This is a genomic window from Rhodobacter aestuarii (assembly GCF_900156655.1).
In the GTDB taxonomy this organism is placed as follows: Bacteria; Pseudomonadota; Alphaproteobacteria; order Rhodobacterales; family Rhodobacteraceae; genus Rhodobacter; species Rhodobacter aestuarii.
The window spans coordinates 1-57,106 of record NZ_FTOG01000006.1; the positions used below are offsets into that span (position 1 = coordinate 1).

A 57,106-nucleotide genomic window follows, 5' to 3' on the forward strand; every position below is an offset into this window, starting at 1 on the left:
GCCGATTTCGACGTCCAAGTCCGCGCCGTCCTCGGCCCCGGTCACGACCCGTTCGCAGAGGCCGAAACCTTCCTCACAACCATGTTCGAAAGACTGCTGAAGCCTTAAGGCTTAGTCTTCTTCTGCCGGGCCAAAGCCGCCCGTCGACAGGCTGCGCGGCGCGCGGTGTTGGCGAAGGCTCGCGATCAACTCCTCAATCTCAGCGGCACAACTGGGGCAGATGACATAGGAGACCGCCTCGGGATGCTGGGCCCCCAAATCCTCGGGAAGCGTCCATATGCCCTCAAATTCCTTGCGCAATGGATGGTGCACTGAACCACAAAAAGAACATTTCTGAGCATCTGCGGCGCGGTCCGCATGCCAATGCGGCAAGGGCTCTTCGAAGCTGCGCGCATCCCGCAGATCATGCACCAAAAGCACCCGCTCGCCCCGCATCGGCTGAATCGTCAATTGGAAGCGGCGCAGCATCTGCGGGCTATCGCAACGGTAATCAAGGCGAAGCGGCCGCGCCTCTTCCCGCACTGCAGAAATCAGATCTGCCAAAGCACTGCGTGTGGTTGCACCTGCGACGTGATCCAGAAGCCGCGTCGACAAAACACCATTCGCGCGCGCACCCGATCCCGCATTGGCCAAGGCGAAATCGTCCCATTCCCCGCCGATCCAGAGGATGCGGAGCAGGTCGTCGACAACATAATAAACCTGCTGGAACTTCAAGACAAAATCCGGGTGCGAGAACCCGTGCGGGCGGCACGGTATGCCACCCGACTGTCACACGCCGGTTCGCCCGAAGGCAAGTCCTGTCTTCCGGGTCAGCGTGTTTTCGCTAGGCCCGGTGAAGCTGATGCACATCCGCGCTGGGGCGCAAAGCGCCAAGAGCGGTCTTGCGAATATCCTCTGCCGTGAGCCCCGCCCAGGCATACATTTCAGCGGGAGACCCATGATCGACAAAATGATCGGGCAGCGTCATGGTGCGGATCGCGCGGCCTTTTTCGAGTTGCCCAGTGCGGGCAAGGTAATGCAGGACCATCGCGCCAAAGCCGCCCATCGCGCCTTGTTCAAGCGTGATAAAGACCGGGTGGCTGTCGATCAGGCGATCGATCAAATCGGTGTCGAGCGGGCGCGCGAAGCGGGCATCGGCCACAGTGACGGAAACGCCATCCGCAGCAAGCATCTCTGCGGCTTTGAGCGCCTCAGAAAGATGCGCGCCATAGGAAAGAAGCGCCACGTCGCTGCCTTCTTGCAGAACCCGGCCTTTGCCGATTTCAAGCACTTCGCCGCGTTCGGGCATGTCCACCCCACGGCCCTCGCCGCGCGGATAGCGTAGTGCCAAAGGCCCGGCATCATGTTCAACGGCGGTGACGATCATATGGCAGAGTTCCGCCTCATCTGCGGCGGCCATCACCGTGAAATTGGGCAGGTTCGCGAGCATAGACACGTCATAGGCGCCCGCATGGGTCGCCCCGTCTTGGCCCACAAGCCCGGCGCGGTCGATCATGAAGCGCACCGGCAGATTTTGCAGCGCCACATCATGCACGATCTGGTCATAACCGCGCTGCAAGAAACTTGAATAGAGCGCGCAGAAGGGTTTGAGGCCCGAGGCCGCCATGGCCGCCGAGAAGGTCACTGCATGTTGTTCGGCAATCCCTACGTCAAAGACGCGATTCGGGAAGCGCTTGCCCATCACATCAAGCCCGGTGCCAGTGGGCATCGCCGCCGTCACCCCCACAATGCGTGGGTCTTGCGCAGCCTCTGCCGTCAGACGCTCGCCGAAAACAGCGGTGTAGTTCGGGGCATTCGCGACCGATTTCTTTTGCTTGCCGGTCTCGATATCGAATTTCGAAACACCATGCAGCTTGTCTTCTGCACCTTCCGCGGGCGCATAGCCTTTGCCCTTGGTGGTGCACACATGGATCAAAACCGGGCCAGAGGCACGGGCGCGGGCCACGCGCAGCGTCTCGACCAGCTCATCCATGTTATGGCCATCAACCGGGCCAATGTAATCAAAGCCCAACTCTTCAAAGAAGGTGGCCCCGCCGGGCATCGCAGTGACAATCTGGCGGGCACGGCGGGCGCCGTCGCGCACCGGGCCGGGCAGATGCATCTCGATCCCTTCGGCGGCGGCTTTGAGCGCCGCAAAAGGAGCCTGACGACCGATCGTGTTCAAATAGCGGCTCAGCGCGCCCACCGGTGGCGCAATCGACATGTCGTTGTCGTTCAGGATGACGAACATCCGGGTTTTGAGGTGGCCCGCGTGGTTGAGCGCCTCATAGGCCATGCCAGCGGTGATCGAGCCATCGCCGATAATCGCAACCGCATCGCCCACCGGCTGGCCGACTTCACGACCCACGGCAAAACCAAGTGCGGCGGAAATCGACGTCGAAGAATGGCCCGCGCCAAAGGGGTCATGCGGGCTTTCCGAGCGTTTGGTGAAGCCCGAAAGGCCCCCGGCTTGGCGCAGGGTCAACATTTTCGAGCGGCGCCCGGTCAGGATCTTATGCGGGTAGCATTGGTGCCCCACATCCCAGATCAACTTGTCACCGGGGGAATTGAAAACGGCATGCAGCGCAACGGTGAGTTCGATCACGCCCAGCGATGACCCAAGGTGCCCCCCCGTCTGGCTCACGATCTCGACGGTTTCGCGGCGGACCTCTCCGGCGAGGGCGGTCAGCTCGGCAATGCTCATCGGTTTGAGATCGGCCGGACCGGTCACGCGGTCAAGATACGGGGTGCGGGAAGGGGTGTCGCTCATGGCTGCGTCCTCCGATGAGCTGGTATTGATCAAAAATGGTGCCGTGTGGTGTGCCGCACGGCACCAAGGTGCCTGTGTTCACAGGGAAGGGATCGGGGCCATGTGGGGACCCCAACATTCCCGAGCCAAGGCCCGGAAACGAGAACCGGCCGCCAATGCACAAAGGCAAAGGCGACCGGAATTCATGATCAGGCGATCTCGGTGACCGACACAACCTCAAGGGCGGTGTAGGGCGACGGAGCCTGTTTCGAACGTTCGGGCAAGAACATGCCAACGAAGTACGAGAAGAGGAACAGACCAAGCAGGAAGCCCACGAAGATCGAGGCAAGCGCGGCGCCCCAAGTCATCTGACGGCCAATCCAAAGACCCATCTTGAACTTGTTGCCTGCAGAGAAGTCATACGGTTTATCAAACATGATCACTTCCCCTTAGTTGACCGGCGCATAGCCGTGGGTTTGAGCCCAGACATACCAGTTGTCGACGACGGTGCCCGAAAGCAGGATCCCGATGCCGCCCGTCAGGGTGACCATAACGGCCATCCAAAGCGCCCAGCGGTGGATACCTTCCATGGTGGCGTTGAAGCCCATGGTCCAGCGCCAGAACAGAGCCGCACGTTCCGAAGCGGTGCCGCGGTCACAGATCTGTTCGAGTTCGCGTTCCCCACCGAAGCGGCTGACGGCAAGGATCGTTGCGCCGTGCATTGCGAACAGCAGGGCCGAGCCATAGAGCGCCGCGATCGAAAGACCGTGGAACGGGTTGTAGAACAGGTTGCCGTGGTCGAGCGAGAACTGGTTGGTCCAGTCGAGGTGCGAGAACACGCCGTAGGGCACTGCGTGGCTCCAGGAGCCCATCATGATCGGGCGCCAGAAGGACAGAACCGACCACAGCCACATCGCCGAGAGCATCGCCCAAGCCATGTGTTTGCCCATGCCGAGTTGTTCGGCGCGGGTGTAAACGCGCACCCACCAAGTGATGACCGAGATCGCCATGAAGATCGAAGCGATCTGCCACACACCACCTTCACCGAGCGGCGCAAGGGCAAGGCCCCATTCTTCCGCCGGCGGCTCAAGGCTGAAGAAGAACAGGTCGCGCATGAACACGGCCGGGTTGAAGCCCGCCTGGTAGAAGAACCAGAAGCCGATGGTCATGAACCACGCGATCCCGAAGGCAAGCGAGACGGTGCCCGCGATGCCAAGGTAGATCGGACCGATCTGAGCGTTGCCCATCCAGCCCAGAATGGACATGAAGCCAGCGCCAGTACGTTCGGAAGTGTCGACCTGTTCGGTGAGCCCGAGTTCGGGCTCCCCCTTCACTTGCACCTGAGCAAAGTAGTTTTGATACTCAACCATTGATGCCTCCCGCGACGTCGACCCAGAAGGGCATGTTGACCCACCAGTACCACCAGTCACTCCACAGATCGAAGTAGATGGTGCCAGTCACGAGCATGCACATGGCCGACCAGAACACCGCATTGAGAGCGAGCAGCAGACCGACGCGGTGAATGCCGAGCGTGCCGAGCGAGTAGCCAATGAGGTCACGGAAATAGGTATCTTCGTGATCAGGCGAGCGCATGGTTTTGCCCTTCACCGGGTTGGCAGCCGAGAGCACGAGCGCGCCGTGCATGGCCAAGGCCCAAGCGGTGGTGAAGAACAACGAGATCCCCAGCATGTGGAACGGGTTGTAGTGGAAGTTCCCGTAGGTGTAGCCGGTGTTGGACACCCAATCGAGGTGGGTCCAGATCCCGTAGGGGAAAGCATAGCCCCAAGCACCCATCATCACCGGGCGGATAACCACCAGCGTGACATAGGCAAAGATCGCCATCGAGAAAGCGATCGGAATATGGTAGCCGATGCCGAGTTTTTTGGAGATTTCCACCTCACGCAGCGCCCAGCTGCAGAATGCGCCGATGGCGCAAACCGTGATGACCTGCCACAGCCCACCTTCGGCGAGCGGTGCCATGCCAAGGCCCACGTCAACCGACGGAGGCACGATGGAAATCAACTGCGGGTTCCACGTGCCTTGCAGCGCAGCCCCCCACAGAATGAGAATTGTACCGAGAGCGGCGAAGAAGATGGCAGTAACCCCGAAGAACCCCACGTAGAAGGGTCCGACCCAGAAGTCGAAGAGATTCCCGCCAACTAAGGTGCCGCCCGGCACGCGATATTTTCGTTCGAAGCTGAGCAAAGCCATGCCCGTGTCTCCGCTGTTGCGGGACGGTCCTTAGCCCGGCGAAAGGCTCCGGATCGTGCCGATGGGTTGCGTCTTGCGGTATGATCGCGGGCGGGACGGCATGCGCCCCGCCCGCGATGCTTTCTAGCGCTTACTGGGACGCAGCCACGTAGCCATGTTTGGCCGTGGCAACCGTGAGCCAGTTGAAAGCGGGGGTCGAGAGCAGGATCAAGTGGATCAGCACCGCGAGAAGGAACAGGAACACGCCCTGCGCCACGAACACGCGACGGGGATCGAAAACGAGCCAGATTTTATAGAACTTGGACATTTTCAGATTCTCCTCAGAACCACGGACGCCAGATGAAGACCGCCAAGTGAGCGAGAACCGCAACGGCGACGAACGCCGAGAGACCGCTCATGTAGACGGCATGCAGTTCCTGCGCCTGCTCGTCGCTAAGACCTGTGAAGCTCAGGTCGTTCTTATCAGCCATAACAACCTCCGGATTGGCAGACTGACGCCGCAACCCCTGCGGCCGGGTAGACGAAATGGCACCATGCCATCTCGCATTTCCGCCATGACCGAGGCTCATCCCCGCTCATGGAGAACTTTCATCCGACCGGTGGGCGCAACCCGTCGGGAATTCCTTGCCGCCTTAGGGGCGGAAAATCTCAGGTGTGATCTCGGTCGCCTCGCGCCAGGCGCGGGCAAACGGCCCCATCTCGGGCAGACGACGATCACGGACCAGACGGTTCACCCAGCCGACCAGCGCGAACGGAACCGCGACGATCAAGATGAGCGAAAAATAAAGCGTGTACTCAGGACGGGGGGCACGGTGCGCATGCGAAACCCCGTTTGCGCGGATCTCTTGGGTATTCATTCAGTTCCCCCCTTCTTCCGATCAAGACCACCGAGGGCCTCAACCATTTCCAGCACTACGCGTTCTGCCCCCTGATCAAGGGCAGCTTTCTCGGCCGCGTCCCGCAGAGACTTGGCCGCTGAAATCCTCGTAAGAACCGGATGCTCGCTGACGATCCGGTCGAGTGCCACCTGTGCATCTGCATCCCAGGGCATGTCACGACGCAAGGTGGTAGGCGTTGCCGCGGAGCTGTCCATTTCGGAAGCGAGCGGCAGGATATTGAACAAAGCGTCGAACAGTCCGTTGCAGATTTCTTGCAACAAGTAGACGCTCCCTGTGTAGCCCATGAAGGGGGTGCCCGTCGCGCGGCGGATTGCCGCCCCGGGGAAGGAAGCGGGCACAAAAGAGGCCGAGGGGCCATGCCCACCCTTGGTTTCGGCGAGGTAAATCTTCTCGTTGATCGAGCCAAACACCACCAAAGGCCGGGTTTGGCGGATCAAACCGCGAACTTCCTCGTTATTTGTCTTCTTTCCGGCCACTCTTGGCACGGAAAATGCGCAAGGCAGGCCCAAATCGCGTTCAAGATAGGCTCGGATACCGCGCGCATATGTCTCATTCGCGACGACACCGAACGAAGCAGTGCCAAAGAAGTCCTGCGTGACAGAACGCCACAGATCCCACAACGGCTTCAGAGTCGTGTGTTTTTCACGCTCGATGAAGGGCTCAGGATCGATTCCCAAGAGCTCGCCAAGGCTGCGCAGGAACTTGTTCGTCGCCTCAAGCCCCATCGGTGCTTGCAGATACGGCTTGCCCAGCTTCTCGGCCAAGTTGCGGCCAAATTCGCGATACATGACGATGTTGACATCGGCATTCACGAGATTGCGCATCTCAGACAAATGCGCGCCGAGCGGGAAGACCATATTCACCTCGGCCCCGATGCCTTCGACAAGGCGACGGATCTCCGCAAGGTCGGAGGCCATATTGAAGGTGCCATACATCGGCCCAAGGATGTTGACGCGGGGCTTCGCGCCTTCCGGTCTCACCCGCTCGCCGGGCATACGCCCTTTGGTCATGCCAAATTCGGTGAAGAGCCAAGTCATTGCGCGGTCGGCGCATTGCCATTGGTCTTCGTCAATCGTGCGCGGCAAGAAGCGCTGGATATTGGTGCCCTGCGGCGTCACGCCGCCACCGATCATTTCGGCGATTGAGCCCGTCACCACCACAGCTGGCAGATGCGGGTCGAGCGTTTTCCAAGCCCGACTCATCGCCGCTTCGGTGCCTTCGCGGCCCAGTTCTTCTTCGCCAAGGCCGGTGACGACAATCGGCAACTCATGCGGGGGCAGCGCGTCGGTATAGTGCAACACCGAGGTCACTGGCAGGTTTTCGCAGCCCACAGGACCGTCGATCACCACTTGCAGACCTTTGACGGCACAGAACGCATAAACCGCGCCCCAATAGCCCCCTGCCCTATCGTGGTCGAGGATCAGCATCAGATCATCTCCTCGGCTTTGGCCACGCGGGCGGCTTTTTCTTGTTTCTTGCGCTGGCTTTCGCGGAAATCGGGGTGCAGCTCGGGCTGGTCTTCCCAGATCCCGGCGGTGTCACCCGTACCCACGCCCTCAAAGAAGGCTTTCATCGAGGCCATGCGCTCACGGTTGCCCATCGCGGTGTTGATCACCTGCGCGAGGCTGCCTGCCCCTGCCGGCCCCATGAGCGGGCGGGCGGAGATCAGGTTGGTGAAGTAAAGCGCGGGCGTGCCCGATTCTTTTGCCTTTTGCACCACAGGCGTGGTGCCGATCGCGAGATCAGGCTCAAAGGCTTCCATCGCGGCATAATCGTCTTCAAGGCTAGCGCGGTATTTAACGACCGTGCCACGCGCTTCGAGCCATTCTTTGTCCGCAGCGCTCCACGGCGTGCGGCCAAGCGCGGTGCCGACGTAAGGCACATCGGCCCCGGATTCGATCAAGAGACGCGCGACCAGCAGTTCCGAGCCTTCATAGCCCGAAAGCGTGATGCAACCTTTGATCGGCGCATTGGCAATCGCCCCTTTGATCGCGGGGCCAAAGGCGTTTTGCGCGGCGGCAATTTGCTCGGCAGGCACGTTGTAGGCGGCACCGATATTGGCGAGCCAATCCATCGTGCCGTCATGGCCCACGGGGGCAGAGCCCACAATCGTCCGGCCAGCCGCCTGAAACTCACGGATCGAAGCGCTGTAGAACGGGTGGATCGCGGCGATCACCTTGCTATCAAGCGCGGCATAAAGTTCGCGCCAATCGCGCACTGGAACGGTCGGCCCCACAGCAAGGCCCATCGGCGCGAGCATGCCGCCAATCACCATCGGATCAGCCGGGAACATCTCGCCCAAAAGCGTCACCGTCGGACGGTCCGCCCGGCCAGAGGCAGGCGCTTGCACGGGGCCAGCCATCGCCTCTTGGCGTGCATAGTTCAGCATCGCGCCGGACAGAACGTCTTTCGCTTCAGCATGGGTCGGCACGCCAAAACCGGGCACGTCGATCCCAACCACGCGGACGCCATTGATCTCGCTTGGCAAAAGCCGCAGCGGCACGCCAGAGGCCGTGGGCACGCAAAGGTTTGCCACAACAACCGCATCATAGCGTTCCGGGTCGGCCAGTTCATGCACCGCCGCCCGAATGTCTTCGAACAACTTGCCCGTCACCAAAGTTTCAGAATCGAAGGGCACATATCCCACCGAGCGTCGTGCGCCATAAAAGTGGGAAATGAAGCTTAGCCCATAGACGCAACAAGCCGAGCCGCAAAGCACGGTCGCCACGCGCCGCATCCGCAGCCCGACACGAAGCGAGCCGAAGGCCGGACACATGGTTTGCGGGCGATCATGCGGCCCTTGCGGATAGTCAGCGGCAAAACGGTCGAGCAGTTCAGCATTGCCCGCAGCGCGCGCGTCAGCCTCAAGCCGTTCAGCGCCTGACGTGCAGCCGCCTTCGCCCTGGCCATATGCGCCTTGGCTCTCAGACATCGTCGTAGATCACTTCCAGAGATTGCTTCGGCGCGGCGTTGGCGCCACGCAGGTCTTCTTCGGTGGCGGGCACAAGATCGACATCCCCGCCCTCGTCACTCGATTCAAAAAGGTTCAGCAGTTCATCTTGGCTCAGCGGATGCGGGCGCAGCGGCGGCGCATCGGCCACGTTCTGTGCAAGCTCCGCAAAGAGCGGCCCCCAAGAGGTCGCATTGGTGCCGACGATTTGATAGGCCGCCGATTTGCGGCGCAGTTCTTCATCTGCCGGGATCGCCGCCAAGATCGGGATATTGGCTGCTTTCGCAAAGGCTTGCGCCTCACCAGTGCCGTCATCTTTGTTGATCACAATGCCCGCCACGCCGACATTGCCGCCAAGTTTGCGGAAATACTCGACCGCGTTGCAGACGTTGTTGGCCACATAAAGCGATTGCAGGTCGTTCGAGCCAACCACAATCACCTTTTGCGCCATGTCGCGCGCAATCGGCAGACCAAAGCCGCCACAGACCACGTCGCCCAAGAAGTCGAGCAGGACGAAGTCGAAATCCCATTCGTGGAAGCCAAGCTTTTCGAGCGTTTCAAAGCCGTGGATGATGCCTCGGCCACCGCAGCCGCGGCCCACTTCCGGCCCGCCAAGCTCCATCGCAAACACGCCGCCCGATTTGAAGCAGACATCGCTCACCGTCACCTCTTCGCCCGCAGCCTTTTTGGCAGCGGCGGTTTCGATGATGGTGGGGCAGTTTTTACCGCCAAACAAAAGCGAGGTGGTGTCCGATTTCGGGTCACAGCCAATCAGAAGCACGCGTTTGCCCATTTCGGCCATCATGTGGCTGAGGTTGGCGAGCGTGAAGGACTTGCCGGAGCCGCCCTTGCCGTAGATTGCGATGATCTGCGTTTTCTTGGTGGGCGGGAAGTCGGGTAATTCCATCGTCGGCTCCTCGGCGGCCTCGTTACGCAGCCGGTCGTCGTATCCCTTCAGGTTGGGCGCATCGTTCATGCCACATCCCTCCAATCCAGGATCATCTTCAGGCAGTCAGGGTCTTCAAAGGCGGTTTGATAGGCCTCAGCGGCTTCCGTCGCGGGGCGACGGTGGGTGATAAGACCATCGAGCGAAAGCGCACCACTTTCGATCAGCGCACGGGTCGCAGAAAGGTCAGCAGGCTGCCATTCAGCGGCGATGCGCAGGCGCATCTCTTTCATGAAGGCCGGCACAAAGGCGAAGCTGACGGGCACGGTGTAGAAACCGCACAGCACCAATTCACCCCCCTTGGCGATCCGCCCCACAAGCTGGTCAATCAGACCGGGGGCGCCAGAGGCATCATAGATCGCCATATAATCGCGGCGGGGATCGTCTTCGGGGTCAAGCACCTCATAGCCCACCGCACCAGAGCGGCGCGCGGGATTGGTTTCCCACACCATCGGCGGCTTGCCACCGGCGGCAATGGTGAGGCGCGCAAGCAAGCGGCCCAAGGTGCCGTGACCCACGATCAGATCAGGAAGCGCATTGTCGAACCCTGCAAGGGCGTGGCGGGCGGTGGCGGCAAGCGCCAGCAAAGCCCCTTCAGCGCCCATCCCGGCATCAAGGCGGCAGACCCGTGACGAGGCGGTGACCAAACGCTTGGACGCCCCACCAAAAAGTCCGCGCACCCCGCCCGAGAAGCAGTTTGCCCCAGGAACGAAGACGTGATCGCCCGGTCGGAAGCCGGTGTCGGGGGCGGCTTCAACGACCTCTCCGAAACTTTCGTAGCCAGGAACGAGAGGGTACCCCATGCCCGGGAAGGGTGGCATGGTTCCGAGCCAGAACAGCTTTTCAGTACCAGTCGAGATGCCCGAGTAGGCGATGTCGACGACAAGGTCCGTAGGACCGGGGTCGGTCAGTCCAGCGGTGCCCGTCGAGATCGCTTTCGGACCGGACATTATAACGACTTTAGTTTCCATCTCTCACTCCCGGCGAGATCGGGCCGGAGAGTCGGGCAGATCACGCCTAGGTGTATGATTAAACTTACACGCCGAACTGTCAATTTGATTAGACACTTTTGCGCAGGTGAAATGTGCGACTTTCTGCCCCCATCCGGGGCAGATCAGCCGCGCTCCGCCTCGATCACCGAGGTGATGAAGGGGCGAAGGCTGCGGGGCTTGGTGACTTTGACAAAGCCCGCCGCTTCCAACATTTTCTTTATTTCTTCGGGGTTTCTGGTGCGGCCAGAGCTCATCGCCATGGTGTAGAAGGCGAAATATATGTCACAAGCCGGGTCCGGTTTGGCACCGCCGCCGATCGCTTCCGACACGACAATCCGGCCGCCGGGCGGTAATGCATCATGCACTTTTTTCAGCAGCGGCTCGACGACATTGTCAGGATGATCATACAGAACCCGCACCAAAGAGATAACATCCGCCCCTGTCGGGATCGGGTCATCGCGGAAACTGCCGGGCGCAAGGGTGAGTCGCGGACTGAAGGGCTCCGCCACCGCCAGCACATGGGGCAGATCGAACAAGGTCAGGTCGAGATTCGGGTGCAGTTTCGCGGCTTGGCGCAGGAAGGTGCCGGTGCCGCCACCCACATCCATCAGCCGCTTGGCGTTTTTCAGATCGACCAGGCGCAATGTGTCATCAGCCACAATGCGCTGACTGTCCGCCATGAGTTGGGAATAGCGCTCCGCCAGCCCCGCATCTTCTTGCGCGAGCGGGCCAAAGACATAGGGCCAAAAGCCCGCGAGCTCGGGCTCGATGTCGCCTTTAAGAAAGGCAACCGGGTCGGCAAGGTCGCGGTACAGCACCGGATGGTGGCGCACCATGGCCTCAAGCCCCGGCACGGTAATGAAGGCCGCGCCGCGCGGCGCAAGCTCCCACATCCCGCGGCGGAATTTCACGAGCTTGAGCGCAGCGCCCGCCTGCATCAGCACGGCTAAGCGATTCTCGGCCAAACCTGTCCGGTCAGCGAGTGCAGGCAGCGGCCAAGAGGCCTCGGCCAGAATGTGCAGGATGCGAAATTCGACGATCGCGAGCAACGCTTGGCTATGCACAAAGCCCGCCACCACATCGAAAAGCGCCCGCCCTTCGCGCCGCGTGACACGGTTAAAGAGTGGCGTGCGTTCGAAAATTTCATGCAAACGCGGGGAAAGCGCGATCCGGGTGAAAAAGCTCACCCGTCCCGGCTCGGTCACCTTATGGCCGGGTTGGCCGGGAACCGAAGGCGCCTGCGCCCCCGGCGCGGACGCCTGCTTTTCGGTCGCGGCGCTGACCTCGTCCTTCGCCACGGCTCAGCTCCGATCGGCGGCGGCCGGGATGTCCATGATCTTCTGGGCGTAAAGCTGCACCAACTGAGCAAGTTTGGCTTCGCCCGGGCAAGACGGGATCGAGGCAATGGCGCCCGCCAGAATGTCTTGCAAATGCTTGGTCGCGCCCGCGATCCCCATGGTTTGCACGGCAGTCGGGCGTTGGTGGGTGCTGTCTTGGCCCGCAGGCTTGCCCATCACCTCAGCCGAGACGAGCGCATCTTTCAGGTCATCGGCGATTTGGAAGGCAGAGCCAATCCGCATCCCCAGATCAAACCACGGCTCGGGCTCCGCTCCTGCCGCAATCGCGCCCATTTGCGTGGCAGCAATGAAAAGCGCCCCGGTTTTGGATTGGTGATAAGCGGCCAGATCGACCTTTTCTTCGCTTTCCCAAGCTTGGCCCGCGCAGATGCCCCCACAAGCGCCCGAAAGCTGGCCCAGTTTGGCGATCAGCTTCAGCGCACGGTCGGGCGAGTGCGGGCCAACGGCGGCCAGCACTTCAAAGCCGCGGATCAGCAGGCTATCGCCTGCAAGCACCGCCAGCGGCTCGTTATAGGCTTTGTGAAGCGAGGGCTTGCCCCGGCGAATATCGGCATCATCAAAGGCGGGCAGATCGTCATGCACGAGGCTTGCGCAGTGCATCAATTCAAGCGCCACAGCGGCGGCATCGGTCACGGCGGGCATATCGTCGCCACAGGCCATCGCGACCGAAAGCAAGATCGTCGGGCGGATACGCGCGCCGCCCGGGAATACGGCATAGGGCAAAGACGTTGCCAAGCGCGGCGGGCAATCAGCCAGAGCTTCGGTCGAAAGCGCATTTTTCAGCGCCGTCTCGATACGGGTATCCATGGACATTACGGGGCCCTCCGCTGCGTCATTGAGCACATTGGCATTCGCCCCTCTATGTGTAAACTGAAACTTACACCGGTGGGGATGGGACAAAATTGCACTCCCCCGGGACATGTTTTTGGAGCGCGGAATGCAAGGCGATACGGGCGTCGTGGTAATTGGCGCCGGCATGGGGGGGCTCGCAGCGGCCCTCGGTTTGGCGGCTAAAGGCGTCCGGGTGACGGTTGTGGAGGCGGGCGACCTGCCCGGCGGCAAGGCGCGTGGCGTGCCGACACCTGGTGGTTTGGCCGATACCGGCCCGACAGTATTGACGATGCGCCATGTTCTGGATGCGATCTTCGCCGAATGCGGCACCCGCACCGAAGACGAGCTGACGCTGATTCCCCTGCCCCGTTTGGCCCGCCATTTTTGGCCTGACGGCGCTATGCTCGACCTCTTCACCGACTTTGATGCCAATGTCGAAGCGATTGAGGCTGCCTTTGGCGCCAAGGAAGCTGCGGCATTCCGCCGCTTCGATAAAGTCACCCGCGGCATGTGGGAGGCGTTCAATGAGCCGGTGATTGCCGCGCCAAAACCGAGTCTTGGGCGAATCATTGCCGCGACTTTGGCACGCCCGAAACTGTGGCCCGCACTGCGGCCCGGTCTGTCGATGCTTGATCTGCTCAATGCGCATTTCAACGATCCGCGTCTGGTGCAGCTTTTTGGCCGCTATGCCACCTATGTCGGTGGGCGCCCGGCGCAGACCCCCGCCGTTTTGTCGCTCATTTGGCAAGCCGAGGTGCAGGGCGTTTGGGCAATTGCCGAGGGGATGCATGGCGTCGCTGCCGCTCTTGCGCGCGTGGCCGAGCGGATGGGCGTGCAATTCCATTACAACAGCCGCGCCAAACGCATTGTCCGCAAAGAAGGGCGCGTGACGGCGGTTGAAATCGAAAACGGCACCTCGATCCCCTGCTCTGGTTGCGTTTTCAACGGCGATCCGGGCGCGTTGCGCGATGGGCTATTGGGCGATGCCGCCCGCGCCTCGATGGAAGATACCAAGCGCCCGGAACCAAGCCTTTCGGCGTGGGTCTGGGCCTTTGGGGCCAAACCCAGAGGCGTGGAGCTCGCGCATCACAACGTCTTCTTTACGGCCGATCCGGAGCTAGAATTTGGCCCCATCGGCGTGGGCCGGATGCCGGAAGAGCCAACGCTTTATATCTGCGCGCAAGACCGCGAGATGGGCACGGAGCTTCCCGAATGGGAGCGCTTTGAGATCATCATGAACGGGCCTGCGGGCCACCAACCTTTCCCGCAGGAGGAATCGCAATGCAGGGCACGCACTTTCCCGATTCTGGAGAGCATGGGGCTGACGTTCGAGCCGGAGCCGGAGGGCCCGGCGCTGACAACACCGGCGCTGCTGTCTCGTCGGTTCCCGGGGTCGCAGGGGGCGATTTACGGGGGCTCGCCGGAGGGAACGCTGGCCACATTCCAGCGGCCACTGGCGCGGACGGATCTGAAGGGGCTCTATCTGGCGGGTGGGGGCACCCATCCTGGAGCGGGGGTTCCCATGGCGCTGACTTCCGGGAGGCACGCGGCACAGGCCTTAACCTCGGACCGGATTTCCGCCGCGAAGTAGGCCCGAACGGCTACGCTTGGTGGTATTGCGACGGCATCTCCGATGATGGCACCAAAGCGTTTTCGATGATCGCCTTCATCGGCTCGGTATTTTCGCCGTGGTATCGCTGGTCGGGCCGCAAAGAGCCGCAAAACCACTGCTGCATCAACCTTGTGACCACCGGTCGCGAGGGCCGTTTCACGATGACCGACCGCGGCCGCTCTGCCCTGCGCCAAACCCGTGACACGTTTGAAGTGGGGCCAAGCAAGGTGCATTGGACCGGCACTGAGCTGGTGATTGACGTCGATGAATGGGGGGCGCTGCCGAAACTGGGCAAGCTCAAGGGGCGGATTGTGCTTACCCCCGAATCGGTCACCAATGCGGAAGTGAAACTCACCCCCGATGCTGGCCACACGTGGCGCCCCTTTGCGCCAATGGCGAAGGTCGAGGTCAATCTGGCCCCCGGTCATAGCTGGACGGGGCATGGCTATTTTGATGCCAACTTCGGCACTCGCGCACTTGAGGAAGATTTCGCCTTCTGGACTTGGGGCCGCTTCCCGCTGCGCGACCGCACCGTATGCTTTTACGATGCGGTACGGCTTGATGGCACCAAAGTGGCGCTCGCCGTGCAATCGGATCATGCGGGCGTGGTGCGCGAAATCGAAACCCCGCCGCCGCTGGTGAAGATGAAGCGGACGCCGTGGTTCGTGCGCCGCGAAACCCGTTGCGACCCGGGCGCCACACCGAAGGGGGTGTTCTCGCTTTTGGAAGCGCCCTTCTATTCGCGCGCGCTGATGGAAACGACGATTGATGGCGAGGTCAGCGTTGGCATGCATGAAGCGCTGGATCTTGTGCGGTTCCGCCAGCCGGTGATTAAACCCATGCTTGCAGTGCGGGTGCCGCGCCGCGCGGGTTGGAAATTCAAGGACTAAGTCAAAACAAAGGGCGCACCTTAGGTGCGCCCCGGTCTTGTAAGGGGCGCGCTCAACCGCGCCCTTTTTGTATTTTAGTCGAGCTGCACCACAGGCTCATGCGGGTTGCGCCGCCACACGCTCCAGTTCAGCGCACCAGCGATTGTGGTCCAAGCCACATAGGGCAGAAGCAGCACGCCCGCGACCCAGTCGATTTGCCAAAAGAGCACGGTCATCGCAAAGACCGAAAGCCACAGGCCCACAAGCACGACCATGCCAGCGGCCAAGCGATGCAGGCCAAAGAAGATCGGCGTCCACAGCGTGTTGAAGCCGATTTGCAGCCCCCAGACCGCCAGCGCCAAGCCGACATCAGGATTTTCGCCGGCTTTCGCAGCAACAAGTGCCGCCGAGATCGACATCAGGATGTACAGCGTCGTCCAAGCCGTGGGGAACACCCAATTGGGCGGGGTCCATTCTGGCTTATTGAGACTGTCGTACCAATTGCCGGGCTTGAAAACGGCCCCCGTCATGCCTGCGGTCAGGCACGACGCAAGGAAAATGAAAAAGAAAAGCAGGTTCACGGGAAGCCTCCGTTTGGGAAGGGTGAGGTCTTTAGGTAGAAAACGCGAAAGTGGCGACCCGGTTCCACCCAGATCGCCACTTTGGACGTTTTGCCGCAGGTTTTTGACGCGTGGGGCTTAGGCCAGCCCGCGATCACGCGCTTTCAGCGCCATCATCGCGCCGATCAGCTTATCGGCACGGTCCGGCCCCTCGGGCTTGCGGGCCGCTGCATCGACCAAGAATGCCACCTCGGGCTCGGGTTTCGCATGCAACCGCGCCGAACGCGGCAAAAGCGAAAAGCCGAAGGACGAGAAGACAGAGCCCACCATCAAGAAGATCTTACGACGCCCCGAGGTATAGGCACGGCTGGTCACGCTGTCATGGCCTTGGCGGACCACCTGATCGCCGATGGCGGCATAAACGCGGCCTGCCGCCAAAATGCCGGGGCGGCAATCGGCGGGCAAACACCGCACGCCCGTGGCGGCGCGCCAGTAAAGCCAATCGGCACGGGTGATCAGCTTTTCGGTGCAGCGACAGATGCCGGGCAAGGGTTGCGGATCGGCCAGAAATTCTTCCGGGTCGATCCCCTCTTCGGCAAGCCAATCAAGCGGCAGGAACAGCCGCCCGGCGCGAGCGTCTTCCCCCACATCGCGCGCGATATTGGTGAGCTGCATCGCCAAGCCAAGGTCGCAAGCGCGCGCGATCACATCGGGGTCACGTACCCGCATCAACACGCACATCATCGCCCCCACCGCCGAGGCGACGCGGGCCGAATAATCCTGCAATTCGGACAGGTTTTGGTAGCGACGCCCAGAGGCATCCCATTCCAGCCCCTCAATCAGCGCTTCGGGCAGCTCCCGCGGCATGTCGAATTCTTCGACCACCGAAGCAAAAGCCCGGTCAGACGCGGCATCACGCGGATTGCCCGCATAAATTCGGTCTAGCCGCTCTTTGAGCGACAAGACCGCCGCGCCTTTATCGGCAGCGGCGACCTCGTCCACGGCATCATCAGCCACCCGACAAAAGGCGTAAAGCGCCAACGCCGGGTCACGCACCCGCGCGGGCAAAACCCGCGAGGCTGCGTGGAAAGAATAGCTGCCCGTACGGATCAGCTCACGGCAAACTGCCATGTCTTCCGGTGCGATCATTTCCGCCCCTTGCCGCGCGGCCGCTTGGGCGCCCGGGCCGGTTTGGCCGCCGCAGGCGCAGCAGGTTTCGCAGCCGCAGGCGCGGCCATCGGTTTTTCAGCCGTTTCCGCCATTTCAGGTTCCGGCTTGGGGGCCGGTTTCGGAGCCGCCGCTTTGACCGGAGCCGCAGGCTTTGCCGGGGCAACCGGAGCCGCAGGTTTGGCCGCCGCAGGCGCAGGTTTCGCAACCGGGGCCGGAGCAGCTTTCGGCGCTTCGACCTTCACCGCTGCCGGGGTCGGCGTCGGTGCGGGTTTAGGCGCTTCCGCTTTCACCGGAGCCACGGCAGGTGCGGGGGCCGGTTTCGGCGCCTCTGCTTTCGGAGCGGCAGCCTTCGGTGCCTCAGCTTTCGGCGCGGCTTTCACCTCACCCTTAAAGCCCGGAGCGGCACCGATCATATCGGCCACCAATTCGCCCGAGCCAATCACCGAGGGCACACCCGCGCCGGGGTGGGTGCCAGCGCCGGTGAGGTAGAGCCCATCCACCTCTTCCGAGATGTTATGCGGACGGAACCAAGCCGATTGGAAGATGCGCGGCTCAAGCGAGAAGCCCGCCCCGAACGGCGACAAATACCGATCGCGGAAGGTCTCGGGCGTAAACACCACCTCTTCGGTGATCTTGTCAGCGACGCCCGGCAGCAGCCGTTCTTCGATGACCTTGAGCACTTTGGCCTTGTAGGCCTCCATATCGCGCGACCAATCCACGCCATTGTCATGGCCCAGATGCGGCACCGGCGAGAGCACGTAGAATGTGTCATCGCCCGCAGGTGCGGCGCTCGGATCGGTCACGGTCGGGCGGTGCACATAGAGCGACATGTCATCAGCCAGCTTGCCGGTGATGAACAGGTCGTTCACATGCCCCTTGTAGCGCGGACCAACGACGACCGAGTGATGGCCCACGTCTTTCCACATGTTCTTGGTGCCTTTGGTACCGAAGTACCAAACGAAAAGCCCCATCGACCAACGTTTCTTATCGAGCTTCTCATCGGTCCAGCGCCAACGCGTGGTGTTGCGCAGAAGGCGTTTGTAGGTGTGGCCAGCATCGGCGTTCGACACCACCACCTCGGCGGGCAATTCGGTGCCATCGGCAAGCCGCACGCCATAAGCTTTGCCCTGCCGCGTCACCATGATCTCATCGACCTCGGTGTTGAGCATGACCGTGCCGCCGTGGCTTTCGATCACCTTCACGCCCGCATCGGCAATCGCTTGAATGCCGCCCATCGCGTAATGAACGCCGAATTTCTTCTCAAGCTGGCTGACCAGGATATACATCGAGGTGACATTGAAGGGGTCGCCGCCGATGAAAAGCGGGTGGAACGACAGCGCAAAACGCAAGTGATCGTCTTTCACCATCATCTTGGCGTGGCCATAGACCGAACGATCCGCGCGCAGCATCCCGAAGGTCGGCAGAACCTTGATCAGGTCCCACAGCTTGTGCATCGGCTTACGACCCAGATTTTCGTAGCCGAATTCGTAGCGCGCCTTGGCATCCCACATGAAATGGCGGAAGCCCTCCACGTCACGCGGGCTGATCCGCTCGACCTCGGCCTTGACCTTCTCGTCATCGCCGTAAGCCGTGTAGCTTTCCCCATCGGGGAACAGGATTTTGTAGAACGGGTCCATCTCGACCAGTTTTACGTCCTTGTCGAAATCACGCCCGCAATCCGCCCAAAGCTCGCGCAGGCGGTCTGGCACGGTGACGATGGTCGGACCGAGGTCGAATCGATAGCCCCCTTTGGTGATCGACGAGCCGCGCCCGCCGGGCCGGTCGAGCTTATCGACGACCGTCACGTTCCAACCCTTGGCGCTTAGCCGCATGGCGGCCGCCAACCCTCCGAGACCGGCGCCGATGACGACGGCGCGGCCCTTGCCTTCATTGTTCATGGACATGGTCTTTTCAGTGGAATTCCGTTGCATGCGCCAAATGATAAGGCGTCAATCTCGATTTACAACTGACATGGTCGCACAGCGACAAAACGTCTGTCCCCCTTCCCATCATGGGGGGTGTATGTAAATATGCATTTACACTTGGGGAAATATGGGGAGAGGGGTGCCTCATGGCCGTCGCAACGCTCAGCCTGTTTCGCTTTGAAGGAACCAGCCATCTGCCGTGGCTCATGTCACAGATGGTTTTCGCCCGCAGGCCACTCCATGCAGAACCCCGTTTGCGCTTCTTTAAGCTGTGCGGCTCGGGCACCGGAGAAGGCTTTACCCCCAAGCCCAATTGGCACGTTTGGGCCATCATGTCGGCCTTTGCCAATGAAGAAGATGCCCAAGGCGTCATCCATGACAATCCGGTCTGGCAAAATTGGCGCAAACACTCTGACGAGCAGTTGTTCATTCACCTGTCGCCGACTTCGTCGCGTGGCAGTTGGGGCGGGCGCAACCCGTTCATCCCCGAACCTGACGCCGATCCCGGCGAAGGCCCGGTGGTGGCGCTGACCCGCGCGGCGATCAAGCCGCATATGGCGACCCGTTTCTGGTCGCGCGTGCCCGACATTTCTCAGAAAGTCGGCACCGACCCGAATCTGATCTTCAAGATCGGGATCGGGGAAATCCCGCTGTTCCATCAGGTCACGTTCTCGATCTGGCCCGATGTAAAGGCAATGTCGCAATTCGCGCGGGGCGATACCCCGCACGGACGGGCCATCCGCGCAGCGCGCGAACAAGGATGGTTCACGGAAGAACTTTACGCCCGGTTCCGCCTGCTTGGAATCGAGGGCACATGGTTGGGCAAGAACCCGCTGGACGCCCAAAAAGACTTGGAAAGGGAAGCTGCATGACATCCGCTGTCGCTCAAATTCATCCCGTAGCAGAAGGCGCGCGGCAACGACCTGTCTTTCCCTTTTCGGCGATCGTCGGTCAGGAGGATATGAAACTGGCCCTCCTCCTGACCGCGGTCGATCCCGGCATCGGCGGCGTTCTGGTTTTTGGCGACCGCGGCACCGGTAAATCCACCGCTGTGCGCGCGCTGGCTGCGCTGCTGCCCGAGATTGACGCTGTGCAAGGCTGCCCGGTCAACTCGCCCAAAGTGGACATGGTGCCCGAATGGGCGACGGTCCATTCGACCGAGATCGTGCGCAAGCCGACCCCGGTGGTGGACCTGCCGCTTGGCGTTTCCGAAGACCGCGTTGTCGGGGCGCTCGATATTGAACGCGCTATCTCGCATGGCGAAAAAGCCTTTGAGCCGGGCCTTCTGGCGCGGGCAAACCGTGGCTACCTCTACATCGACGAATGTAACCTTCTGGAAGATCACATCGTCGATCTGCTGCTCGACGTGGCGCAATCGGGTGAAAACGTCGTCGAACGCGATGGCCTCTCGATCCGCCACCCGGCGCGCTTTGTGCTCGTGGGCTCGGGCAACCCCGAAGAGGGCGATCTTCGTCCGCAGCTTCTCGACCGGTTTGGTCTTTCGGTCGAAGTGCTCAGCCCGCGTGACGTGGAAACCCGCGTTCAGGTGATCCGCCTGCGCGATACCTATGACGCCGATCCGATCAAATTCCTTGAGGAATGGCGCCCGAAGGATATGGAAATCCGCGAGCAGATCCTGAAAGCGCGCGAATTGCTGCCCAATGTCGAAGCGCCCAATACCGCGCTTTATGACTGCGCGGCTTTGTGCATCGCACTTGGCTCGGATGGTCTGCGCGGTGAGCTGACGCTCTTGCGTTCCGCCCGTGCTTTGGCCGCGCTGGAAGGCGCCGGCACCGTCACCCGCGATCACCTACGCAAAGTGGCAGGGATGGCGCTGTCGCACCGTCTGCGCCGTGATCCGCTGGATGAAGCTGGCTCCACCGCCCGTGTGGCGCGCACTGTTGAAGAGACGTTGCCCTAAAATGGACCAAGAACACCTCCGCTCGGCGCTTGCAGTGCTGACGGTTGATCCGGCAGCGATGGGCGGTTTGTGGCTGCGGTCACGGGCTGGCCCGGTGCGCACGACCTTTACCGACACATTGGCGCAGCTGCCCTTCCCGATGCCGCTGCGCCGCTTGCCGCCCAATGTGGACGACCAAGCGCTTTATGGCGGGCTTGATGTGGCCGAAACGCTGCATACCGGCAAACCGGTGCTGCGTGGCGGCCTGCTCGATAGCCCGCGCGTCTTCGTTTTGCCGATGGCCGAGCGCTGCACGCCCAAGCTGGGCGCGCGGCTCGCGCAGGCGCTTGATCAGCGCCAACATGCGCTGGTCGCTTTGGACGAGGCCGCCGAGGCCGAAGAAGGTCTGCCGTTTTCGATTGCGGATCGGCTCGGCCTGTTCATCGACCTGACCGAGACCCGCTCGATTGACCCGGCAGCGATCATGCCCGATGCCGAGCAAGTGGCGCGGGCGCGCGATCTGCTGCCGCAAGTGCAGATGCCGCATGACCGTGTGCGCGAAGTGGTGGAGGGCTGTCAGAAGCTTTACATCATGAGCCTGCGCGCGCCGATGCTGGCGCTTGTGGCTGCGCGGATCATTGCCGCGCTCGATGGTCGGATCGTGGTGGAAAAGCAAGACGTGCTTGCCGCCGCGCAGCTGACCCTCGCACATCGCGCGATCCCGCTGCAGGATATGGAAGACCAACCCCCGCCACCGCCGCCCCCCGCACCCGAGGATGATCCTCGGCCCGAGCAGGACCGCGAGGAAGAGAGCGATCCGGGCGAGGGGTTACCCAGTGAAATTGTGGTCGAGGCGGTGCGGGCGATGTTGCCCGACGATCTGCTCAAGACCATTGATCTGCGCTCGCGGCTGAAAGCGGCGAATGGCGGCGCAGGCTCGGGTGAAGAGCGCATTGGCAACCGGCGCGGACGCCCCCTGCCCTCGCGCAAGGGTCGGCTCGAAGACAATGCCCGGATCGACCTTGTCGCCACGTTGCGCTGTGCGGCGCCTTGGCAAGGGCTGCGGCGCAAATCCGCCCCGCCAGCGCGTAAGCAACAGGTGCTTTTGGTCGATAGCTCTGACATCCATTTGCGGCGGCGCAAGGAAATGTCCGACCGCGTGCTGATCTTCACCGTGGATGCCTCTGGTTCAGCGGCGATGGCACGGCTTTCCGAGGCCAAGGGCGCAGTCGAATTGCTGCTGGCGCGAGCCTATAGCCAACGCGATCACGTTTCGCTGGTAAGCTTCCGGGGGGAAGGCGCGCAGTTGCTGCTGGCCCCCAGTCGCTCGCTCACGCAAACGAAGCGGCATCTATCGGGTCTCCCCGGTGGCGGCGGCACGCCGCTTGCAAGCGGGCTGGAAATGGCGATGTCCACCGCCAAGCAAGCGCGCAGCCGTGGCATGACGCCGACGATTGCGCTCTTGACCGATGGCCGGGGCAATATCGCGCTGGATGGCAGCGCCAACCGCGCGCTCGCCGAAGAGCAAGCCACGCAGATGGCCAAAGCCATTCGCGCGGCGGGCACGCCTGCGGTGATCATTGATACCGCGATGCGACCCAACCGGCGGCTGCAAGAACTGGCGCAAAACATGGGCGGTCACTACATCGCCCTGCCCCGTGCCAATGCACATCGGATGGCCGATGTGCTGGGGGCGGCTTTGGAGGCGTAAGCGATGGACCCGCGCAACCTGCCGGCAAACTGGCCCTATCGGTCTGCCGCGCAGATGGTGCGGGTCGAGCGCATTGATTGGTGGGTGGTCGACACCGGCCCCCGCGACGCCCCCGCTTTGCTGCTCTTGCATGGGCTTGGCGCCTCTGGTCACAGCTTCCGGCGCACTATTCCGGGCCTTGCCAAACATTACCGGCTGATCGTGCCCGACCTGCCGGGACACGGCTGCACCCGCACTAAAGACCGCGACCGGTTGGGCCTGAGCCCGATCGCCGAGGATTTATGCTGGCTATGTGACGCGATGGGCGTGCAACCCGGCGCAGTGATTGGCCATTCGGCAGGCGGGGCGATTGCGCTGCAAATGGCGCTCAACACCAGCATTCCGCGCGTGGTGGGCATCAATGCCGCGCTGGATCACTTTGAGGGCGTGACGGGGGTGCTGTTTCCGCTGATTGCACGGGGCCTCGCAGCCTTTCCGCTCACCGCGCCCGTGGCCGCACGGCTATGGGCATCGCCTGCGCGGGTGAGCCAATTGCTTGATAGCACGGGCTCGGTGATCGATGCCGCTGGCAAGGCGCAATACACCACGCTTGTGCAAGACACCGAACATGTCGCTGGCGCGCTCGATATGATGGCGCAATGGCGGCTTGATCCATTAATCTTGAACCTGCCCCGGCTACGCAAGCCTGCGCTTTTGCTGGCAGGCAAGGGCGACAAAGCGGTGCCCCCCGCAGTTTCAGAAAGTGCGGCCCATGCGATGCCACAGGTCGAATTGCGGATGATGGAGGGCGGCCACCTGCTGCATGAGGTGGCCCCTGATGGGCTCTCAGCCCTTTTGGCAGACTGGCTTGCGGGGCACGGGCTGGGCACGCCCCCCGCTACCCGCGCTTAAACAGCGCGGATCTTGGCCACTTTGGGTTCGGGGTCATCCGAATTGGCGTCGATGAAATCGAGCACCAAGGGACGGATGTTGTTACGCCAGCTGCGGCCCGCGAAGATGCCATAATGGCCCGCGCCGGGTTCCAAATGCTGGGCCTTCTTTTCCTCAGGCAGACCGGTGCAAAGCCGCAAAGCCGCCACGCATTGGCCGGGGGCAGAGATATCGTCATTCGCGCCTTCGACGGTTTTCACCGCGACCTTGGTGATCTTGCCAATATCGACGCGCTTGCCCGCCACGGTGAATTTGTTCTGCGCGATCTCCAGTCCTTTGAAGATCCGCTCCACCGTCGAGAGGTAGAACTCGGCGGTCATATCCATCACCGCGAGATATTCATCATAGAAGATGTTGTGGTGATCGTGCTCAGAGCCTTCGCCCTGCGCTTCGGCCATAATCTTGTCGGTGAAGGCTTTGGAGTGTTTGTCCATGTTCATCGAGATGAACGAAGCCAATTGCATCAGCCCCGGATAGACCAGACGCCCCGCGCCTTTGTATTTGAAGCCAACGCGCTGGATCACCAATTGCTCAAGCTGCCCCATCGTCACCCGGCGGCCAAAATCGGTCACTTCAGTGGCGGCGGCATCGGGATCAATCGGCCCGCCGATCAGCGTCAGCGTGCGCGGCTGCGCCTCTGGGTCTTCTTCGGCGAGATAGGCGGTCGCCGCCAAGGTCAGTGGCGCGGGCTGGCACACGGCAATCACATGGATATCCGGGCCAAGAAGCCGCATGAACTCGACAAGGTAAAGCGTGTAATCCTCAATGTCGAACTTGCCCTCGGAGGCCGGAATATCACGCGCATTATGCCAATCTGTCACGTAAACGTCGGCATCGGGCAGCAGACTATGCACCGTGGAACGGAGCAGCGTCGCATAATGGCCCGACATGGGCGCCACCAAAAGCACCCGGCGCTTCATCGGCGCGCGGCCTTGCACCTTGAAATGGATCAGCGCGCCGAAGGGCTTATCGAGCAGCGTTTCCACATCAATCAGATGGTCCTTGCCATCGGCAGCAGGAATCGAGCGAATGCCCCAGTCGGGCTTGATCACCATGCGCGCGAAGCTGCGCTCGGCGACGCGGCCCCAAGCGGACATCAGCTTGAACATCGGGTGGGGCGTCAAACCCCAAACCGGATAAGAGGCGATGGCGCGTGCCGAGGCGCCCATCCACTCGTTCGTGTTCCTGATGGTCTCCATCAGGTCGTAGCTGTAAATGCCTTTCATGGCGCTCCCTCGAAATCACGCACAACCCCGCTTGCCCCTGATGCGTGCGACGTTATGTTTCATATTTAAGGATAGGGAGGAAATAACGTTATGACAACGCCCGAGAAGGTCGAATCTGCTGCATCGCAGCAAATGCGAGACAATCTGGCGAGAATAGAAACCCTGACAACCCGACTGGTCGAGGCGCTCGCACACAAGCGCGCCCCCAATCTGGCGCTGGAAGGGCCGGGAATGGACCTTTATCTCAGTTCATCCGCCGCAATGATGAAGGCGATGACGGATAACCCCGCTAAGATCTTTGAAACGCAGGTAAAATACTGGGGCGAGGCAATGACCCATTACCTTGAGGCAAGCCATGCGCTGTCCCAAGGCAAATTGCAGCCTCCCGCAGACCCAGGGCCGAAAGATCGCCGCTTTTCCAACCCGTTATGGGACACGCATCCCTATTTCAATTTCGTCAAACAACAATACATGCTTGCCGCCAAAGCGATTGAAGAAGGCGCGGCGCAGGTTGAGGGGTTGGATCCGGTCAATCGTCGCCGTTTGGATTATTTCACCAAGCAGATTGTGGATTTGATGGCGCCGACAAATTTCTTGGCGACGAACCCCGATGCGCTTGAACGCGCTGTCGCGACCGAGGGGGAAAGCTTGGTGCGCGGCCTTGAAAACCTTGTGCGCGATATTGAGGAGAATAAAGGCGATCTGATCGTAACGCTCTCAGACCGCAATGCCTTTAAGGTTGGCGAGAATATCGGCACGGCAGAAGGCTCGGTTGTCTATCGCAACCATATGATGGAATTGATCCAATATAGCCCCACCACGGAAAAGGTTCACAAAACCCCGCTGATCATTTTTCCGCCTTGGATCAATAAGTTCTACATTCTCGACCTGAAGCCGCAAAACAGCCTGATCCGCTGGATCGTCGATCAGGGCTTCACGCTTTTTGTGGTGAGCTGGAAAAACCCCGATGCCTCTTATGCCGATGTTGGCATGGAGGATTACGTGCAAGACGGGTATCTGACCGCGATTGACGAGGTGAAGAAAATCACCGGCGAGCCCAAAGTGAATGCGGTGGGCTATTGCATCGCAGGCACCACGCTGTCGCTGACGCTCGCCCTTTTGAACAAGCGCAAAGACCGCTCGATCAACTCGGCCACTTTCTTTACCACGCTCACCGATTTTTCCGATCAGGGCGAGTTTACCGCCTTCTTGCAAGACGATTTCGTCGATGGGATCGAGGCACAATGCAAGGCCGATGGGGTGCTGAGTAGCTATTTCATGACCCGCACCTTCTCTTACCTGCGGGCCAATGACCTGATCTACCAACCTGCGATTCGTTCTTACATGCTCGGCGAATCGCCACCAGCTTTTGATCTGCTTTATTGGAACGGCGATTCGACCAACCTGCCCGGCAAGATGGCGATGCAATACCTGCGCGGCCTCTGTCAGGAAGACAGCTTTACCTCAAAAGGCTTCCCGCTCTTTGATGAAGTGCTGAAGGTGTCTGAGGTGAAGGTGCCGCTCTGCGCGATTGCTTGCGAAACAGACCATATCGCGCCGTGGATCGCCTCGTTCAACGGGGTGGCGCAGATGGGGTCGAAGGACAAGACCTTCATCTTGTCGGAATCGGGTCATATCGCCGGGATCGTGAACCCGCCCAGCAAAAAGAAATACGGCCATTACACCTCTGAAGCACCGGTCGAGAACCCGAATGAATGGAAAGCCGTGGCACAATACAACCAAGGCAGCTGGTGGCCGCGCTGGGGTGAATGGTTGGCAAGCCGCTCTGGCAAGCTGGTGCCCGCCCGCGCCGTGGGCGATGCCGATCACCCTGCCCTTGCGCCCGCCCCCGGCACCTATGTGGGCGAGGTGGTGAAGGTCTAGCCCCCACCTTCCCGAAACGAAAAAGGGCACCGAACCGGTGCCCTTTCTTTTAACCTGTTAGAAGGCCGCGCCTCAGGCCTCAGCCGGGGCGAAGATCATCTCGCGATGCTTCTCGATATAGATTTGCAGCCAAGGCGTGTAGCGCTCTGGGTTTGCGGCAATCCGCGTCGCGATCTCATCAATCGGCACCCATTCGGTGGTTTCCACCTCCTCGGGGTTTGGCACGGGCTCAACACCTTCGGGCGCTTCGGCGGTGAAAATCTCCACCACCTCATGCTCAATCATATCATCGGCCACATCGGCACGGTATTCCACCTGCCCAACATGGCGCAGATCAAGCCCATGCAAGCCAAGCTCCTGATCAAGCCGCCGCGCGGTGCAAGTGGCAGCATCTTCGCCCCAATAGGGATGGGTGCAGCAGGTGTTCGCCCAAAGCCCCGGCGTGTGGTATTTGCTCAGCGCACGTTGCTGCAACAGCACCTTGTCGCCACGCGTGACAAAGGCAGAGATCGCGAGGTGCCGCAGCCCCTTACGATGTGCCTCCATCTTTTCCACCGGGGTCAGAACACCATCGATCCAAGTGGGGATCATGGTCTCGTCCATGCTTACACCCATTTCGGCGACACCAAGCCCGACAGATGGGCAAGGTTTTTGAAGCCGATCTTGATATGCGCCATCGGGCGGAAAGAGGTGAGCTTTTTGTTCATGTAGCTCTCAAAGGTCATGCGCTGCACATCGACATCATGGCACAGGCTGACAAACCGCTCGCGCCGCTCATCGGTGTGGTAATAGGCATCTTGCATCGAGCGCAACACTTTGAAGACGGTGCCATGCTCTTTCATGAACTTGGCCCGCGCTTGTTTGAGCTCTTTCGCCTTGCCGGTCTTAAGGAAGGCCATCGCAGCTTCAGCCGCCACGCGGCCCCCCGCATGGGCATAATAGATCCCCTCACCAGAGGACGGCGCGACCACGCCAGCGGCATCGCCCGCCAGCACAACGTCTTTGCCATTGTCCCAGCAATCAAGCGGTTGCAGCGGGATCGGCGCGCCTTCCTTGCGGATCGTCTCTTCCTTATCAAGGCCGGACATCTCGCGCAAAAGCGCGGTGCATTTTTTCAGATCAACGTCATCAAGCTCGGTGCCCATGCCGATGGAAGCGGTTTTCCCATGCGGGAACACCCAGCCATAAAAGTCAGGGCTGATGCGACCATCATAATAAACGTCGCAACGCGTCGGGTCGTAGTTCGCGACATTCGTCGGCGCCGCGATGATCTCGTGATAGGCGAAGACCAGCGGGATTTTCGTCGCGGGCACTTCGTTGCGCACCTGCGAGTTCGCGCCATCGGCACCGATCACGATACGGGCCGTGACCTTCTTCTCTTCGCCGCTTTCTTTGTCGCGGTAAACGACAACGGTCTTGCCGGTCGCGCGTTCAATGCGCAGCCAGGTGCCGGTGAGCCGGTCGGCCCCGGCTTGGCGGGCGCGTTCGCGCAGCCATTCGTCATAATCTTCGCGGTCGACCATGCCGACAAAGCCGTTCTCAATCGGAATATCGACGAAGCGCGAGGAGGGCGCGATCATCCGCGCCGAGGTGATTTTCGCCACCAGCAGGTGATCGGGAATATCAAAGTCGCGGATCAGCCGCGGCGGGATCGCGCCGCCACAGGGCTTGATGCGCCCAGCCCGGTCGAGCAGCGCCACCTTATGACCCGCGCGGGCCAAATCCCAAGCCGCCGTCGAACCCGAAGGGCCGCCACCGACCACGAAAGCATCGTATTCCATTCTATTCTCCCGCAATCACAGTGGGCACATGCGCCGCGCCCCGCGCAGCGACCACACCGGTCGCCATCACGGCCGCGACAAGGAAGAGGAGCGCTTCGGCCCCGAAAACGATCCCAAACGCTGAAGCGTCGGGTAGAAAAAGGCGCATCACATCGGCAGCACCTGCGCCAAGCAGGCCGCCAAAGCCCGCCGCAATCGCCTGTGCCGCGCCCCAAAGGCCCATCCGCGTGCCTTCCCGCGAAGACCGGCCTTCACCGGCAAGCGACATCATCGCGCCAATCGCGGCGACGGCAAAAATCCCGTTAAAGAAGCCAAGCCCGATCACCGCAGGGGCAATCGGTGCGCCGGGCACCTGCCCCACGCCCGCCACAGCCACAAGCGCCGCGGCAGAGCCAAGGCAGCCGCCCACGACCCAGCCAAGCAAGGTGCCGATTTTCAGCCCCGAAAGCGCGATGCCAACGGTGAGCATGCCAATGAACACACCGCCGTTTTGCAGGCCTGAAAGTTTGGTCGTTTGCCCGGCCGTATAGTCAAAAACCAGCCCGGCATAGGGTTCCAAGATCAATTCCTGCAAGAAATAGGCGGTCATCGACAGGAACAGGAAAAAGGTGAAATTGCGGGCTTGGGGTTCAGACCACACCTCACGCAGGCCCTCGCGCAGCGCCGTCGGGCGCTCTTCGGGTTCGGGGTGTTTCACGCGGGCTTCAACGCCCCACACCGCAAGCATGGTCACGACAACAGCGCCGGTGATGACAGCCCCAACGATCCACAAAAGTCGCTCGACCGAATAGGGATCCAGCAAATGGCCCACAGTGCCTGCGGTGGCGGCGATCCCGAAGATCATCATCAGCCATGTGATTGTCGCAGCAGCGGCGCGGCGGCGCGGCTCGGTGGCCGAGGCCAGAAGCGCCAGAAGCGAGGTGCCAGAGGCCCCAACGCCAAAACCAATCAACGTGTAGGCCAAAATCGCGATCGCCAGCCCAGCGATAAAGCTTTCCGCCAACACGGCAATGGCCACAGCGCCCAAGAAGGCACCCAGCCCCAACACCGCCATGCCGGCGATGATAAAGAAGGTCCGGTTGCCCTTGGTATCGGAACGCAGCCCCCAAGCGGGGCGGGTGATTTGCAACGCGTAGTGCAGCCCCACGAGCAATCCGGGCAAAATCGCGGGTAGCGCCAGTTCGACCACCATCAACCGATTGAAGGTGGAGGTTGTCAGCACCACAACCGCGCCGATGCACAGCTGCACCAGCCCCAGCCGAAAGATCTGGAGCCAGCCGAGTGTCATATCACCATGCCCCGGATCGCGAAGGCGGTGATCATCATGCCCGAGACATACATCGCAACGCCGGTGCCATTATACCAAGGCGCTTTGCCTTCCGGGTCGCGCATCCAAACCGACATCGCCCAGAACTGGCCAAACAGAAGCAGCAGCACTGCACCGGCATGGTAGGGTTTGGAGAACAGGAACAGCATGGTGATGACCAAAGCTTGCGCAAGGCCCATCACGGTACAGGCGATTTTCGCGGCCACTTCCGGACCATAGACGGCAGGCAAGGATTTGATGCCCAGCTTGCGGTCGCCCTCAATCGCTTTGAAATCGTTGATCGTCATGATGCCATGCGCGCCAAGGGCGTAAAGCGTGGCCATCAGCACAATCGGGAATCCCGGTGCGGCGCCCGTGGTCGCCAACAGAACGGCAGCGCCCGTGACCCACGGCAAACCTTCATAAGCGATGCCCACAAGACCCGGCCCCCACCAGCCCGAGCGTTTCAGGCGTACGGGCTCCACCGAATAGGCCCAAGCAGCGGCAACGCCCAACACGGTGGCGCCAAAGCCCCAAGTGCCAAGCTGCCAGCCCACAACAAGTGACAGCGCCGACATGATGAGCGCGATATAAAGCCCCCAATAGCCCGGAATGCGCCCCGACGGGATCGGGCGATCAGGTTCGTTGATTGCATCGACATGGCGGTCGCACCAATCATTGGCGGCCTGAGACATGCCGCAAACAATCGGCCCGGCGAGAATGATCCCCAAGATCACCACGCCGATATTCGCCCCCATCGCCACGCCCGAAGACACCGCGCCGCACAGATAGGCCCACATCGGCGGGAACCATGTCACCGGCTTAATGAGCCGCAGCATCGCGCGCGGCTCGGGAAGGGTACGTTGGGTCGTCAGACTGTCTGGGGCGCTCATGGTCGATCGAACCGATTGGGCGGGCGAGCGGATGGCTCAGCCCGAGTGGACAGGCGCAGGATGCGACGCGCGGCCGCCCTGCGGGTGCAGAACAAAACGGCAAGGCCCCGACCCCATCGAGGCGCAGGAGATTTCCTCCACCTTGCAATCGGGCCAGACAAGCGTGGAGAACAGCCGTTGAAACACCGCCGCGTGCCAATGGCAGGCGGGGTGCTCGGCGCTTTCCGCGCGCAGCGGGTTACCGTCGATACGGAACGTGAGGGGCTTGAACCCCTCAACCTGAAACTGGCCAGAGCCAACAAAGGTCCAGGCATGTTTGGTGATGGCTTTGGCCAGAACCTTCGCCCCAAGGGCGGCAGGCAAGAACTTGATGATCTTTTGCGCAAAGCCGGGAATGCGATTGGCCAAAATATAATCCCCAGTGGCAAGCCCCGAGAGCCATAAAAGACCCTCGGAGGCTTCCCCCTGGTCCACCCGCAGCGCCTGGTGCACGGCATGGCATTGGGATTCTGGAAGCATTCCGCTGTCTGCCGGGGGGACGGGCACCCCGGCAAGTTTCATGATCCGGTCGCGCTCGGACCGGCCAAGGTGGCGGTCGAGCACGGCGATGGTTTGCAAGATCGCATTCGGCCCGATACGGGGCTCGTCCTGCGCGTCAAGCGGCGCCGCGCTCATGGCCTTACCCCCTTATTCCGCGGCGTCGACCATCTGGGCCTTGCCACCACCGCAAGCCATCGGCGCCGTGGTTTCCCCGGCGTGCTCGGCCGAACGGGCTTCGTGGGTTTCCGGCGACAGGTCGAATTCGTCCTCGGCGCCTTCGGGCAACACGAAGTTCGCGTTGCTGCGCTCGCCCGCCCGCTCTTTCATTTGCGCGCGCACCGCCTCTTGGCGTTCTTTGTGCTTGCGCGAACGTTCGGCAGCGGCTTCCCAGTCGGCAACCTGCGCATCGGCGATCTGACGGGTATCGTCAAATTTCCAATCCACCTTGTCTTTCGACTGCGGGCCCCAATAGCCAGCTTTGCCAAGGTCATAGAAGGTGCGGCCCACACCGGCTTTCAAGAATGCCTTGAGACAGCCCAGAAGGTACCGACGGCGGAAGCCCGTGCCGCGCCACGGATAGTGGAACAGCGCCTTCTTGATGTAGAAGCGGCGGTAGTTGTTCATCACACCGTCAAGCAGCTCGCCGCGGGTCAGCGCTTTGGGCTTCATGATCGGCGTCACAAAGTTGTATTTCGAGAAGTCGAAGACCTCGACCTGATCGCGCAGTTCTTGGAACAGCGGCGTGAACGGCCACGGCGTATACATCGACCAGTTCGCAAGGTCCGGCTGCCAGTCCCACGCCATTTGGTAGGTTTCTTCCAGCGTTTCCTTGGTCTCGTTGTCCAGACCGACGATGAACTGCGCTTCGGTGAAGATATCGGCTTCACGCAGCAGACGGATCGCTTCTTTGTTCTCGGCGACCGTGGTCTCTTTGTTGAACATGTCGAGCTTGAGCTGGGCCGCAGCCTCGGTGCCAAGCGAAATGTGCACAAGACCCGCTTCACGATAGAACTTCAGCAAATCGCGGTCGCGATAGATGTCGGTCACGCGGGTGTTGATGCCCCACTTGATTTTGTGGTTCAGACCGCGGTCGATCATCTCTTGGCAGAATTCGACGAATTTCTTCTTGTTGATCGTCGGTTCTTCGTCAGCAAGGATGAAGAAGCCCACGCCGTGGTTTTCGACCAGATCTTCGATCTCATCGACCACCGCTTTGGGCGAGCGGACGCGATAGTCGCGCCAGAATTTCCATTGCGAGCAGAACGAGCAGGTGAACGGGCAGCCGCGCGCCATGTTCGGGATCGCGACTTTCACGTTCAGCGGGATGTAGATGTAGTGATCCCACTCAATCAGCGACCAGTCCGGTTTCAGGCTGTCGATGTCTTTGACGGTCGGCGCCGCTTGGGTGGCGACGATCTCTTCGCCTTCGGTGTAGGCAAGGCCCTTGATCGCCTTACGGTCTTCCGGCCAACGGCCCTCGTCCACGCATTGCGCGACTTCGACCATGATCTCTTCGCCTTCACCGCGCACGATCGCGTCAATCCACGGCGCTTCCGACAGCACCTGACGGAACATGAAGGTCGCGTGCACACCGCCCAGAAGGCCAACGCAATTCGGCGCAGCTTCTTTGGCAATCTTCAGCGTTTCTTCCGCCTCGTAGATCGAGGGCGTAATCGCGGTAACACCGACGATATCGGGCTGCAATTCGGCGATCCGACGACGCAATTCGTCGTGGGGGACGTTCATCGTCATCGCGTCGATGAAGTGAATATCATCGTAGCCGAATTTTTTCAGGTGACCGGCAAGGTAAGGAACCCAAGAAGGGGGCCAGTTCCCCGCGATCTCGGCACCGCCGGAGTGGTAATTGGGGTGGACGAAAAGGATACGCATGGCTGACCCTCCAGGGCGTAGGTGTAAACCTCAGTTGACAACAATCCCAACCATATTAATTGGCACAGGTCAAATGCAGAAAATTGCCGCACCTGTGAAGTGGACCCAGCACATACTGCGCAAGGCACTGATTATTATGACAATTGCAAAACAGGCTTGTGGCGGAACGCCCGCCTGCGACGGGGTGGCGCAGCCTTCCAGCGGCCGCCAGATTGCCAAACCTGACACTCCCGCTGCGCTTTCAAGGGGGGCAAACTGCGACAAACCGTCTAGCAAAATTGGCAAAAGGTGAATCACGCGCTAGGAATTTCGCGCGCAAACTCACCCGCCCATGCCATGGGAGAAAAACGACTCGGCCTGTCGCTTCTACGACTCAGTCGACTTCTTTGCTCAGAAGCCCGAATTTGCGCAGCTTCACATAAAGCGACTGCCGCGACAGGCTCAGAAGCTCGGCCGCCGCCACCCGGTTGTTGCCGGTCAGCTCAAGCGCCGTCTCGATGCACATCTTTTCGATGATCTCGGTTGTCTCGGCGACGATGTCGCGCAAGGTCGCGTAGCCGACCATCTGCATCACATTGCGCAGCCCTTCGTTGCCCGCCACGCCGGGCAAAATACGGGTCGCATCGGCCAGGTTGGAATCGCGGATCACGAGCGCAATCGTCGGGCTGGCGCGTTCCGCAAAAAGCGTGGCCGAAAGCTCAACCGAGACTTGGCCCGAGAAATCGGTATTCAGCCGCGTCACGTAATGGCGCAAATGGCCAATACGCTTGACGTTATCGAGCATGACATTGAGGTCGATCGAGCCACGCGACAAGAAATCGGCAAAGGACCGCCCCTGCACCATCGCAGCAGAGCCCGCATCGGTAAGGTAAAGGAACGCATCATTGGCCGCGCGGATCGTGCCATCGGCTTCCAAAAATACCATCGCGTCGATGCTTTTGTGGAAGAGCCGCTCAGAAAGCTCCGACATGTCATCGGCTTTCGGGCGCATGGCTTCGGGCTGGCCCAAACGGCACAGCAACAAACGATCCCCCGCCGCGCGGAACAGCGTCGCCGACACCGCCACTTTGCGCTTGGAGCGCCGAATCGTCAGATCAAGCGAGTTTTGCAGATCGCTGCCCGCCAACTTGGCCAAAGCGTCGATAAACTCGCCCTTCCGGCGCCCCTCAAGCTCATTGGCCACCGGGGCGTCAATCAATTCGCCCCGCGTCGCACCAATCAGCGTTGTGGCGGAGCCGTTAAGATCGACAATGCGGCCCGTCGACATAGAGACGATCAAAAGCGCAGAGGGGTTCGCTTCCATCAACACCCGATAGCGGGTTTCAAGCTCGCGTTGGGCCTCATAATCGCGCTCAAGCGCAAGCTGCGCCTTCACAAGCTGCTGCTGAACTTCCGCGATCGGGCGCATGTCGCGCCCAATCATCAAAAGCGTTCCGTCTTCATCCGTGCGCGTCAGCGTATACCGGATTGGGAAATGGATCGCGTCGCATACATGTGTGAGTTCCAGCACCATCGGGCGATGCAACTCGACCTCGGATTCCATACGGCGTTGAAGCTTTTGCAGGCTTTCCGGCCCGAACAATTCCGAAAGCGGTTTGCCCTGCCATTGGGCAAAGCGGTCACTGGGGCCAAGCTGAGGATTGGTGAGGACGAGATCGACAATACCTTCCGGCGCAACGACCAGCGCGATATCGCAGGCCGAAGTGACGATGTCCGCGAGCAAAGCGGGAGGAACCCTTAGCAAGGCCTCCCGTCGCATCAAGAAGCTTCCATCAGATGTCACGGCCGGAACCTTTCTTAAACCCGTGCCTCTTCTTTCAGCCTTCCCCCGTCGTTCTCGACCCCCGAACCGTTTTCAGTCACGCCAGCGCAAACTCGGAAATAACCACGGACAAGTCGTTGGTCACCAGATCGGCGCCGGTCTTGGCGAGAGCTTCCGCGCGTTGGGCGACGATAGCGCCACCAATTGCAACCCGCATCCGCCCTTTCGTCAGGCTGGAAAGGGTTTTCACCAGTTTCGCGGAGATTTCAACCCTCTCCATACTTCCGACAGTAATCAATGCCGCATCAAAGCGGTTCGTCGCCATCAAACGGGACAAATCACTCAACCCCGGAGCGAAAAGCATCCGCACCGAGATCCCCCGGCGGCGAAGCCCCATCGCCACCACCAAAGAGCCAAGCGTGTGCTGCTCTCCAGGCGGAACGATCAAAAGCACCGTCGAGGTGTTCGACGGATCAGAGACATCCGCCGTCACATCCGCTTGCAGCGCGTGCAGAAGTTCCTGCAAACGCGCGATGCCAACCGTCACTTGGGCAAAGCCAATCTGATCGGCTTCCCAAGCCGTCCCGATATTTCGGGCGGCGGCTGGCACATAAAGGGAGGCAATATCTTCCGGGGCGACAAATGCCGCCCGGAATTCATCGAGACACAGGTCCATAGCCCCAAGCTCAGGCCCTGTGGCAAGCTCGACCAACCTGTTGACAAGCGCGGTCCGCAGCTCTCCCACTCCATTTCGACGGCGCGCCGCAAGACGCCCCATCGCTTCAAGAGCAAGCCCAACGAACCCATCTAGGCCGTTGCCATGCTCGACTTCAAAACTGACATCCCGCATCAGAGTCCCCGAAACCCGTACGTTCGCGAGACGGTCTTCCCTACCACCCGCGAGCGGAACATTGAACAGGGGTCTTTCCCCCGCGCATCATTCGACACCAACACTCCCCCTATGTCCATCGAAATTGACAAGCTGCGACACCATCACACGCCCGATATCGAGCGCACGTGACGACCATCACTGACAGCCCCTTCCAGAATACGGAAAAACCTAGCAGCACAGGGCTTTGCGACCCTTCGCCGCAGGCAATTAAGCTGCGTCGGAAGGCGTCATTTCCCCGTCACATCCCGATGCATCACAATAGCACCCACCGCAGTAGCGGCGTTTGGGCGCGGAGTCAGAGTGTAAGTTTTCGTTGACACTTCGGAGCCACTGCCTAACCTGACAGCTACTGCGCGCCCACGAAGAAAGGCTGGCTGCCACTATGCCACACACTCCCCGACATTCGTCGTCTAAAGGCCTGTACACGCCCGAAGAACGTGCGCGGCGTGACGCCTCCCCCTGGACCATTGTGCAAGGGATTCTTGCGCCGCTCCAGTTCCTCGCTTTCGCCGTTTCTTTGGTGTTGGTGATGCGTTTCTTGCTCACCGGCAGCGGCTATGAAACCGCCACAATATCTATACTTATCAAAACCTTACTTCTTTACACGATCATGGTCACCGGGGCGATTTGGGAAAAGGTTGTCTTCGGGCAATACCTGTTCGCACCCGCGTTCTTTTGGGAGGATGTCTTCTCCTTCGGCGTGATCGCTCTGCACACCGCCTATCTCTGGGCGCTGTTCACAAATCAAAGCGATGCGCTGCAAATGTACATCGCGCTGGCCGCTTACGGCACATATGTCATCAATGCCGGACAGTTCCTGTGGAAACTGCGTCAGGCACGCCTGCAATCGGCAAGTGAGTCGGCCTCCGACGCCTCTGCCCCCCTCACGATGGAACGGGGGACGCCATGAGCCTCGATTCGCCGACCATGGGCTGCACCGAATCTCCGGTGCTGCGTGAACGTGGCCAGAAGGCCGTTTTCTGTGGCTTGACCGGGATCGTCTGGTTGCACCGCAAGATGCAGGATGCCTTCTTCTTGGTGGTGGGCTCGCGCACCTGCGCGCACTTACTGCAAGCCGCCGCCGGCGTGATGATCTTTGCCGAACCGCGCTTCGGCACCGCCGTGTTGGAAGAGCAAGACCTTGCAGGCCTTGCCGATGCCAACGCGGAATTGGACCGCGAAGTCGCGCGCCTGCTGGAACGCCGCCCTGACATCCGCCAACTGTTCCTTGTGGGCTCCTGCCCCTCGGAAGTGATCAAGCTTGACCTCGAACGCGCGGCAGAGCGGCTCAACACCCGCCACGCGCCGCATGTGCGGGTCTATTCCTATTCCGGCTCGGGCCTTGATACGACCTTCACCCAAGGCGAAGACGCTTGCCTTGCCGCGATGGTGCCAACGCTTGCCGCCTCCGACGAAGAAGAACTGATCGTCGTTGGCGCCCTGCCCGATGTGGTCGAGGATCAATGCGCCTCGCTTCTGTCGCAGCTGGGCGTTGGACCGGTGCGGATGCTGCCCGCGCGGCGCAAAGATGCGGCCCCCACCGTCGGGCCGAACACGCGCTTTATTCTCGCCCAGCCTTTCTTGGGCGATACGGCCGCCGCGCTGGAACGCCGTGGTGCGAAACGGATCGCGGCCCCCTTCCCCTTTGGCGAAGAAGGCACAACCGCGTGGCTCAAAGCCGTTGCCGACATTTATGGCGTCAGCGCCGAGAAGTTTGAGGAAGTAACCGCTGCGCCGCGTGCCCGTGCCAAGAAAGCACTTGCCGCGCATAAAGGCACGCTGGAGGGCAAATCGCTCTTCCTCTTCCCCGATAGCCAGCTGGAAATTCCGCTCGCACGGTTCTTGGCGCGCGAATGCGGCATGGTCCCAACCGAGGTGGGCACGCCGTTCCTGCACCGCGCGATCATGGCGCCTGAGCTTGAGATGCTGCCTTCGACCGCGCAGTTGAGCGAAGGCCAAGACCTTGAAGCCCAGCTTGACCGGCACGAGGCGATTAACCCCGACATCACCGTTTGCGGGCTTGGCCTTGCCAACCCGCTGGAGGCGAAGGGCCATACCACCAAGTGGGCGATCGAACTCGTCTTCACGCCGATCCATTTCTACGAACAGGCGGGCGATCTGGCCGGACTGTTCTCGCGCCCGCTGCGCCGTCGCGCGCTTCTGGCCGGGGGGACCACCGCATGAAACTGACGCTGTGGACATATGAAGGCCCGCCGCATGTCGGCGCGATGCGCGTTGCGACCTCGATGAAGGACATGCATCTTGTCCTGCACGGGCCGCAAGGCGACACCTATGCCGATCTGCTTTTCACAATGATCGAGCGGCGCAATGCCCGCCCGCCGGTGGCCTTTTCCACCTTCCAAGCCGCGGATATGGGCGCCGATACCGGGCTTTTGCTCAAGGAAACGATCCAGAAAACGCATGAGCGGTTCAAACCGCAGGCGATGGCCGTGGCGCTGACCTGCACCGCAGAACTGCTGCAAGACGACCCCGAGGGGATCGCCCGCGCATTGGCGCTGCCGGTTCCTGTGGTGCCGCTAGAGTTGCCCTCGTACTCGCGCAAAGAAAACTTCGGCGCGGATGAGACCTTCCGCGCCTTGGTGCGCGCACTTGCCAAGCCGATGGAGCGCACGGCTGAAATCAGCTGCAACATCCTTGGCGCCACGGCCCTTGGCTTCCGCCACCGCGATGACGTGGTTGAGGTGACGAAGCTCTTGGAAGGCATGGGCGTGAAGGTCAATGTCGTCGCGCCGATGGGCGCCACCCCCGATGACCTGCGCAAGCTGGGCCAAGCCCATTTCAACGTGCTGCTTTACCCCGAAACCGGGGAAAGCGCCGCGCGGCATTTGGAGCGGACCTGCAAACAGCCCTACACCAAAGTGGTGCCGATGGGCGTGGGCGCGACCCGCGATTTTCTGGCCGAGGTCAGCAAACTCACCGGCCTGCCCGTGCAAGCCGATGAAAGCACGCTGCGTCAACCGTGGTGGAGTGCCTCGGTCGACTCGACTTACCTCACCGGCAAGCGGGTTTTCCTGTTTGGCGACGGCACCCATGTGATCGCCGCAGCACGGATCGCCGCAAAGGAAGTGGGTTTCGAGGTTGTCGGCATGGGCTGCTATAACCGCGAAATGGCTCGCGCCCTGCGCGCTGCCGCCGCGGACTATGGCGTCGAGCCGCTGATCACCGATGACTATCTTGAAGTCGAACAAGCGATCGAGGCCGCCGCGCCGGAACTGATCCTTGGCACGCAGATGGAACGCAACATCGGCAAGAAGCTGGGCATCCCCTGCGCGGTGATCTCGGCCCCGGTCCATGTCCAAGACTTCCCGGCCCGCTACGCCCCGGTAATGGGCTTTGAGGGCGCGAACGTTCTTTTTGATAGCTGGATCCATCCGCTGGTCATGGGGCTCGAAGAGCACCTTCTGACGATGTTCCGCGAAGACTTTGAATTCCACGACGCTGCTGGTGCCAGCCATCATGGCGGCAAGCACGTCGAGCGGGCCGAAGCGCCCGAACCGGCTGCGCAAGCGGCCCCTCAAACGCAAGTCGACACCCCGGCCGTGCCGGTAGTCGAGCCCTCGGGCGAAATTCGTTGGATGCCCGAAGCTGAGCGCGAGCTGAAGAAAATCCCGTTCTTTGTGCGGGGCAAAGCGAAGCGCAACACCGAACTTTTTGCCGCGCACAAAGGCGTGCGCGACATCACCGTTGAAACTCTCTACGAGGCCAAGGCCCACTATGCACGATGAGTCGATGAGCGGAACCCTGCCGCTGCCGCCGCACCGTCCGGGCGGCTATAACGTCGTGATCGTTACTCTGGACGCGCATGCCGCGGGTCCGGCCGCGCGGGCGCTCCCGCGTTTGCAACACGACTTCCCCGATTTGCACATTACCGTGCATGCCGCTGCTGAATGGGCAGAAAATCCGGCCAAGCTCGCTGCTGCCAAAGCGGCTGTGCTGGAAGCCAATATCATTGTGGCGAACCTGCTCTTTATCGATGAGCATCTCCAATCCATTTTGCCTGAGATGACCGCTGTGCGCGATCGTCTGGACGCCTTTGTCGGCATGGTCGCCGATCCACAGATCGTGCGCCTGACGAAGATGGGCGATCTGGATATGACCAAGCCCGCCTCGGGGCCGATGGCGCTTTTGAAAAAGCTGCGCGGCAAAAACGAGCCGGGTGGCGGGTCTGCCGAAAAGCAGATGTCGATGCTGCGCCGCATCCCGAAGATGCTCAAGTTCATTCCGGGCAAAGCGCAAGACCTGCGCGCCTGGTTCATTTGCATGCAGTATTGGCTCGGCGGCTCGGAAGACAACATCGAGTCGATGGTGCGCTACCTTGTCAGCCGCTATTCCGACAATGTCGATTGGCGTGGCGTGAAAGTGGCCGCCCCGGTCGATTACCCGGAGGTTGGTCTTTACCACCCGGATATGGCGGGCCGCATCACCACCGATCCCGCCAAGCTGCCACAACCTGCAAACCCGGTGGCCACGATCGGCGTGCTGATGCTGCGCAGCTACATTTTGGCCAATGACACCGCACATTACGATGCGGTGATCCGGGGTCTGCAATCCAAGGGTCTTGCCGTTCTGCCCGCTTTTGCCGGTGGGCTTGATGGTCGCCCTGCGATTGACGAATTCCTCAAGGGCAAGGTCGATACGCTTCTGTCGCTCTCGGGCTTCTCGCTGGTGGGGGGCCCCGCCTATAACGACAGCGATGCTGCGGTGAATGCGCTCAAGGAACTGGATGTGCCCTATGTGACGGCGCAACCGCTGGAGTTCCAAACGCTTGGGCAGTGGCGCGCCTCGGGTGGTGGGCTTGGCCCGGTGGAAACCACTATGCTGATCGCGCTGCCGGAGATTGACGGGGCCACGAACCCGACCGTCTTTGGTGGCCGCCATGACCCGGCGGGCTGCGCCACCTGTGCGCGCGGCTGCAAACCCGACCCGGAAGCCGAAAGCCATGCCATGGCCGCCTGCCCCGAACGGGTGGAAACGCTGGTCGACAAAGTGCTGCGTCTTGCGAAACTGCGCCGCTCCGAAGTGGCGAAGCGTAAGGTGGGCATCGTGCTTTACGGCTTCCCGCCGAATGCGGGCGCGGCAGGCACGGCAGCTTATCTCGCCGTGTTCGAGAGCCTCTTCAACATGCTCCATGCGATGAAGGCCGAAGGCTACCAAATGGGCGAACTGCCCGCCTCGGTCGATGAGCTTCGCGCCGCCGTTCTGTGCGGCCCGGAAGCCACGCATGGCCAACCCGCGCAAATTGCGGCCCGCCTCCCGGCGGCTGAAGTTGTCGCCCGCACGAAATGGCTCAAAGACATTGAAGCCGTTTGGGGCGCCGCCCCCGGCAAACACCAAACCGATGGCCGCGACCTCTTCGTTTTGGGGCGGCATTTCGGCAATGTCTTCGTCGGACTCCAGCCGGTCTTTGGCTATGAAGGCGACCCGATGCGGCTGCTCTTTGAAAAAGGCTTCGCGCCGACCCATGCCTTCGCCGCCTTCTACCGCTGGCTGCGCGAAGATTTCGAGGCCGATACGCTTCTCCACTTCGGGATGCACGGCGCGCTTGAGTTCATGCCCGGCAAACAAGCGGGCATGTGTGAGGAATGCTGGCCGGATCGGATGATTGGCAACCTGCCGAACGTCTATCTTTATGCCGCCAACAACCCCTCCGAAGCGACTTTGGCGAAACGCCGCTCCAATGCGGTGATCGTGTCCCACCTGACGCCGCCCTTGGCGCAATCGGGCCTCTACAAAGGCCTGAGCGAGCTGAAGGAAAGCCTTGGCCGCCTGCGCGCGCTGCCGCCCGAGTCGCCCGAAGCGGAAGATCTGGCCGAACTCGTGCGCGAGCAGGCCAAGGGCGTCGACATGGATGCCTCTGACCTTTCGACGCTTTGGGAAAAGCTGCTTGAGACCGAAGGCGCGCTGATCACCGAAGGCCTGCACGTTCTGGGCAAGCCGATGACGGCGGAGCACCGGGCCGAAATGCTCGATCTGATGCCAGAAAATGCCGACCGCGAACGCGCCGACAAATTCTTGCAAGAAGAGCATGAGATCAAAGCTCTGCTGCGCGCGCTTGGCGGGCGCTACATCGAGCCGGTGCCGGGGGGCGACCTTGTGCGCGCGCCGGAAATCCTGCCGACGGGGCGCAACATCCACGCCTTCGACCCGTTCCGGATGCCCACCGCCTTTGCGCTGCGCGATGGTGCGGCACAAGCGGCCCGGCTTTTGGCCACGCACCCGACGCTTCCGCGTTCGGTCGCGCTGGTGCTTTGGGGCTCGGATAACATCAAATCCGATGGCGGGCCGATCTCGCAGGCGCTTGCGCTGATGGGCGCGCGGCCTCGGTTTGACACCTATGGCCGTTTGGCCGGTGCCGAGCTTATTCCGCTTTCGGAATTGGGCCGTCCGCGCATTGACGTGGTGATGACGCTTTCGGGCATCTTCCGCGACCTGCTGCCGCTGCAAACCAAGCTTCTGGCCGAAGCCGCCTATCTTTGCGCTTCGGCGGAAGATGAGCCGCTCGCCCAGAACTTCATCCGCGCCCATGTGCTGGCCACGATGCAAGACACGGGGATGGACTTCGACACCGCTTCGCTGCGCGTTTTCTCGAATGCCGAAGGGGCTTATGGGTCGAACGTCAACACGATGGTCGGCTCGGCGGGTTTTGGCGATGAAGACGAACTCGCCGATGCTTACGAGGCGCGCAAGTCCTTCGCCTATGGCCGCGATGGCAAGTCCACCAAACAGGTGAACCTGCTGCAAAACGTGCTCGGCAAAGTCGATCTGGCCTATCAAAACCTCGAATCCGTGGAACTGGGTGTCACCACCGTGGACCACTATTTCGACACGTTGGGCGGCATTGCTCGCGCGACCAAGCGCGCGCAGGGTGGCAAGGATACGGCGGTCTATATCGGCGACCAAACCCGCGGTGCGGGCACGGTGCGCACGCTCCAAGACCAAGTGGCCTTGGAAACCCGCGCCCGTTCGCTCAACCCGAAGTTCTACGAAGGCCTGCTCAAACATGGTGCCGAAGGCGTGCGCCAGATCGAAGCGCAGGTGACCAACACACTCGGCTGGTCGGCAACGACCGGACAGGTCGATCCGTGGGTCTATCAACGGCTTTCGGAAACCTTCGTGCTTGATGACGAGATGCGCAAGCGTCTTGCCGATCTGAACTCTGCCGCATCGAGCCGGATGGCGCAGCGGTTGTTGGAGGCATCGGACCGCAACTACTGGCAACCCGATCCCGAAACCCTCGCCGCGCTGCAAGCTGCTGCCGACGAGTTGGAAGACCGGATGGAAGGCGTGGCGGCCGAGTGACATGGAAGACTACGAAAAGGAGGGCCGCATGAGCCCGCGCGACGACATTCCCGACCTCACCGGCCTTGATGGCGAAGGCTCCGTGCAGGTGCATGAGAACGAAAACCTCGATGTCGGCGGCGCGAAGGTGTTCTCGGTCTATGGTAAGGGGGGGATCGGCAAATCGACGACCTCTTCGAACCTTTCCGCCGCCTTCTCGCTACTTGGCAAACGGGTGCTGCAAATCGGCTGTGACCCGAAGCACGACAGCACCTTCACCCTGACGGGGCGGTTGCAAGAAACGGTGATCGACATCCTCAAATCGGTGAACTTCCACCCGGAGGAATTGCGCCCCGAAGACTTCGTGACCGAAGGCTTCAACGGCGTGATGTGCGTTGAAGCGGGCGGCCCGCCTGCGGGCACCGGCTGCGGCGGCTATGTGGTTGGCCAGACAGTGAAATTGCTGCGCCAACACCACATGCTTGAAGACACCGATGTGGTGGTTTTCGACGTGCTGGGCGACGTCGTTTGCGGCGGCTTTGCAGCCCCCCTGCAACACGCCGATCGCGCGCTGATCGTCACCGCCAACGACTTCGACAGCATCTATGCGATGAACCGCATCATCGCCGCCGTGCAGGCGAAATCGGTCAACTACAAGGTGCGGCTTGCGGGCTGCGTGGCCAACCGCTCGCGCGAAACCAACGAGGTGGACCGCTATTGCGAGGCCGCCAACTTCAAGCGCATCGCGCATATGCCCGACCTCGACAGCATCCGCCGCTCGCGGCTCAAAAAGCGCACGCTCTTTGAGATGGATGACGCAGAAGACGTGGTGCAGGCGCGCGCCGAATATATCCGCCTTGCGGAAACCCTGCTGCGCTCGGTCGATGAACCGGGCCTGACCCCCGAGCCGCTTTCGGATCGGCACATCTTCGAACTTCTGGGATTTGACTGATATGGCCAATGACTATGCCGCTATTCGCGACCGCGTCGAACACTATTTCGACCGCACCGCGACCCGCGCCTGGGAACGGCTGACCCAATCGGATGCAAAAGTCTCCAAGGTGCGCCAAACGGTGCGCGAGGGTCGCGACAAGATGCGTGCGATCATGCTCTCGCGCCTGCCCGAAGACCTGACCGGCTGCCGCGTGCTTGATGCGGGCTGCGGCACCGGGCTGATGACGGCAGAGCTTGCCAAACGCGGCGCCGAGGTGCTGGCGGTGGATATTTCGCCCCAGCTCATCTCGGTGGCGCAAGATCGGCTTCCGGTAGACTTGCGCGAAAAGGTCACTTTCATGTCGGGCGACATGACCGACCCGGCGCTTGGCCAGTTCGATTACGTCATCGCGATGGACAGCCTGATCTACTACCGCGCTCATGATATCGGCGAGATTCTCACCAATCTGGGCGCCCGCACCCATAGTGCGATCGTCTTCACCGTGGCCCCGAAAACGCCGTTTCTGATGGCGTTCTGGGGCGTGGGAAAACTCTTCCCCCGCTCCAACCGCTCGCCGGTGATGATCCCGCATGCGCTTGAAAAGCTTCAAAAACATGTGGGCGGCTGGCTTCTGCGCATCGACCGGGTCGCGGTGGGCTTTTACATCTCCGAATGCTTGGAGTATCGGCCATGATCCTCAGCCGTCGCATGATCGGCTCGCTCGCGCTCACTTGGATGCCGTTTTCGCAAGCGGCCTCTGAGGAGTTGCCGCTGCGCCAGCTCATGCGGCTTTCGCTGTTCCAAATTTCGGTTGGGATGGCGCAAGTGCTGCTTTTGGGCACGTTGAACCGGGTGATGATCGTGGAGATGGGCGTGCCTGCGCTTGTCGTAGCTACGATGATCTCGATCCCGGTCTTGGTGGCCCCCTTCCGGGCGGTGCTCGGGCACCGCTCTGATACCTACCGTTCCGCTATCGGCTGGAAGCGGATTCCCTACCTTTGGTTTGGCTCGCTATGGCAGATGGGCGGTCTTGCGCTGATGCCATTCGCGCTGATTCTGCTTTCAGGCGATCAGATCATGGGCCCTGATTGGGCCGGTGAGGTCTTCGCCGGGATCGCCTTCTTGATGGCGGGTTTGGGCATGCATATGACCCAAACGGCGGGCCTTGCGCTTGCCGCTGACCGTGCCACCGAGGAAACCCGTCCCCGCGTCGTGGCGCTGCTTTACGTCATGTTCCTCGTTGGCATGGGAATCTCTGCCCTGATCGTGGGCTTCTTCCTGCGCGATTTTGACCAGATCACGCTTATTCGCGTGGTGCAGGCCTGCGGCGCAATGACGCTGGTCCTGAACGTCATCGCACTATGGAAACAAGAGGTTATCCGCCCAATGACAAAGGCAGAAAGGGAGGCGCCGCGCCAAACTTTCCGCGAGGCTTGGGGCCTTTTGGCCGCCGAACCGGGGGCGATGCGGCTTCTTGCCGTGGTGATGATTGGGACACTTGGGTTCAATATGCAGGATGTGCTGCTCGAACCCTATGGTGGACAGGTGCTGAAACTGCCCGTGAGCATGACGACTTTGCTCACCGCAAGCTGGAGCTTCGGTGCGCTCGTCGGCTTTATCTGGGCCGCGCGGCGGCTCGCGCAGGGCGCTACGGCGCACCGGCTGGCCGCGCGTGGCATTTTGATTGGCATCGTGGCCTTCACCGCGGTGCTGTTTTCGGCGTTGTTCGAAAGCAAAATCCTGTTCTTCATTGCCGCGCTGGGGATTGGCCTTGGCAGCGGCACGTTCGGCATTGCCACGTTGACCGTGGCGATGATGGTGATCGTGCGGGGTGCCTCTGGCATCGCGCTCGGAGCCTGGGGCGCAGCGCAAGCCACGGCGGCGGGGCTTGCGGTGTTTACCGGCGGGGCGCTGCGCGACCTCGTGGCGCACGCCGCCGATGCGGGCTACCTCGGGGCCCTTACCGACCCCGCGCTCGGCTATTCGGTGGTCTATCTCACCGAAATCGGACTGCTCTTCACTACTCTTGCCGTGCTCGGGCCGCTGGCCCGCCCCGGCAGCCTGTTCCCCAAGAAACCGGAGACCGGCAAGGCACGGATCGGCCTTTCCGAATTTCCAACCTGACAAAGGAGGACCAACAATGATGGTCGGTCACTATTTCTTCGGAGATTTCGATCTCGCCAGTCTCGCGATCTGGTCGTTCTGGGCGTTCCTCGCCTACCTCATCTACTATCTGCAAACCGAAAACATGCGCGAAGGCTATCCGCTCGAGAACGACGACGGTGGCATTTCGGTGAACCAAGGCCCGTTCCCGGTGCCGTCGCCCAAAACCTTCCTGCTCGCCAATGGCACCACTGTGACCGTGCCTTCGGTTGAGAACGAAGAAGCGCACCGCCGCACCGATCTGGCGCTGGAACGCACCTCGGCCAACGAAGGCTATCCGTTCCGCCCGACCGGCGACCCGATGAAAGACGGCGTTGGCCCGGCTTCGTGGGTTCCGCGTCGTGACGAGCCGGAAATGGACGCGCATGGCGAGCCGAAAATCAAACCGATGCGCAATGTCGAAGCGATGGTCGTCTCGGCTGGTCGTGACCCGCGTGGCATGCCGGTGCAAGCGGGCGACACTGAGGTCGTCGGCAAGGTTGTCGATATGTGGGTGGACGTGCCGGAACAACTGGGCCGTTACCTCGAAATCGAACTGAACTCGGGCAAGAAAAAGCTGATCCCGATGACGCTTCTGCGCATCTGGTCGGACCGTGTCCGCGTCAATGCGATCACCTCGGATCTGTTCGACGACATCCCCGATGTGAAGTCGTTCGATCAGGTGACCAAACTCGAAGAAGAGAAGATCTGCGCTTATGTGGCCGGTGGCTACATGTACGCGACGGGCCGCAAGCCCTACGCGCTCTAAGGCGTGACTTTGGGGACGGCGTGCGCCCGCGCCGTTCCGCCTGACTACCAAGACGGAGGGTCTGAAATGTCAGACCATGATTTCGACTTTGAACCCCAACCGGGGATCCCTGCCCCTCTGCCGAATGGCGAGGAAATTCTGTGGCAAGGCAGCCCGGATATGTGGGCCCTAGCGCGAGAAGCGTTCAAGATTCGCTGGCTCACCGGCTATATGGTGCTTTTGGCTTTCTGGCGCGGCTATGTGATCTGGTCGGAAAGCGGGCTTGCTTTGGCTCTGCCCACGCTGGTGCTCTACCTCATCTTCGCGCTTGGAACCTACCTTTTGCTGCTTTTGCTCGCCTATATGCAAAGCCGCGCAACGATTTACACGCTCACCTCCGCGCGCGCGATCCTGCGCGTTGGCGCCGCGTTGCAGGTGACATTCACCGTGCCCTACAAAGTGGTCGAAGTGGCCGCGCTGGGGCTGCAAAAACACTCGAAGAAGGGCATTGGCACGCTTGCGCTGCAAGTCCCGGAAGAGATGCGTCTGTCTTACACTGTGCTGTGGCCCTCTGCGCGCCCGTGGCACATCCGCAAACCGCAGCCGGCCTTCCGCTGCATTCCTCAGGCTGAGAAGGTCGCCAAGATCCTCGCCGAGGCAGCACAGGCCAAGCTGAACGAACCGCAACTTTCCGCCAAGCCCAGCGCTGATGATGCTGGCCTTGTGCCCGCGCAATAAGAAGGGTCGGATCATGGCACAACATCCTATCACCGCCTCTCGTGCGCCGAAGAAAGAACCGGAAAAGGATCTGATCCCGATCGCGATGGTTCGCGCGATGATTGGCATCGCCGTCCTCTCGTTGGTCATCGTCGCCTATTCGGTGCTGACGAACCGCCCGCATGTGGGCGTGCCCGAAGCGGGCAAGATCGTCGCAGAGCGCGAAGTGATTTTGGAAGATGTCGATTCGCAGCATGTGATCGTGCGCAATGCAGATGGCTCGGTTTTGGTGGATATGCCCGATGGTGGCTTCGTCAACGTGGTTGGCGCGGCCCTTGCCCGCACCCGCGAGGTGCAGCGTGTCACCGGCAACCCGCCGGTTCGTATTGTGCAATATGACAACAAGCGTCTGACCCTCGAAGACCCGGTCACGGGCTGGTCTGCCGAACTCTACGCCTTTGGCGAAGACAGCAAGGCCGCTTTCGAGCGCCTGCTCGCGATGAAATGACGGGGGCCGAGATGATCCTTTCCGGTTCTTCTCGGCTGTCTGTGCGCCGCGCCGCCGCTTTGGCGACGCGCGGCCAACAAGGTACCGCCCCCGAGGCGGTTTGGATCGGGGTGATGGGCGCGTCCCCCGGTCCCGCGCGGCATCCCCTTCACCGGGGGTGCCGCGCATGACCAATCCGTGGCTTGTCACGCTTTCGACCGTATTCATCTGGTGGTTCTCCACCGGGGCGATCTTGTGGCGCGTGCGCCGCGCCGATTTGGCCGGGCGGGGCGCGCATCAGCTTTCGGTCGTGCTGGGCTTGCCGCTTTTGGCGCTGGGGTTTGTGTATCTGCACCGTTCGGCAGATGATGCCACGGTACAAGGCGCGCATGTGGCCTTTCTTTCGGCGCTGTCGGTTTGGGGCTGGTTTGAACTGGCGTTCCTGTCTGGCGTCGTTGCGGGCCCGAACCGCACGCAATGCCCGCCCACCGCAACGATGTACGAGCGCTTCTTGCGCGCCACCGGAACAATCCTGTGGCACGAAATCGCGCTTTTGGTTGCGATGATCGCCTGCACCGTCATCGTGGCGGATAATGAAAACCGCATCGGGCTGATGACATTCGCCATTCTTTACGTGGCGCGGATCTCGGCCAAGCTGAACCTGTTCTTGGGCGTGCCGCGCATCAATGTTCAATTCTTGCCCTCGCCGCTTGCGCATTTGGCCAGCCATTTCAAAATCGCGCGGATGAACTTCCTGTTCCCCGCGTCTGTCACGATCCTGACCTTTGCGGCTGGCTGCTTTATGGAACGCGCGATCTCGGCTGAAAGCGATGGGGCGTTTATTGGCCATGTGCTGATGGCAGTGCTCACACTCCTCGCGCTCTTGGAACATTGGTTCATGGTGCTGCCGCTGCCCGACCAAAAGCTGTGGACTTGGATGCTGCCCACCGCCGTGACCGAGCGCAACCGCGCCCGCGCTCGCGCGGCCCGCCGCGCCAAGGCTGAAGAACTGAAAGCCAAGGCGTTTCAGGCGCCCATCGCGACCACTGTCCCCGCCCTACCGCGCGGGCGCGGCGGCAAATAATCCCTCTCTTTCAAAAGCACGGATACGTGAACGGATCGGTCCAATCCGTCGCATCTGTTACGTGATAAGATCACAGACGCAGACGCTCCCCTTCAGGCATGGTCCGCTTGCCTGACTGGCGTGCTTCCCCCGAATGATCCACGCCGCAGCAGGCCGTTCACGGTCCCGGGCCCGCACCGCAGGCGGCGCCCGGACCGTGCCTTTCCATAGACCCTTTTCGAGGATCCGATGATGCATGCGAAAAACCTGCTCCTTGCGCTCCTGATGATCGCCCCCGCTGTTACGGCCACGCCCGCGCTTGCGCGCAGCAAAGACCCGACCGCCGATTGCTACGCCGAAGCCACCACCGATGCCGAGAAGCAGGCCTGCATCGGGCTCACCTCGACCGATTGCCGCAAGCGCAAGCGCAATCCGCAAGTGAACGATCTTGCGATCTGCATGGATCGTGAAATCCAATGGTGGCGCGCGCGACTGTCAGATGCCGAAGAGGCAATGCGCACCCGCGCCGAAGAACGCGACAAGCCCTATGCCAAGCAAATCGCTGGGGGCGCGGCCAAGATGACCGATGATCTCGATAAGATGATCGAGAGCTGGAACAAATGGGAGCAGATGCGCTGCAACTTTGAATCGATGTTCTATCGCTCTTCGCCGCGCCGGATGCTCCACGCCCAAGAATGCCACATGACCGAGACCGCCAAGCAAGCGATCTTGCTGGAATCTTCTGCCGCCCGTTAAGCGGCCCCTTCACTCAAGGATCTCCCCATGCGTATCGCTGTTGCTTCGCAAAACTTCCGCACCGTGACCGGCCATGCCGGCAAAAGCCGCCGCTTTCTTGTTTATGAAGCCGCGCCGGGCCAAGAGATCACCGAGGTAGAACGGTTCGATCTGCCCAAAGACATGTCGATGCACGAATTCCACGGCGAGGGGCCGCATCCGCTTGATAGCGTGAAAGTGGTGATCGCGGGCTCGGCAGGCGCGGGCTTTTCGCGCCGGATGGCCTCGCGCGGCGTGCTGGTTGCTGTGACCGAAGAAACCGACCCCGTCACCGCTGTGGGCGCGCTGATCACCAGCATGTCCGAGGCGCAAGCCAACCCGCCCATGCCCGATCTGCGCGCCGATGCGCATGGGCATCACCACCACCATCACGACCATGATCATGGGCACGAGCATGGCCATGGCGGCTGTGGCTGCGGGCATGACCATGATCAAGACGAGGCGCATGATCACCATGGCCATGGCCATGCGCATGGCCACGGCGGTTGCTCTTGCCATGAGTGATGCGCGTGCCTATCTCAGCCGCACCGCTACCGCCGAAGGACAGCCCATGACCGAGCGCAAGTTCGAAACCAAGCCCCTTGCCGTGCCTTCGTCGCGGATTTCGCGCTTTGCCAAACTCAGCGGGCTTGGCGCGAATATCGCGGGCAGTGTCGCGGCCGAAGGCGCCAAGCAATTGGCGCGCGGCCAGCGCCCCAATATGGGCGCTTTGCTGATGACCCCAGCTAATGCCCGCAAAGTGGCCGATAAGCTGGCGCAAATGCGCGGCGCGGCGATGAAGGTGGGGCAGCTGATGTCGATGGATGCGGGCGATATGCTGCCGCCCGAATTGGCCGACATCCTCGCCCGCCTGCGCGCCGAAGCGCATCACATGCCGGGGCAGCAGCTTAAAAAGGTGCTGACCACCGCTTGGGGGTCGGATTGGCTCAAACGGTTCAAGAAATTCGAGGTACGCCCGCTGGCTGCAGCCTCCATCGGGCAGGTCCATCGCGCCCAAACCCGCGATGGACGTGACCTTGCAATCAAAGTGCAATATCCGGGCGTGCGCCGCTCGATTGACAGCGATGTCGATAACGTTGCGGGGCTGATGCGCTTTGCGGGGCTGGTGCCCAAGGGCCTCGACATCACGCCGATGATTTTGGAAGCGAAACGCCAGCTTCATGAAGAGGCTGATTACGAGCGCGAGGGCGAATATCTAGACCTCTTCGGCAAGCTTTTGAAAGATCGGCCAGAATTCCGTGTGCCCGAATTGCATGCCGATTTCACCACCCGCGAAGTGCTGGCGATGAGCTATATCGAAGCCAAGCCGATCGAGGTGCTGGAGGACGCAAGCCAAGAGGAACGCAACCGGGTGATGCGGCTCATCATTGAGCTGATCTTCGATGAGTTGTTCGTGTTCCGACTGATGCAGACAGACCCGAACTTTGCCAATTTCCGCTATGACCCGGAGACCGGGCAGATCATCTTGCTCGATTTCGGGGCCACGCGCGCCTTTGACGAAGACTTCGCAGAGCGTTACCGCACATTGTTGCGTGCGGGGCTGGCCGATGATCACGTGGGCATTCGTGCCGCCGCGCGCGAGATTGGCTTTTTGTCCGAAGACATGCCCGAGGCGCTGGAAGATCAGATGCTGTCGATGTTCCTGATGTCGCTCGAACCCTTGCGCCATGACGGAGAATTCGACTTTGGTGCCAATGATTTGGCGCTGCGGATGCGCGATGCGGGGATGGCGATGTCGGAGCAGCGCGAACATATGCGCATTCCGCCGATGGACACGCTTTTCTTGCAGCGCAAATTCGGTGGCGTTTATCTCCTCGCCACCAAAATGGGCGCACGCATCAACCTGCGTGAATTGATCCAAAAGCACATCTGAACCGGTAGCGGGCGCGCGTTTCGCGCCCGCGCCTTAGCCGTAAAGCGCCGCCCATCGCTCAAGCAGGCGGCTTTGCAGCACCTTGGACCGGCGCACCCAAGCGCCCGAGCCACTGTCGCCCGCGCGCTGACGCCGTGCCAAATCCCCGGTGAAAATCGCAAACGTCAGTTCGGTGCCATCGGGCGCGGTCATATAGCCCGTCAGCGTCGAGACGAAATTGAGCGTGCCGGTTTTGGCATCCACCCGAAATGGCTGGCTTTGCCGCTTCCCACCATTGTCATCGCGGAGTTCAAACGGTTTCATCAACCCGCGCAGGCCGACCTTTGGCCCCAAAAGCGTCACCGCCCGCACCATCTCCAGCGCGGAAATGCGATCATTCGCACCAAGGCCAGAATGATCCACAAACCGTGCCTTCCCGCCACCAAGCCGCTGCGCCAACCATTGGCTCATCGCGGCGCCAGATGGCCCGCGCGCCGCATTGGCCCCGCGCGCGGCGGTGGCTGTCATCCCCACCGCCTCGGCGGTGATATTGGTCGAATAGCGCATCATATCGCGCAGGATGCGCGGCAGATCGGTCGATTGCCGCGCGGTGATCACTTGTGCCCCGGCGGGCAATGCGCGCAACGGCTGCGGCGCGGGCAATGGGCATCCTTGGGCCCGCGCCAAAGTTTGGAACACATCGCCCGCATAAGCATCGGGCTGGCGCACCGGCAACCAGAGGCTGCCGTGTTTGTTCAAAGCCGCAGAGGCCACAGACCAATGCTCTTTGCCCCCCGATTGGCTGTAACGAAAGGCCGGGCTTTTGCGGGCGGCAAGGGAGGCGTCAATCGTATAGGCTTTGGGCTTATGCGCCGCGCCCCGCGCATCCATCTCTAGGCTGTAACCGCCCGAGCCGCGGCGCCATTCGAAATGCACCCGGTTGTAATTCAAAATAAGCCCGGAAATCGAAGGGTTATACCCCACATGCACCGGCTGATCGTCCGAGATTTCAGAGGCATAGGGCAGCGCGCCGCCCCAAGTGTAAAACCGCCCCGCGACCCCACTGACGCCAGCCTTCACCAAACGCGCGGCAAGATCGGCCAGACCATCGGTATCAAGCGTCGGATCGCCGCCCCCCGCCAAGATCAAATCGCCTTGCAGCACGCCCCCTGCAACGGGGCCCGTGCCCAAAAGGCTTGTGGTGAAGCGATAGTCAGAGCCGAGCGTTTCCAGCGCATAAAGCGTGGTGATGGTTTTCGCGGTCGATGCGGGGGCCATCGCCTTGTTGGCATCGCGCGATTCCAGCACCAAACCGCTGCGCGCATCGGCCACGATATAGCCGACATCGCCGCCCAATTGCGCGGCATCGACCAGTTCCTCGCCCGAAAGCGGACGCATCGCGACAGCCTCGGCGCGCAAAAGCCTCGGCGTGGCCAGCGCGGCCCCAAGGCCCACAGCACCACCCAATAGGCCCCGTCGCGTGACTTGCATTCCTGCGCGCTCCCCGTTTTAGCGTGCCCGCCACTCGCCCCCGGCCCGGATCGCGGAAGACGAAAGGTCCGACATCGGCATTTGCACGAAACACCATGCCGGACGCCGCGCGAAAGGCAAGAGCCGAGCCTGCTCTGCGGGCAGCCTTGCCGAAGCGTAAATGCGTGCCGCCCGCGCTTGCCCTGTCACCATGCGGTGGCCGGGGCGCGCCAGCACCCCAACGGGCACACGCGCGAAGATCCCGCGCCAATCCTCCCAAAGGTCGAATTGCGCAAGATTGTCAGCCCCCATCAGCCAAACGAAATGCACACCCGGATAAAGCGCGGTTAGCCGCGCAAGTGTTTGCGCGGTGTAGCGGGTGCCCAGTTGCGCCTCGAGCCCGGTGATTGTGACCTTGGGATCAGCCATCACCCGGCGCGCTTGGGCAATGCGGCTCGCCATCGGCGCGGGGCCATGCGATTTGAGCGGGTTGCCGGGGCTCACAAGCCACCAGACCCGATCAAGGCCAAAGCGGCGCATCGCCTCGCGGGTGATATGCGCATGACCTTCATGGGCGGGGTCAAACGACCCCCCCAAAAGGCCGATGCGCTGCCCGCGCGTGGCAATTGGAAACCCCTGCTTCATGCCCCTGCCCTACCTGATCACGCGCGCAGGCGCTACAGGCATGTGACACGGGCGTGACCAATCCAGCGCGCCCGTGCTTAGGCCTCAGAGACAGTGCAGCGCCCACGCCCGGCATGTTTGGAGGCATAAAGCGCGGCATCCGCTGCGGCGAGCAGACCAACGGCATCATGCCCGGCTTTCTCGCCCACGATCACCGCACCGATTGATGCAGAAACCCGACACAGCTCGCTTTCATGCAAGATCGGTTCTTCCAGACGAGAGATCAAACGCTTGGCAAAGCCCTCAACACGTTCGGCATTAATCGGGCCACGCAGGATCATCATGAATTCATCGCCCCCTACGCGCGCGACAAGATCCCCGCGCCGGGTTTCATCAGACAAAACCTTCGCCGCCTGCACCAACACCGCATCACCGGCCGCATGGCCAAGCGTGTCATTGACCTGTTTGAAGAAATCGAGATCGAGATGCAAAAGCGCGAAGCGCCGACCGCCCCGCCCCAGCACCTTCAGCGCCCGGTCAAGCGCCGCATCAAAGGCGCGCCGGTTCGCAAGCCCGGTCAGCGCATCGCTGAGCGCCTCGTTTTGCGCTGCACGGCGGGCATCTTCAAGCCGCCGCGTCAGCGCCTGCAACTCGTTCAAAACCGCAGCCTTCGCCTCGGACATAAACAGAAATTCAATCGCCAGGTCAGAGGCCGCAAAGTCGGTCTCTGTCAGGCCAAAAAAGCGCACCGCTTCAGAGAGATGAATGCCGAAAGACAGGTTGACCAGCGTATCGGTGCCGTCCTCCCCCCCGCCGCCGCCGGTTACGATTTCAATGGCGGTGCCGCGCAGGTTGAAGCCCGGATGCCGCAGCAGGTTGACTGCGATCCGCCGCGCTTTGCCAATTGGGTCCCCTTCCGGCGCATGGCCACGCGCGCGCCGCAACACGAAATGGCGCGCATAGGCCGTGCCGATCGCCTCCGTGCCCAAGATTTTCGTCAGCGTTGGCCCCATCGCGCGAATACGCCCGCGCTTATCAAGCCATAAAAACAAAGGCATAAACTGCCCCAAAATATCAGGGCTCAGGGTCAATGCCGCAGGCGCCCCGCCGCCCGGCAAATCCCGATCCAAATGCGTCATACAGTGACCCTTTCGGTCGACAGGCTGCCCTCATGGGCAGGACCCGCCAAATCAAATCTCCGCCCCTCGGCATGGTCCATATCGAGCAGGCAAACCGAAACGCGCTCTTCGCCGACACCGGGGCGAGATTGCAATTCAGAGGCCTCGATCAGCACCAAGGCGCCGTAATCATCAGCCATCGCGCGCAAAATCCCCGCCATCACCGCGCCCCAGCCCGGCATCCAGCCCGAGACAACCAAGGTAAACCGCCCTTGCGTCTCGCCATTCAGACTCAGTTCCGGCAACTCAAGCCCCGGCAAGGCCATCATCGCGCGGCCCTGCAGATCATCGAGAGAAAACAAAAATTCCAGATAGTCGGCCCCCCCGAAGCGCAACAAACGCCGCAGGGATTCCGTCATCGCAAGCCAAGCGCCGATATCTTCCAAAAGCGCCTCGCGCGAGATATCGAGCACCGTTTCCGCGGCGCCTAAAAGCACCTCGGTTTGCCGATCTTCATAATCGAGCATCGCCTCAAACCCTTCCGGGGCAATGCCAATACGTTCCACCACCTCACGCCAGACCGAACTGCCGTGATGGTTGCAAAGAAAAGACTGAATAGATTTATTGACTACGCCGAGCATGGGCCCTCCACGTAGTCAAAATATCGCTCCGGCCCTTAACAAAGCCCCAACAACATGGAACTTTTCCAAGTTGGAAATGGCTTTTTCGGCCAAAAGATTGAGCACCCTATCCGAAAGATCAGCCCCGCGCGGGAGCCAAGGCGAGCCACTCGGCCAATCCGTCGATCGTCTCCAACACGACATCGGCTGCGGGCGATAGCACTTCGCGCGTAGCGGGGCCGGTCAGCACGGCGACTGCCGTCATGCCTGCGGCACGGGCGGCGGCAAGATCATGCAGGCTATCGCCCACCATCGCCACCCGGTCGGGCGCAACCCCCACCGCTGCGGCAAAAGCCAAAAGCGGCCCCGGTTCGGGCTTGGCGCCATGACCACTGTCATAACCGACGATGAAATCGAACAAGGCTTCGACTCCCTCACGCTGGAGTTGAAGCCTTGCAGAAGCCTCGCTATCGTTGGTTGCGACGCCAAGCCGCAACCCTGACGTGCACAGATCCCCAAGGCAGCGGGGCAGGTCCACCGCCGGAACTTGGGGCGCTTCAAGCGCCGCCGCTTCCAATTCTGCGACCAGATCGGGGGCCGTCCGGCCCGGCAAATGCGGCAGCATCAGCGCCGCCACCTCAGACACTGTTCCGGCGATCACGGGGGAATGACGGTGAAAACAGCCCGCCGCCAAATCATAGCCCAAGGCCTCGGCCAGCCGTTCTGTGCGAGGCTGGTCGCCCTCCGCAAGACGGATCAAAAGTGCCCGCGCCCACGCGCCCCACGTCGCTTCAAAATCGAAAAGTGTGCCGTCCTTGTCGAACAGGATCGCTTCAATATCAGCCACTTGAACCCTCACGTCCAATTCATGCCCGCAGGGCCTTCAAGCCGCGCTGCGGCTGCCACCAACTCCTCTGGCGCCACGCCCAAAGCACTTGCACAGGCGCGCACCCAATCATCTTCGCGCATCACATGCGCCAGCACCGCGCGCTGCATCTCCACCCGTTGCGCCTCGGCGCGCACCTGCGCAGCGTCGGCCCCGCTGATGCCCAGAAAGGCCTGCCAAACCGGATCCTCGCTTGCCATCCAACCAAGCGCCCGGATCGCAAGAATTTGTGCTGAATTTTCGTCCAAAGCGCTACTCCTGCGAAAAGTGAAAGGATTTGTTAACCTTTCCTAAGGCATGATAAAGTTGCAATCGAGCATGTGGAAGGAGAACAAAGGTTCATGGCAGGAAAAGTCCTGATCGTGGACGATGTCGCAACGAACCGGATCGTGTTGAAGGTGAAGCTTTCGGGCGCCCGATACGAGACGATTCAGGCTGGCACCGGCGCGCAGGCTCTGCGTCTTGTGGCGCAAGAGAGCCCCGACCTGATCTTGCTGGATGTGCAATTGCCCGACATGAGCGGGATCGATGTCTGCCGTCGGCTGAAATCTGACCCGGCCACTGCGCATCTGCCGGTGATTGTCG

53 protein-coding genes and 2 pseudogenes (1 of these 55 cut by a window edge) are annotated in these 57,106 nt (G+C 61.3%); 23 read left to right on the top strand and 32 right to left on the bottom strand.

From position 1 onward, the window contains the following. Positions 1-108 (top strand): annotated as a pseudogene (locus BW967_RS18945) (TetR/AcrR family transcriptional regulator); the annotation flags it as partial. A gap of 3 nt (positions 109-111) precedes the next feature. On the opposite strand, the gene BW967_RS09310 reads toward BW967_RS18945, so the two are convergent. The 14 genes from BW967_RS09310 to BW967_RS09375 all read right to left on the bottom strand — a co-directional run bounded on the left by BW967_RS09310 (position 112) and on the right by BW967_RS09375 (position 12,897). After that, complete coding sequence (locus tag BW967_RS09310; protein ID WP_076484812.1) at positions 112-714, bottom strand: hypothetical protein; 603 nt, start codon at positions 712-714, stop codon at positions 112-114. Between the two features lie 109 nt (positions 715-823). Further along, positions 824-2,749, bottom strand: coding sequence for a 1-deoxy-D-xylulose-5-phosphate synthase (gene dxs, locus BW967_RS09315; protein WP_076484813.1), 1,926 nt, complete (start codon positions 2,747-2,749; stop codon positions 824-826). A gap of 188 nt (positions 2,750-2,937) precedes the next feature. Then, on the bottom strand, positions 2,938-3,165 hold the full coding sequence (gene pufX, locus BW967_RS09320; RefSeq protein ID WP_076484814.1) for an RC-LH1 core complex protein PufX: 228 nt from the start codon (positions 3,163-3,165) through the stop codon (positions 2,938-2,940). Between the two features lie 12 nt (positions 3,166-3,177). Further along, positions 3,178-4,098: a photosynthetic reaction center subunit M gene (gene pufM, locus BW967_RS09325; protein ID WP_076484815.1), complete on the bottom strand. Its 921-nt coding sequence runs from the start codon at positions 4,096-4,098 to the stop codon at positions 3,178-3,180. Further along, entirely contained in the window at positions 4,091-4,939 is an 849-nt protein-coding gene (gene pufL, locus BW967_RS09330) for a photosynthetic reaction center subunit L (RefSeq protein WP_076484816.1), read from the bottom strand. Before pufL ends, pufM begins: the two co-directional genes overlap by 8 nt. Before the next feature lie 130 nt (positions 4,940-5,069). After that, positions 5,070-5,246 (bottom strand): light-harvesting antenna LH1, alpha subunit, encoded by a 177-nt coding sequence (pufA, locus tag BW967_RS09335; RefSeq protein WP_076484817.1) that lies wholly within the window; start codon positions 5,244-5,246, stop codon positions 5,070-5,072. A gap of 13 nt (positions 5,247-5,259) precedes the next feature. Further along, positions 5,260-5,409: a light-harvesting antenna LH1, beta subunit gene (gene pufB / locus BW967_RS09340; RefSeq protein WP_076484818.1), complete on the bottom strand. Its 150-nt coding sequence runs from the start codon at positions 5,407-5,409 to the stop codon at positions 5,260-5,262. A gap of 162 nt (positions 5,410-5,571) precedes the next feature. Beyond that, entirely contained in the window at positions 5,572-5,796 is a 225-nt protein-coding gene (gene pufQ, locus BW967_RS09345) for a cytochrome PufQ (protein ID WP_076484819.1), read from the bottom strand. After that, entirely contained in the window at positions 5,793-7,265 is a 1,473-nt protein-coding gene (gene bchZ, locus BW967_RS09350; protein ID WP_076484820.1) for a chlorophyllide a reductase subunit Z, read from the bottom strand. Before bchZ ends, pufQ begins: the two co-directional genes overlap by 4 nt. Then, positions 7,265-8,770 carry a chlorophyllide a reductase subunit Y gene (gene bchY / locus BW967_RS09355; protein WP_076484821.1) on the bottom strand — a complete coding sequence of 502 codons (1,506 nt, stop codon included), beginning with the start codon at positions 8,768-8,770 and terminating at the stop codon, positions 7,265-7,267. The genes bchZ and bchY overlap by 1 nt, the downstream gene beginning before the upstream one ends. Continuing rightward, positions 8,763-9,764: a chlorophyllide a reductase iron protein subunit X gene (locus BW967_RS09360; RefSeq protein WP_076484822.1), complete on the bottom strand. Its 1,002-nt coding sequence runs from the start codon at positions 9,762-9,764 to the stop codon at positions 8,763-8,765. Before BW967_RS09360 ends, bchY begins: the two co-directional genes overlap by 8 nt. Continuing rightward, positions 9,761-10,705, bottom strand: a complete 945-nt coding sequence (bchC, locus tag BW967_RS09365) for a chlorophyll synthesis pathway protein BchC (RefSeq protein WP_076484823.1) — start codon at positions 10,703-10,705, stop codon at positions 9,761-9,763. Before bchC ends, BW967_RS09360 begins: the two co-directional genes overlap by 4 nt. 143 nt (positions 10,706-10,848) lie before the next feature. After that, complete coding sequence (locus tag BW967_RS09370) at positions 10,849-11,931, bottom strand: methyltransferase (protein ID WP_076485030.1); 1,083 nt, start codon at positions 11,929-11,931, stop codon at positions 10,849-10,851. Between the two features lie 96 nt (positions 11,932-12,027). After that, positions 12,028-12,897 carry a polyprenyl synthetase family protein gene (locus BW967_RS09375; protein ID WP_076484824.1) on the bottom strand — a complete coding sequence of 290 codons (870 nt, stop codon included), beginning with the start codon at positions 12,895-12,897 and terminating at the stop codon, positions 12,028-12,030. A 124-nt stretch (positions 12,898-13,021) separates the two neighbouring features. Here BW967_RS09375 and crtD point away from each other — a divergent pair, with 124 nt between their 5' ends. Both crtD and crtC read left to right on the top strand, forming a co-directional pair. Then, positions 13,022-14,506 carry a 1-hydroxycarotenoid 3,4-desaturase CrtD gene (gene crtD, locus BW967_RS09380; protein ID WP_083952137.1) on the top strand — a complete coding sequence of 495 codons (1,485 nt, stop codon included), beginning with the start codon at positions 13,022-13,024 and terminating at the stop codon, positions 14,504-14,506. A 65-nt stretch (positions 14,507-14,571) separates the two neighbouring features. Next, positions 14,572-15,417 carry a carotenoid 1,2-hydratase gene (crtC, locus tag BW967_RS09385; RefSeq protein ID WP_083952094.1) on the top strand — a complete coding sequence of 282 codons (846 nt, stop codon included), beginning with the start codon at positions 14,572-14,574 and terminating at the stop codon, positions 15,415-15,417. Between the two features lie 74 nt (positions 15,418-15,491). Here the strand turns inward: crtC and tspO are convergent, their stop codons facing one another. The 3 genes and pseudogenes from tspO to BW967_RS09400 all read right to left on the bottom strand — a co-directional run. Beyond that, positions 15,492-15,977, bottom strand: a complete 486-nt coding sequence (gene tspO / locus BW967_RS09390; RefSeq protein ID WP_076484825.1) for a tryptophan-rich sensory protein TspO — start codon at positions 15,975-15,977, stop codon at positions 15,492-15,494. A gap of 117 nt (positions 15,978-16,094) precedes the next feature. Continuing rightward, on the bottom strand, positions 16,095-17,105 hold the full coding sequence (gene crtB, locus BW967_RS09395; RefSeq protein ID WP_076484826.1) for a 15-cis-phytoene synthase: 1,011 nt from the start codon (positions 17,103-17,105) through the stop codon (positions 16,095-16,097). Between the two features lie 374 nt (positions 17,106-17,479). Further along, positions 17,480-19,030: pseudogene (locus tag BW967_RS09400) on the bottom strand (phytoene desaturase); the annotation flags it as partial. A gap of 167 nt (positions 19,031-19,197) precedes the next feature. Here BW967_RS09400 and crtA point away from each other — a divergent pair. The 4 genes from crtA to bchO are packed head-to-tail and all read left to right on the top strand — an operon-like array spanning position 19,198 to position 23,553. Then, entirely contained in the window at positions 19,198-19,923 is a 726-nt protein-coding gene (crtA, locus tag BW967_RS09405; RefSeq protein WP_076484827.1) for a spheroidene monooxygenase, read from the top strand. Further along, on the top strand, positions 19,920-20,972 hold the full coding sequence (gene bchI, locus BW967_RS09410; RefSeq protein WP_076484828.1) for a magnesium chelatase ATPase subunit I: 1,053 nt from the start codon (positions 19,920-19,922) through the stop codon (positions 20,970-20,972). Before crtA ends, bchI begins: the two co-directional genes overlap by 4 nt. A 1-nt stretch (position 20,973) precedes the next feature. Beyond that, on the top strand, positions 20,974-22,662 hold the full coding sequence (locus tag BW967_RS09415; RefSeq protein WP_076484829.1) for a magnesium chelatase subunit D: 1,689 nt from the start codon (positions 20,974-20,976) through the stop codon (positions 22,660-22,662). Between the two features lie 3 nt (positions 22,663-22,665). Beyond that, positions 22,666-23,553 carry an alpha/beta fold hydrolase BchO gene (gene bchO / locus BW967_RS09420; RefSeq protein WP_076484830.1) on the top strand — a complete coding sequence of 296 codons (888 nt, stop codon included), beginning with the start codon at positions 22,666-22,668 and terminating at the stop codon, positions 23,551-23,553. Here bchO and phaZ read toward each other — a convergent pair. Beyond that, entirely contained in the window at positions 23,550-24,818 is a 1,269-nt protein-coding gene (gene phaZ / locus BW967_RS09425) for a polyhydroxyalkanoate depolymerase (protein WP_076484831.1), read from the bottom strand. The genes bchO and phaZ overlap by 4 nt on opposite strands. Positions 24,819-24,908: 90 nt before the next feature. Here phaZ and phaC point away from each other — a divergent pair, with 90 nt between their 5' ends. Then, complete coding sequence (gene phaC, locus BW967_RS09430; RefSeq protein WP_076484832.1) at positions 24,909-26,702, top strand: class I poly(R)-hydroxyalkanoic acid synthase; 1,794 nt, start codon at positions 24,909-24,911, stop codon at positions 26,700-26,702. A gap of 72 nt (positions 26,703-26,774) precedes the next feature. Here phaC and idi read toward each other — a convergent pair whose 3' ends face one another. From idi to BW967_RS09470, 8 genes are all read right to left on the bottom strand, one after another. Further along, positions 26,775-27,305, bottom strand: a complete 531-nt coding sequence (gene idi, locus BW967_RS09435; RefSeq protein ID WP_076484833.1) for an isopentenyl-diphosphate Delta-isomerase — start codon at positions 27,303-27,305, stop codon at positions 26,775-26,777. 2 nt (positions 27,306-27,307) lie between these two features. Next, positions 27,308-28,483: a geranylgeranyl diphosphate reductase gene (locus BW967_RS09440; protein WP_076484834.1), complete on the bottom strand. Its 1,176-nt coding sequence runs from the start codon at positions 28,481-28,483 to the stop codon at positions 27,308-27,310. Position 28,484: 1 nt separating this feature from the next. Further along, complete coding sequence (locus BW967_RS09445) at positions 28,485-29,771, bottom strand: BCD family MFS transporter (RefSeq protein ID WP_076484835.1); 1,287 nt, start codon at positions 29,769-29,771, stop codon at positions 28,485-28,487. After that, complete coding sequence (chlG, locus tag BW967_RS09450; protein ID WP_076484836.1) at positions 29,768-30,682, bottom strand: chlorophyll synthase ChlG; 915 nt, start codon at positions 30,680-30,682, stop codon at positions 29,768-29,770. Before chlG ends, BW967_RS09445 begins: the two co-directional genes overlap by 4 nt. A 36-nt stretch (positions 30,683-30,718) precedes the next feature. Further along, on the bottom strand, positions 30,719-31,357 hold the full coding sequence (gene bchJ / locus BW967_RS09455) for a bacteriochlorophyll 4-vinyl reductase (RefSeq protein WP_076484837.1): 639 nt from the start codon (positions 31,355-31,357) through the stop codon (positions 30,719-30,721). Positions 31,358-31,369: 12 nt separating this feature from the next. Beyond that, positions 31,370-33,112, bottom strand: a complete 1,743-nt coding sequence (bchE, locus tag BW967_RS09460) for a magnesium-protoporphyrin IX monomethyl ester anaerobic oxidative cyclase (RefSeq protein WP_076484838.1) — start codon at positions 33,110-33,112, stop codon at positions 31,370-31,372. 373 nt (positions 33,113-33,485) lie between these two features. Further along, complete coding sequence (gene ppsR, locus BW967_RS09465; RefSeq protein WP_083952096.1) at positions 33,486-34,871, bottom strand: transcriptional regulator PpsR; 1,386 nt, start codon at positions 34,869-34,871, stop codon at positions 33,486-33,488. A 100-nt stretch (positions 34,872-34,971) separates the two neighbouring features. Further along, positions 34,972-35,724 carry a cobalamin B12-binding domain-containing protein gene (locus BW967_RS09470; protein ID WP_076484839.1) on the bottom strand — a complete coding sequence of 251 codons (753 nt, stop codon included), beginning with the start codon at positions 35,722-35,724 and terminating at the stop codon, positions 34,972-34,974. Between the two features lie 424 nt (positions 35,725-36,148). On the opposite strand from BW967_RS09470, the gene bchF reads away from it, so the two are divergent. From bchF to BW967_RS09540, 14 genes are all read left to right on the top strand, one after another. After that, the gene (gene bchF / locus BW967_RS09475; protein ID WP_076484840.1) at positions 36,149-36,676 is read left to right on the top strand and encodes a 2-vinyl bacteriochlorophyllide hydratase; all 528 of its coding nucleotides are present in this window, start codon (positions 36,149-36,151) and stop codon (positions 36,674-36,676) included. Then, positions 36,673-37,950, top strand: a complete 1,278-nt coding sequence (locus BW967_RS09480; RefSeq protein ID WP_076484841.1) for a ferredoxin:protochlorophyllide reductase (ATP-dependent) subunit N — start codon at positions 36,673-36,675, stop codon at positions 37,948-37,950. The genes bchF and BW967_RS09480 overlap by 4 nt, the downstream gene beginning before the upstream one ends. After that, the gene (bchB, locus tag BW967_RS09485) at positions 37,947-39,512 is read left to right on the top strand and encodes a ferredoxin:protochlorophyllide reductase (ATP-dependent) subunit B (RefSeq protein WP_076484842.1); all 1,566 of its coding nucleotides are present in this window, start codon (positions 37,947-37,949) and stop codon (positions 39,510-39,512) included. Before BW967_RS09480 ends, bchB begins: the two co-directional genes overlap by 4 nt. A 4-nt stretch (positions 39,513-39,516) precedes the next feature. Continuing rightward, positions 39,517-43,086 carry a magnesium chelatase subunit H gene (locus BW967_RS09490; RefSeq protein ID WP_076485034.1) on the top strand — a complete coding sequence of 1,190 codons (3,570 nt, stop codon included), beginning with the start codon at positions 39,517-39,519 and terminating at the stop codon, positions 43,084-43,086. Between the two features lie 28 nt (positions 43,087-43,114). Further along, entirely contained in the window at positions 43,115-44,017 is a 903-nt protein-coding gene (gene bchL, locus BW967_RS09495; RefSeq protein WP_076485035.1) for a ferredoxin:protochlorophyllide reductase (ATP-dependent) iron-sulfur ATP-binding protein, read from the top strand. 1 nt (position 44,018) lies between these two features. Next, a complete protein-coding gene (gene bchM / locus BW967_RS09500; RefSeq protein ID WP_076484843.1) occupies positions 44,019-44,693 on the top strand; it encodes a magnesium protoporphyrin IX methyltransferase in 675 nt (224 codons plus the stop codon). Then, entirely contained in the window at positions 44,690-46,123 is a 1,434-nt protein-coding gene (locus BW967_RS09505; RefSeq protein WP_076484844.1) for a PucC family protein, read from the top strand. Before bchM ends, BW967_RS09505 begins: the two co-directional genes overlap by 4 nt. Before the next feature lie 19 nt (positions 46,124-46,142). Continuing rightward, positions 46,143-46,910 (top strand): photosynthetic reaction center subunit H, encoded by a 768-nt coding sequence (puhA, locus tag BW967_RS09510; RefSeq protein WP_076485036.1) that lies wholly within the window; start codon positions 46,143-46,145, stop codon positions 46,908-46,910. Between the two features lie 66 nt (positions 46,911-46,976). Beyond that, positions 46,977-47,627, top strand: coding sequence for a photosynthetic complex putative assembly protein PuhB (gene puhB / locus BW967_RS09515; RefSeq protein ID WP_076484845.1), 651 nt, complete (start codon positions 46,977-46,979; stop codon positions 47,625-47,627). Between the two features lie 13 nt (positions 47,628-47,640). Continuing rightward, entirely contained in the window at positions 47,641-48,114 is a 474-nt protein-coding gene (gene puhC / locus BW967_RS09520) for a photosynthetic complex assembly protein PuhC (protein ID WP_108188595.1), read from the top strand. A 166-nt stretch (positions 48,115-48,280) separates the two neighbouring features. Continuing rightward, positions 48,281-49,177: a putative photosynthetic complex assembly protein PuhE gene (gene puhE / locus BW967_RS09525; RefSeq protein ID WP_076484846.1), complete on the top strand. Its 897-nt coding sequence runs from the start codon at positions 48,281-48,283 to the stop codon at positions 49,175-49,177. A 228-nt stretch (positions 49,178-49,405) separates the two neighbouring features. Further along, on the top strand, positions 49,406-49,912 hold the full coding sequence (locus tag BW967_RS09530; protein ID WP_076484847.1) for a lysozyme inhibitor LprI family protein: 507 nt from the start codon (positions 49,406-49,408) through the stop codon (positions 49,910-49,912). A 27-nt stretch (positions 49,913-49,939) separates the two neighbouring features. Beyond that, positions 49,940-50,455, top strand: a complete 516-nt coding sequence (locus BW967_RS09535) for a NifB/NifX family molybdenum-iron cluster-binding protein (protein WP_076484848.1) — start codon at positions 49,940-49,942, stop codon at positions 50,453-50,455. Between the two features lie 46 nt (positions 50,456-50,501). After that, positions 50,502-51,824 carry an ABC1 kinase family protein gene (locus tag BW967_RS09540; protein ID WP_076485038.1) on the top strand — a complete coding sequence of 441 codons (1,323 nt, stop codon included), beginning with the start codon at positions 50,502-50,504 and terminating at the stop codon, positions 51,822-51,824. A 33-nt stretch (positions 51,825-51,857) separates the two neighbouring features. Here the strand turns inward: BW967_RS09540 and dacB are convergent, their stop codons facing one another. The 6 genes from dacB to BW967_RS09570 all read right to left on the bottom strand — a co-directional run bounded on the left by dacB (position 51,858) and on the right by BW967_RS09570 (position 56,769). Next, positions 51,858-53,294, bottom strand: a complete 1,437-nt coding sequence (dacB, locus tag BW967_RS09545) for a D-alanyl-D-alanine carboxypeptidase/D-alanyl-D-alanine endopeptidase (protein WP_076484849.1) — start codon at positions 53,292-53,294, stop codon at positions 51,858-51,860. A gap of 18 nt (positions 53,295-53,312) precedes the next feature. After that, positions 53,313-53,918 carry a nicotinate-nucleotide adenylyltransferase gene (locus BW967_RS09550; protein WP_076484850.1) on the bottom strand — a complete coding sequence of 202 codons (606 nt, stop codon included), beginning with the start codon at positions 53,916-53,918 and terminating at the stop codon, positions 53,313-53,315. Between the two features lie 77 nt (positions 53,919-53,995). Beyond that, the gene (locus tag BW967_RS09555) at positions 53,996-55,036 is read right to left on the bottom strand and encodes a GGDEF domain-containing protein (RefSeq protein ID WP_245826507.1); all 1,041 of its coding nucleotides are present in this window, start codon (positions 55,034-55,036) and stop codon (positions 53,996-53,998) included. Then, entirely contained in the window at positions 55,033-55,656 is a 624-nt protein-coding gene (locus tag BW967_RS09560; protein ID WP_076484851.1) for a heme NO-binding domain-containing protein, read from the bottom strand. Before BW967_RS09560 ends, BW967_RS09555 begins: the two co-directional genes overlap by 4 nt. Before the next feature lie 118 nt (positions 55,657-55,774). Then, positions 55,775-56,482 carry an HAD family hydrolase gene (locus BW967_RS09565; RefSeq protein ID WP_076484852.1) on the bottom strand — a complete coding sequence of 236 codons (708 nt, stop codon included), beginning with the start codon at positions 56,480-56,482 and terminating at the stop codon, positions 55,775-55,777. An 8-nt stretch (positions 56,483-56,490) separates the two neighbouring features. Next, positions 56,491-56,769 carry a DUF3572 domain-containing protein gene (locus BW967_RS09570; protein WP_076484853.1) on the bottom strand — a complete coding sequence of 93 codons (279 nt, stop codon included), beginning with the start codon at positions 56,767-56,769 and terminating at the stop codon, positions 56,491-56,493. Positions 56,770-56,862: 93 nt separating this feature from the next. Here BW967_RS09570 and BW967_RS09575 point away from each other — a divergent pair, with 93 nt between their 5' ends. Continuing rightward, positions 56,863-57,106 carry the 5' portion of a diguanylate cyclase gene (locus BW967_RS09575; protein WP_076484854.1) on the top strand. 1,157 nt of this gene lie beyond the right edge of the window, so the window shows 244 of its 1,401 coding nt (coding positions 1-244); it begins with the start codon at positions 56,863-56,865; the stop codon falls past the right edge of the window.

Coding starts and splice junctions, on each gene's coding strand:
- dxs (WP_076484813.1), bottom strand. CDS start 2,749: ATGAGCGACACCCCTTCCCGCACCCCGTATCTTGACCGCGTGACCGGT.
- pufX (WP_076484814.1), bottom strand. CDS start 3,165: ATGTTTGATAAACCGTATGACTTCTCTGCAGGCAACAAGTTCAAGATG.
- pufM (WP_076484815.1), bottom strand. CDS start 4,098: ATGGTTGAGTATCAAAACTACTTTGCTCAGGTGCAAGTGAAGGGGGAG.
- pufL (WP_076484816.1), bottom strand. CDS start 4,939: ATGGCTTTGCTCAGCTTCGAACGAAAATATCGCGTGCCGGGCGGCACC.
- pufA (WP_076484817.1), bottom strand. CDS start 5,246: ATGTCCAAGTTCTATAAAATCTGGCTCGTTTTCGATCCCCGTCGCGTG.
- pufB (WP_076484818.1), bottom strand. CDS start 5,409: ATGGCTGATAAGAACGACCTGAGCTTCACAGGTCTTAGCGACGAGCAG.
- pufQ (WP_076484819.1), bottom strand. CDS start 5,796: ATGAATACCCAAGAGATCCGCGCAAACGGGGTTTCGCATGCGCACCGT.
- bchZ (WP_076484820.1), bottom strand. CDS start 7,265: ATGCTGATCCTCGACCACGATAGGGCAGGGGGCTATTGGGGCGCGGTT.
- bchY (WP_076484821.1), bottom strand. CDS start 8,770: ATGTCTGAGAGCCAAGGCGCATATGGCCAGGGCGAAGGCGGCTGCACG.
- BW967_RS09360 (WP_076484822.1), bottom strand. CDS start 9,764: ATGAACGATGCGCCCAACCTGAAGGGATACGACGACCGGCTGCGTAAC.
- bchC (WP_076484823.1), bottom strand. CDS start 10,705: ATGGAAACTAAAGTCGTTATAATGTCCGGTCCGAAAGCGATCTCGACG.
- BW967_RS09375 (WP_076484824.1), bottom strand. CDS start 12,897: ATGTCCATGGATACCCGTATCGAGACGGCGCTGAAAAATGCGCTTTCG.
- crtD (WP_083952137.1), top strand. CDS start 13,022: ATGCAAGGCGATACGGGCGTCGTGGTAATTGGCGCCGGCATGGGGGGG.
- crtC (WP_083952094.1), top strand. CDS start 14,572: ATGATCGCCTTCATCGGCTCGGTATTTTCGCCGTGGTATCGCTGGTCG.
- crtB (WP_076484826.1), bottom strand. CDS start 17,105: ATGATCGCACCGGAAGACATGGCAGTTTGCCGTGAGCTGATCCGTACG.
- crtA (WP_076484827.1), top strand. CDS start 19,198: ATGGCCGTCGCAACGCTCAGCCTGTTTCGCTTTGAAGGAACCAGCCAT.
- bchI (WP_076484828.1), top strand. CDS start 19,920: ATGACATCCGCTGTCGCTCAAATTCATCCCGTAGCAGAAGGCGCGCGG.
- BW967_RS09415 (WP_076484829.1), top strand. CDS start 20,974: ATGGACCAAGAACACCTCCGCTCGGCGCTTGCAGTGCTGACGGTTGAT.
- bchO (WP_076484830.1), top strand. CDS start 22,666: ATGGACCCGCGCAACCTGCCGGCAAACTGGCCCTATCGGTCTGCCGCG.
- phaZ (WP_076484831.1), bottom strand. CDS start 24,818: ATGAAAGGCATTTACAGCTACGACCTGATGGAGACCATCAGGAACACG.
- phaC (WP_076484832.1), top strand. CDS start 24,909: ATGACAACGCCCGAGAAGGTCGAATCTGCTGCATCGCAGCAAATGCGA.
- idi (WP_076484833.1), bottom strand. CDS start 27,305: ATGGACGAGACCATGATCCCCACTTGGATCGATGGTGTTCTGACCCCG.
- BW967_RS09440 (WP_076484834.1), bottom strand. CDS start 28,483: ATGGAATACGATGCTTTCGTGGTCGGTGGCGGCCCTTCGGGTTCGACG.
- BW967_RS09445 (WP_076484835.1), bottom strand. CDS start 29,771: ATGACACTCGGCTGGCTCCAGATCTTTCGGCTGGGGCTGGTGCAGCTG.
- chlG (WP_076484836.1), bottom strand. CDS start 30,682: ATGAGCGCCCCAGACAGTCTGACGACCCAACGTACCCTTCCCGAGCCG.
- bchJ (WP_076484837.1), bottom strand. CDS start 31,357: ATGAGCGCGGCGCCGCTTGACGCGCAGGACGAGCCCCGTATCGGGCCG.
- bchE (WP_076484838.1), bottom strand. CDS start 33,112: ATGCGTATCCTTTTCGTCCACCCCAATTACCACTCCGGCGGTGCCGAG.
- ppsR (WP_083952096.1), bottom strand. CDS start 34,871: ATGCGACGGGAGGCCTTGCTAAGGGTTCCTCCCGCTTTGCTCGCGGAC.
- BW967_RS09470 (WP_076484839.1), bottom strand. CDS start 35,724: ATGCGGGATGTCAGTTTTGAAGTCGAGCATGGCAACGGCCTAGATGGG.
- bchF (WP_076484840.1), top strand. CDS start 36,149: ATGCCACACACTCCCCGACATTCGTCGTCTAAAGGCCTGTACACGCCC.
- BW967_RS09480 (WP_076484841.1), top strand. CDS start 36,673: ATGAGCCTCGATTCGCCGACCATGGGCTGCACCGAATCTCCGGTGCTG.
- bchB (WP_076484842.1), top strand. CDS start 37,947: ATGAAACTGACGCTGTGGACATATGAAGGCCCGCCGCATGTCGGCGCG.
- BW967_RS09490 (WP_076485034.1), top strand. CDS start 39,517: ATGAGCGGAACCCTGCCGCTGCCGCCGCACCGTCCGGGCGGCTATAAC.
- bchL (WP_076485035.1), top strand. CDS start 43,115: ATGAGCCCGCGCGACGACATTCCCGACCTCACCGGCCTTGATGGCGAA.
- bchM (WP_076484843.1), top strand. CDS start 44,019: ATGGCCAATGACTATGCCGCTATTCGCGACCGCGTCGAACACTATTTC.
- BW967_RS09505 (WP_076484844.1), top strand. CDS start 44,690: ATGATCCTCAGCCGTCGCATGATCGGCTCGCTCGCGCTCACTTGGATG.
- puhA (WP_076485036.1), top strand. CDS start 46,143: ATGGTCGGTCACTATTTCTTCGGAGATTTCGATCTCGCCAGTCTCGCG.
- puhB (WP_076484845.1), top strand. CDS start 46,977: ATGTCAGACCATGATTTCGACTTTGAACCCCAACCGGGGATCCCTGCC.
- puhC (WP_108188595.1), top strand. CDS start 47,641: ATGGCACAACATCCTATCACCGCCTCTCGTGCGCCGAAGAAAGAACCG.
- puhE (WP_076484846.1), top strand. CDS start 48,281: ATGACCAATCCGTGGCTTGTCACGCTTTCGACCGTATTCATCTGGTGG.
- BW967_RS09530 (WP_076484847.1), top strand. CDS start 49,406: ATGATGCATGCGAAAAACCTGCTCCTTGCGCTCCTGATGATCGCCCCC.
- BW967_RS09535 (WP_076484848.1), top strand. CDS start 49,940: ATGCGTATCGCTGTTGCTTCGCAAAACTTCCGCACCGTGACCGGCCAT.
- BW967_RS09540 (WP_076485038.1), top strand. CDS start 50,502: ATGACCGAGCGCAAGTTCGAAACCAAGCCCCTTGCCGTGCCTTCGTCG.
- dacB (WP_076484849.1), bottom strand. CDS start 53,294: ATGCAAGTCACGCGACGGGGCCTATTGGGTGGTGCTGTGGGCCTTGGG.
- BW967_RS09550 (WP_076484850.1), bottom strand. CDS start 53,918: ATGAAGCAGGGGTTTCCAATTGCCACGCGCGGGCAGCGCATCGGCCTT.
- BW967_RS09555 (WP_245826507.1), bottom strand. CDS start 55,036: ATGACGCATTTGGATCGGGATTTGCCGGGCGGCGGGGCGCCTGCGGCA.
- BW967_RS09560 (WP_076484851.1), bottom strand. CDS start 55,656: ATGCTCGGCGTAGTCAATAAATCTATTCAGTCTTTTCTTTGCAACCAT.